Source organism: Algisphaera agarilytica, assembly GCF_014207595.1.
GTDB classification, from domain to species: domain Bacteria; phylum Planctomycetota; class Phycisphaerae; order Phycisphaerales; family Phycisphaeraceae; genus Algisphaera; species Algisphaera agarilytica.
On the sequence record NZ_JACHGY010000001.1, the window covers coordinates 2,737,773 to 2,795,443 of the forward strand.

General features: G+C 63.8%; 48 protein-coding genes (2 of these 48 cut by a window edge). 23 read left to right on the plus strand and 25 right to left on the minus strand.

The window, feature by feature from the left end:
- The 3 genes from HNQ40_RS11810 to HNQ40_RS11820 all read left to right on the plus strand — a co-directional run.
- Positions 1 to 894: the final stretch of a hypothetical protein gene (locus HNQ40_RS11810; protein ID WP_184678034.1), read on the plus strand. The gene continues 2,286 nt to the left of window position 1, outside the view; the window shows 894 of its 3,180 coding nt (coding positions 2,287-3,180); the start codon falls outside the window, past its left edge; the stop codon is at positions 892 to 894.
- 58 nt (positions 895 to 952) lie between these two features.
- Positions 953 to 1,975, plus strand: a complete 1,023-nt coding sequence (locus tag HNQ40_RS11815; RefSeq protein WP_184678035.1) for a zinc-binding dehydrogenase — start codon at positions 953 to 955, stop codon at positions 1,973 to 1,975.
- A gap of 96 nt (positions 1,976 to 2,071) precedes the next feature.
- On the plus strand, positions 2,072 to 3,280 hold the full coding sequence (locus HNQ40_RS11820) for an aldo/keto reductase (RefSeq protein WP_184678036.1): 1,209 nt from the start codon (positions 2,072 to 2,074) through the stop codon (positions 3,278 to 3,280).
- Between the two features lie 65 nt (positions 3,281 to 3,345).
- Here the strand turns inward: HNQ40_RS11820 and HNQ40_RS11825 are convergent, their stop codons facing one another.
- The 4 genes from HNQ40_RS11825 to HNQ40_RS11840 form a co-directional block, all read right to left on the minus strand.
- Entirely contained in the window at positions 3,346 to 4,566 is a 1,221-nt protein-coding gene (locus HNQ40_RS11825) for a cofactor-independent phosphoglycerate mutase (protein ID WP_184678037.1), read from the minus strand.
- A gap of 180 nt (positions 4,567 to 4,746) precedes the next feature.
- Positions 4,747 to 5,712: an MlaD family protein gene (locus HNQ40_RS11830; RefSeq protein WP_184678038.1), complete on the minus strand. Its 966-nt coding sequence runs from the start codon at positions 5,710 to 5,712 to the stop codon at positions 4,747 to 4,749.
- Positions 5,713 to 5,742: 30 nt separating this feature from the next.
- Positions 5,743 to 6,777, minus strand: coding sequence for an ABC transporter ATP-binding protein (locus tag HNQ40_RS11835; protein ID WP_221435507.1), 1,035 nt, complete (start codon positions 6,775 to 6,777; stop codon positions 5,743 to 5,745).
- A gap of 137 nt (positions 6,778 to 6,914) precedes the next feature.
- Positions 6,915 to 8,027: a DegT/DnrJ/EryC1/StrS family aminotransferase gene (locus tag HNQ40_RS11840; RefSeq protein WP_221435508.1), complete on the minus strand. Its 1,113-nt coding sequence runs from the start codon at positions 8,025 to 8,027 to the stop codon at positions 6,915 to 6,917.
- 278 nt (positions 8,028 to 8,305) lie between these two features.
- Here HNQ40_RS11840 and HNQ40_RS11845 point away from each other — a divergent pair, with 278 nt between their 5' ends.
- Positions 8,306 to 9,391, plus strand: a complete 1,086-nt coding sequence (locus HNQ40_RS11845) for a zinc-ribbon domain-containing protein (RefSeq protein ID WP_184678039.1) — start codon at positions 8,306 to 8,308, stop codon at positions 9,389 to 9,391.
- 100 nt (positions 9,392 to 9,491) lie between these two features.
- On the opposite strand, the gene hflX is transcribed toward HNQ40_RS11845, so the two are convergent.
- On the minus strand, positions 9,492 to 10,829 hold the full coding sequence (gene hflX / locus HNQ40_RS11850) for a GTPase HflX (RefSeq protein WP_184678040.1): 1,338 nt from the start codon (positions 10,827 to 10,829) through the stop codon (positions 9,492 to 9,494).
- A 160-nt stretch (positions 10,830 to 10,989) separates the two neighbouring features.
- Positions 10,990 to 11,310: a hypothetical protein gene (locus HNQ40_RS11855; protein WP_184678041.1), complete on the minus strand. Its 321-nt coding sequence runs from the start codon at positions 11,308 to 11,310 to the stop codon at positions 10,990 to 10,992.
- A gap of 226 nt (positions 11,311 to 11,536) precedes the next feature.
- Between HNQ40_RS11855 and rpmB the strand changes: the two genes are divergently transcribed.
- The 6 genes from rpmB (at position 11,537) to HNQ40_RS11885 (ending at position 18,315) form a co-directional block, all read left to right on the plus strand.
- On the plus strand, positions 11,537 to 11,812 hold the full coding sequence (gene rpmB, locus HNQ40_RS11860; protein ID WP_184678042.1) for a 50S ribosomal protein L28: 276 nt from the start codon (positions 11,537 to 11,539) through the stop codon (positions 11,810 to 11,812).
- A gap of 410 nt (positions 11,813 to 12,222) precedes the next feature.
- Positions 12,223 to 14,232: a DNA primase gene (gene dnaG, locus HNQ40_RS11865; RefSeq protein WP_184678043.1), complete on the plus strand. Its 2,010-nt coding sequence runs from the start codon at positions 12,223 to 12,225 to the stop codon at positions 14,230 to 14,232.
- A gap of 133 nt (positions 14,233 to 14,365) precedes the next feature.
- A complete protein-coding gene (gene rpoD, locus HNQ40_RS18625) occupies positions 14,366 to 16,213 on the plus strand; it encodes an RNA polymerase sigma factor RpoD (RefSeq protein ID WP_184678044.1) in 1,848 nt (615 codons plus the stop codon).
- Between the two features lie 132 nt (positions 16,214 to 16,345).
- Positions 16,346 to 16,900 carry a TetR/AcrR family transcriptional regulator gene (locus tag HNQ40_RS11875; RefSeq protein ID WP_184678045.1) on the plus strand — a complete coding sequence of 185 codons (555 nt, stop codon included), beginning with the start codon at positions 16,346 to 16,348 and terminating at the stop codon, positions 16,898 to 16,900.
- A gap of 61 nt (positions 16,901 to 16,961) precedes the next feature.
- Positions 16,962 to 17,558 (plus strand): NAD(P)H-dependent oxidoreductase, encoded by a 597-nt coding sequence (locus HNQ40_RS11880; protein ID WP_184678046.1) that lies wholly within the window; start codon positions 16,962 to 16,964, stop codon positions 17,556 to 17,558.
- A 160-nt stretch (positions 17,559 to 17,718) separates the two neighbouring features.
- Entirely contained in the window at positions 17,719 to 18,315 is a 597-nt protein-coding gene (locus HNQ40_RS11885; RefSeq protein WP_184678047.1) for an NAD(P)H-dependent oxidoreductase, read from the plus strand.
- A gap of 7 nt (positions 18,316 to 18,322) precedes the next feature.
- Here HNQ40_RS11885 and HNQ40_RS11890 read toward each other — a convergent pair whose 3' ends face one another.
- The 5 genes from HNQ40_RS11890 to HNQ40_RS11910 all read right to left on the minus strand — a co-directional run bounded on the left by HNQ40_RS11890 (position 18,323) and on the right by HNQ40_RS11910 (position 24,423).
- Positions 18,323 to 18,487, minus strand: a complete 165-nt coding sequence (locus tag HNQ40_RS11890; protein ID WP_184678048.1) for a hypothetical protein — start codon at positions 18,485 to 18,487, stop codon at positions 18,323 to 18,325.
- Positions 18,488 to 18,582: 95 nt separating this feature from the next.
- Positions 18,583 to 19,545: a glycosyltransferase gene (locus HNQ40_RS11895; RefSeq protein ID WP_184678049.1), complete on the minus strand. Its 963-nt coding sequence runs from the start codon at positions 19,543 to 19,545 to the stop codon at positions 18,583 to 18,585.
- A gap of 210 nt (positions 19,546 to 19,755) precedes the next feature.
- On the minus strand, positions 19,756 to 21,594 hold the full coding sequence (locus HNQ40_RS11900; RefSeq protein WP_184678050.1) for a hypothetical protein: 1,839 nt from the start codon (positions 21,592 to 21,594) through the stop codon (positions 19,756 to 19,758).
- 352 nt (positions 21,595 to 21,946) lie between these two features.
- Entirely contained in the window at positions 21,947 to 23,107 is a 1,161-nt protein-coding gene (locus HNQ40_RS11905) for a hypothetical protein (RefSeq protein WP_184678051.1), read from the minus strand.
- A gap of 215 nt (positions 23,108 to 23,322) precedes the next feature.
- Positions 23,323 to 24,423 carry a right-handed parallel beta-helix repeat-containing protein gene (locus HNQ40_RS11910; RefSeq protein WP_184678052.1) on the minus strand — a complete coding sequence of 367 codons (1,101 nt, stop codon included), beginning with the start codon at positions 24,421 to 24,423 and terminating at the stop codon, positions 23,323 to 23,325.
- A gap of 331 nt (positions 24,424 to 24,754) precedes the next feature.
- Between HNQ40_RS11910 and HNQ40_RS11915 the strand changes: the two genes are divergently transcribed.
- Both HNQ40_RS11915 and HNQ40_RS11920 read left to right on the plus strand, forming a co-directional pair.
- On the plus strand, positions 24,755 to 26,455 hold the full coding sequence (locus tag HNQ40_RS11915; protein WP_184678053.1) for a glycosyltransferase family 39 protein: 1,701 nt from the start codon (positions 24,755 to 24,757) through the stop codon (positions 26,453 to 26,455).
- A 263-nt stretch (positions 26,456 to 26,718) separates the two neighbouring features.
- On the plus strand, positions 26,719 to 29,241 hold the full coding sequence (locus HNQ40_RS11920; RefSeq protein ID WP_184678054.1) for a tyrosine-protein kinase domain-containing protein: 2,523 nt from the start codon (positions 26,719 to 26,721) through the stop codon (positions 29,239 to 29,241).
- An 850-nt stretch (positions 29,242 to 30,091) separates the two neighbouring features.
- Here HNQ40_RS11920 and HNQ40_RS11925 read toward each other — a convergent pair.
- Positions 30,092 to 30,691: an RsmD family RNA methyltransferase gene (locus HNQ40_RS11925; protein ID WP_184678055.1), complete on the minus strand. Its 600-nt coding sequence runs from the start codon at positions 30,689 to 30,691 to the stop codon at positions 30,092 to 30,094.
- A gap of 178 nt (positions 30,692 to 30,869) precedes the next feature.
- On the opposite strand from HNQ40_RS11925, the gene HNQ40_RS11930 reads away from it, so the two are divergent.
- Entirely contained in the window at positions 30,870 to 31,721 is an 852-nt protein-coding gene (locus HNQ40_RS11930) for a class I SAM-dependent methyltransferase (protein ID WP_184678056.1), read from the plus strand.
- A 20-nt stretch (positions 31,722 to 31,741) separates the two neighbouring features.
- Here the strand turns inward: HNQ40_RS11930 and HNQ40_RS11935 are convergent, their stop codons facing one another.
- The gene (locus HNQ40_RS11935) at positions 31,742 to 32,869 is read right to left on the minus strand and encodes a hypothetical protein (RefSeq protein WP_184678057.1); all 1,128 of its coding nucleotides are present in this window, start codon (positions 32,867 to 32,869) and stop codon (positions 31,742 to 31,744) included.
- An 86-nt stretch (positions 32,870 to 32,955) separates the two neighbouring features.
- Here HNQ40_RS11935 and hisS point away from each other — a divergent pair, with 86 nt between their 5' ends.
- Positions 32,956 to 34,236 carry a histidine--tRNA ligase gene (gene hisS / locus HNQ40_RS11940; RefSeq protein WP_184678058.1) on the plus strand — a complete coding sequence of 427 codons (1,281 nt, stop codon included), beginning with the start codon at positions 32,956 to 32,958 and terminating at the stop codon, positions 34,234 to 34,236.
- An 18-nt stretch (positions 34,237 to 34,254) separates the two neighbouring features.
- Here the strand turns inward: hisS and HNQ40_RS11945 are convergent, their stop codons facing one another.
- The gene (locus HNQ40_RS11945) at positions 34,255 to 35,022 is read right to left on the minus strand and encodes a PEP-CTERM sorting domain-containing protein (protein ID WP_184678059.1); all 768 of its coding nucleotides are present in this window, start codon (positions 35,020 to 35,022) and stop codon (positions 34,255 to 34,257) included.
- 222 nt (positions 35,023 to 35,244) lie between these two features.
- On the opposite strand from HNQ40_RS11945, the gene HNQ40_RS11950 reads away from it, so the two are divergent.
- Complete coding sequence (locus HNQ40_RS11950) at positions 35,245 to 35,835, plus strand: transposase (RefSeq protein WP_184678060.1); 591 nt, start codon at positions 35,245 to 35,247, stop codon at positions 35,833 to 35,835.
- A gap of 3 nt (positions 35,836 to 35,838) precedes the next feature.
- Complete coding sequence (locus HNQ40_RS11955) at positions 35,839 to 36,357, plus strand: HYExAFE family protein (protein ID WP_184678061.1); 519 nt, start codon at positions 35,839 to 35,841, stop codon at positions 36,355 to 36,357.
- Between the two features lie 5 nt (positions 36,358 to 36,362).
- Here HNQ40_RS11955 and HNQ40_RS11960 read toward each other — a convergent pair whose 3' ends face one another.
- The 11 genes from HNQ40_RS11960 to HNQ40_RS12010 all read right to left on the minus strand — a co-directional run bounded on the left by HNQ40_RS11960 (position 36,363) and on the right by HNQ40_RS12010 (position 50,167).
- The gene (locus tag HNQ40_RS11960; protein WP_221435509.1) at positions 36,363 to 37,148 is read right to left on the minus strand and encodes a polysaccharide deacetylase family protein; all 786 of its coding nucleotides are present in this window, start codon (positions 37,146 to 37,148) and stop codon (positions 36,363 to 36,365) included.
- Positions 37,135 to 38,538 carry an O-antigen ligase family protein gene (locus tag HNQ40_RS11965; protein WP_184678063.1) on the minus strand — a complete coding sequence of 468 codons (1,404 nt, stop codon included), beginning with the start codon at positions 38,536 to 38,538 and terminating at the stop codon, positions 37,135 to 37,137. The genes HNQ40_RS11960 and HNQ40_RS11965 overlap by 14 nt, the downstream gene beginning before the upstream one ends.
- Positions 38,535 to 41,081, minus strand: coding sequence for a glycosyltransferase (locus HNQ40_RS11970; RefSeq protein ID WP_184678064.1), 2,547 nt, complete (start codon positions 41,079 to 41,081; stop codon positions 38,535 to 38,537). The genes HNQ40_RS11965 and HNQ40_RS11970 overlap by 4 nt, the downstream gene beginning before the upstream one ends.
- 42 nt (positions 41,082 to 41,123) lie before the next feature.
- Positions 41,124 to 41,936 (minus strand): WecB/TagA/CpsF family glycosyltransferase, encoded by an 813-nt coding sequence (locus tag HNQ40_RS11975; RefSeq protein WP_184678065.1) that lies wholly within the window; start codon positions 41,934 to 41,936, stop codon positions 41,124 to 41,126.
- A gap of 169 nt (positions 41,937 to 42,105) precedes the next feature.
- Positions 42,106 to 43,224, minus strand: coding sequence for a sugar transferase (locus HNQ40_RS18630; RefSeq protein ID WP_315852776.1), 1,119 nt, complete (start codon positions 43,222 to 43,224; stop codon positions 42,106 to 42,108).
- Positions 43,225 to 43,612: 388 nt separating this feature from the next.
- A complete protein-coding gene (locus HNQ40_RS11985) occupies positions 43,613 to 44,821 on the minus strand; it encodes a DegT/DnrJ/EryC1/StrS family aminotransferase (protein WP_184678066.1) in 1,209 nt (402 codons plus the stop codon).
- A 54-nt stretch (positions 44,822 to 44,875) separates the two neighbouring features.
- The gene (locus HNQ40_RS11990) at positions 44,876 to 45,838 is read right to left on the minus strand and encodes an NAD-dependent epimerase/dehydratase family protein (RefSeq protein ID WP_184678067.1); all 963 of its coding nucleotides are present in this window, start codon (positions 45,836 to 45,838) and stop codon (positions 44,876 to 44,878) included.
- Between the two features lie 80 nt (positions 45,839 to 45,918).
- Positions 45,919 to 46,677, minus strand: coding sequence for a sugar phosphate nucleotidyltransferase (locus HNQ40_RS11995; protein ID WP_184678068.1), 759 nt, complete (start codon positions 46,675 to 46,677; stop codon positions 45,919 to 45,921).
- 51 nt (positions 46,678 to 46,728) lie between these two features.
- Positions 46,729 to 47,952 carry a glycosyltransferase gene (locus HNQ40_RS12000; RefSeq protein WP_184678069.1) on the minus strand — a complete coding sequence of 408 codons (1,224 nt, stop codon included), beginning with the start codon at positions 47,950 to 47,952 and terminating at the stop codon, positions 46,729 to 46,731.
- Positions 47,953 to 48,256: 304 nt separating this feature from the next.
- Positions 48,257 to 49,009, minus strand: coding sequence for a YwaF family protein (locus tag HNQ40_RS12005; protein WP_184678070.1), 753 nt, complete (start codon positions 49,007 to 49,009; stop codon positions 48,257 to 48,259).
- 63 nt (positions 49,010 to 49,072) lie between these two features.
- Complete coding sequence (locus HNQ40_RS12010) at positions 49,073 to 50,167, minus strand: Gfo/Idh/MocA family protein (protein ID WP_184678071.1); 1,095 nt, start codon at positions 50,165 to 50,167, stop codon at positions 49,073 to 49,075.
- 175 nt (positions 50,168 to 50,342) lie between these two features.
- Here HNQ40_RS12010 and HNQ40_RS12015 point away from each other — a divergent pair, with 175 nt between their 5' ends.
- The 7 genes from HNQ40_RS12015 to HNQ40_RS12045 all read left to right on the plus strand — a co-directional run.
- The gene (locus HNQ40_RS12015; RefSeq protein ID WP_184678072.1) at positions 50,343 to 51,383 is read left to right on the plus strand and encodes a hypothetical protein; all 1,041 of its coding nucleotides are present in this window, start codon (positions 50,343 to 50,345) and stop codon (positions 51,381 to 51,383) included.
- Positions 51,384 to 51,446: 63 nt separating this feature from the next.
- Positions 51,447 to 52,775, plus strand: coding sequence for a hypothetical protein (locus HNQ40_RS12020; protein WP_184678073.1), 1,329 nt, complete (start codon positions 51,447 to 51,449; stop codon positions 52,773 to 52,775).
- 46 nt (positions 52,776 to 52,821) lie between these two features.
- On the plus strand, positions 52,822 to 53,562 hold the full coding sequence (locus tag HNQ40_RS12025; protein WP_184678074.1) for a MotA/TolQ/ExbB proton channel family protein: 741 nt from the start codon (positions 52,822 to 52,824) through the stop codon (positions 53,560 to 53,562).
- Between the two features lie 97 nt (positions 53,563 to 53,659).
- Positions 53,660 to 54,148: an ExbD/TolR family protein gene (locus tag HNQ40_RS12030; RefSeq protein ID WP_184678075.1), complete on the plus strand. Its 489-nt coding sequence runs from the start codon at positions 53,660 to 53,662 to the stop codon at positions 54,146 to 54,148.
- 4 nt (positions 54,149 to 54,152) lie between these two features.
- A complete protein-coding gene (locus HNQ40_RS12035; protein ID WP_184678076.1) occupies positions 54,153 to 54,701 on the plus strand; it encodes an ExbD/TolR family protein in 549 nt (182 codons plus the stop codon).
- Between the two features lie 38 nt (positions 54,702 to 54,739).
- The gene (locus HNQ40_RS12040; protein WP_184678077.1) at positions 54,740 to 57,460 is read left to right on the plus strand and encodes a hypothetical protein; all 2,721 of its coding nucleotides are present in this window, start codon (positions 54,740 to 54,742) and stop codon (positions 57,458 to 57,460) included.
- Between the two features lie 124 nt (positions 57,461 to 57,584).
- Positions 57,585 to 57,671 carry the beginning of an aldo/keto reductase gene (locus HNQ40_RS12045; protein WP_184678078.1) on the plus strand. Its footprint extends 981 nt past the window's final position, so only the first 87 of its 1,068 coding nucleotides appear in the window; its start codon is at positions 57,585 to 57,587; its stop codon lies beyond the right edge, outside the window.

A 57,671-nucleotide genomic window follows, 5' to 3' on the forward strand; every position in this document is an offset into this window, starting at 1 on the left:
CTCAGCGACTGGAGCTTCGGCAGCGGCGGGCGGATCGAGTTTGAACTAAACAGTGCGAATAATTCGTTGGCGTCGTTTTCGGGTGAAGACAAAGAAGATTACTTTGTGCCCGATGCGCCGATGACGATGTTCCTCAACCAGACGCCGGAGTTGTCGAACAAGATCCTGCGTTTCTTGAATCCGGTGCTGCTGCCTGCGGTGGTGTCGGCGACGGTACCCATGGCGGTGACGATCGATGACGACACGTTACGGTTGCCGACTCGCGGGTTCGATATCTCGAAACTTGATGCCGATATTACGGCGCAGATGGGAACACTGTCTATCGTTCCAAACGTTTCGCCGGTCGATAAGATTTTGCCGCAACTTCAAGCGCTTGGGGTGATTGAGAAAGCATCGATTTACGAGGCGCGTGTCTCGCCGATCACCATCCGAATCCGAAACGGGGTGATCATTTACGAAGAGTTGTCGTTCAAAATCGACGACGTCGAGCTCATGTTCGGCGGGACGATCAGCCTGGTGGACCAGACGGTGGACATGGGCATGACCCTCGGCGGTCGGGAGATCGACCGCGACCCGCTGCTCAAACGGCTCGTCGGCGAGGGGATCCAGATTGGCGGCACGGTGAAGCAGCCGCAGGTCAACCTCACGTCGGTGCTCAACGCGTTCTCGCAGGAACGCCTGCCCCAGACTCTCGGCGGGATACTGGAAGGCGTGCTCAAGAAAGAGCTCGGCCGCGATGAGCCCGAGGCCCCGCCGGTGAAGCCCGTTGAAGACGGGGGTGCTCAAGAGGTGCCCGCGACCGAAGAACCCGAGCCGGAAGAATCGCTAGAGGAAGCCATCGGCGGGTTGCTGGGCGACTTCCTTCGACGCGAGCTCGAGAAGGCGCAGGAATAGCGACGCAGCGCATTCGCGTGATTCACAGTGGACCGCATCTCTCGTGGGAGGCTAGCCGATGCAGCAGGTGGTAGTCGAACGGTTTGGCGGGGTGGAAGAATTGCAATGGCGTGAGGTGCCCACGCCGACGCCGGGCGCGGGGCAGGTGTTGGTGCGGCTGACCTCGATCGGGATGAACCACGCGGACCTGATGGGCCGTCGTGGTGAGTACAAGCTGTCGACCGGCGACCCGCCGTACACGCCCGGGCTCGAGGGCGGGGGTGTGATCGAAGCGGTGGGGGAGGGCGGCGATGCGTCGCGCGTCGGTCAGCGCGTGTGCCTTGCGCCGGATGCGGTACGTTTGTCGAAGGGCCGACCTGGGACGTACAGCAGCCACTACGTTTGCGACGACGACGAAGCGTTGGCTGCGCCGGACGAGTTGCCCGACGACCAACTCGGCGCGGTCTGGCTGCCGTACCTCACGGCGTGGGGCGCGTTGGTGTGGAAGGCGAAGATCACGCCCGGCCAGACCGTCGTCTGCCCTGCGGCCAGCAGCAGCACCGCGCTCGCCGCCGCGCAGATCGCTAGGCACCACGGCTGCACGACCCTCGGCCTGACCACCAGCCCCGACAAAGTCGCCTCGCTCGAATCGGCTTACGACCACGTCGTCGTCACCCACGAACACCAAGACGGCGAGCGGGTCATGCGCCCGTGGCACCGCGACATGAAACAGCTCACCGACAGCAGGGGCGTGGACGTGTTTTTCGACCCCGTCGCGGCGGGGGCGTACCTCAACACCGAGATCCGCTGCCTCGCTCAGCACGGCTGCGTCGTCGTGTACGGCCTGCTCGGCTCGCCCGGTACGGTGGACGTCACCCCGCTCATCCGCAAGCACGCCTCGATCGTGAGCTACGTCAACGATGAGGTGTTTTCGGCTGGCCGTGACGAGATGATGCGCGGCGTCGAGCACCTGTTCGAGGGGTTCGCCTCAGGGGCCTACCGCCAAACCTTGGCGGCACGTTTCGCCCTGGCCGACGTCCGCGAGGCCAACGAAGCCATGCAACGCGGAGCCCACGTGGGCAAGATGGTGCTGATCCCCTGACAACTCGAGAAGCCCGGCTAAGCCGCAAGCGGCCTACACTACGCTGCCTTCAATTATCCGTAATCCGCAATCTGAAATCCGAAATCCAAGACCCCCATGCAGTACCGACGATTTGGCCGAACCGAACTCCAGATGCCCGTGATCTCCACCGGCGGCATGCGCTACCAGGATGGCTGGAAAGACAAGCCGCTCTCCGAGGTTGACCCCGAGGTCCACAAGAACATGGAGGCCACGATCGCCCGGTCGATCGAGGTCGGCATCAACCACATCGAGACCGCCCGCGGCTACGGCTGTAGCGAACGCCAGCTCGGCGTGATCCTGCCCAAGTTCCCGCGTGAAGAACTCATCGTGCAGACCAAGGTCGGCCCCAACGCCGACTCGGATCAGTTCCGCGCCGATGTGCTCGACTCGCTCGAACGTTTGCAACTCGACTATGTCGACCTGCTCGGCATCCACGGCCTGAACAACACCGAAACCACCCATTGGGCGGTGCGCGAAGGCGGCTGCCTCGCCGTGGCCAAGGAACTGCAGAAGCAGGGCAAGGTCCGCCACATCGGCTTCTCGACCCACGGCGGGTGCGACGAGATCATCGAAGCCATCCGCGGCGGCGACGCCCACGGCGGGTTCGACTACATGAACGTCCACTACTACTACATCTACCAACGCAACTGGCGGGCGATCCAGGAAGCCCACCAGCGCGACATGGGTGTGTTCATCATCAGCCCCAGCGACAAGGGCGGCAAGCTCTACGCCCCGTCCGACAAGTTCGCCGCGTTGTGCGATCCGCTGCACCCGATCGAGTTCAACGACCTGTGGTGTCTGCGCCACCCCGAGATCCACACGCTGAGCCTCGGCGCGGCCAAACCCAGCGACTACGACCTGCACCTCAGCGCAATCGAGAAGATCGATCAGACCGATGAGCTGGTTCCGCCGATCGAAGCGAAACTCGAAGCCGCGATGCGCGACATCGCCGGCGTGAACCACCCCGAGGCGATGAGCTGGACCGGCGTGCCCGAGCACCACGACGCTCCCGGCGGCCACAACCTGCCGATCATCCTCTGGCTGTACAACCTCGCCCGGGGTTGGGACATGGACGAGTACGCCCGTGGCCGGATGAACCTCATGGGCAACGCCAAGCACTGGTTCCCCGGCCAGAAGGTCGCGGAGCTGGCGGACATCAGCGATGCGCAGCTGCGCGAAGCGGTGCAGGCTTCGCCGTTTGCCGAGCAGATTCCCGAATTGTTGCGAGCGGGGGTGGAACGTTTGGGGGGTGAGGAAGTGAAACGGCAGAGCGCGGGTGGGTAACGTGTTGTTCGCCGCTTGCGGCTTAGCGCTCGACAGCTAAGCCGCAAGCAGCGAATGAGGATAGATCAACCCAACCCACTCTTCAGGAAATACTCCATCAATTCGTGGCCGTGGTCGATGTGGAGGTCGCTGGCGCCGGCGTTTTCTTCGCTGAAGGTGCGTTGCAGGACGCTGTGGACTTTGTGGCCGGCCATGAGGAAGGGCACGGGTGTGGGGTCGTGCTTGCGGGTGTTGACCAGGGTGTAGTGGTCGGGCAGCAGGAGGATGCGCCACGGCTCGCCGGTCTCGGCTTCGCGGGCTTCGAGGGCTTGGTGGATGGGGCCGATGACGTGTTCGTCGATCGACGCGACGGAGGCGACCTTGGTTGCGGGGTCGGCGGCGTGGCCCGCCTCGTCGGGGGCTTCGACGTGGGCGCAGACGATGTCGTAGTCGTCGAGCGCTTTGATCGCGTATTCGCCGGTCGCGGCGTAGTCGTTGTCGTGGTACGAGGTTTGGCCCGGCACGTCGAGGCGGTCCCAGTCGATAAAGGCGCTGATGCCCGCGAGCAGGTCGACGGCCGTGATCATCGCGCCCTTCAAGCCGAAGCGCGACTCGAACGACGGCATCGTCGGCCGCTGGCCCTGGCCCCACGGCCAGAAGTGCGTCGCGGGGAGTTCGCCCATCTCGGCGCGGGTCAGGTTGATCTCGTGTTCGGCGAGGAAGACCTCACTCTCGGCGATGAGTTGTTGCAGCAGCTTGGCGTGTTCCCCGCCAACGGGCAGGTGCTTGCGGATCGGCTCGCCGGGCACGTCGTGCGGCGGGGTCGTTTCGAGCTCGCCCCAATCGCGCTGGCCCGAGCGGTCGATCATGATGTTGCGGTAGCTCACGCCGGGGTAGAGCGCCACGCCGTCGAGGTCTAGGCGCGGGGCGAACTCGGTCAGCAGCCGCTTGCTCTCGGTCGAGGAGATGTGACCCGCCGAGTGATCTTGCATCTTGCCGTCGATCACCGTGACCAGGTTCACGCGGAAGATCCAATCCGATTCGCCCATCTCGATGCCCAGCGCCGCGGCTTCGAGGGGGGCCCGGCCTTTGTGGTACTTGCGGGGGTCGTAGCCCAGCAGCGACATGGTGCAGACATCGCTGCCGCAGGGCATCCCCTCGGGCGTGGTCACCGCGGTGCCCTGCCGGCCGCTCATCGCGAGCTTGTTGAGGTTGGGCGTGTCGGCGGCTTCGAAGGGCGTCTGGTCGCCCAGTTCAGCGAGGCGTTCGTCGGCGGCACCGTCGGGGATGATGAGGACGTATTTCATGGAGTAGGCGCTAGGGGTTAGGCGCTAGGCGTTAGGAGAGACTTTCTCACCATTGGCCCAGGCCAAGGCTTTCGGTTTATCGCGCACCAGAGTAGCGAAACCTAGCGCCGAGCGCCTAACTCCTAACGCCACCCCACGCCGCTCGCCCAAGCCCCTAAGCCCCCAACACCCAAGCCCCCATCAAAGACTGACCGGCACCCCCTCCGCCTTCCACTTCTCGATCAACAGCTTGAGCTCGTCCGCGGCGGTGCCGATGCGTTTGGCGGCGTCTTCGAGGCTGTTGTAGAGGGCGGGGTCCTGCATCACCTTGCCGAACGAACCTTCTTCAGAGTTCGCGGTTTCGACCAGCTTGTTGACCTGCTCGATCATGCCCGAGACGTCGTCGGCCAAAGCGACGTAGCGCTTTTCAAGACTGGCCATCGCTCCGGCGATATCTTCGCTGGCCTGGCGGGCGTTGCTGGCGGTCGCGGTCACGTCGTCGCGGAGCTGCGGGTCGTTGACCAGCGAATCGATCCCCGCGAGGACTTCGCGGAACTCGGCCAGGCGTTTGTCGACCCGGGCGATGACTGTCGTGACGTTGCCCGGGGCTTCGCCCGCTTCCACGGCGGCGAGGTCTTGCGGGTCGAGCAGGCCGTTGAGTTTTTCGCCGACGTTGCGCCACTCGGCACTCAGCCGGTCGAAGCTGTCGGCCACGCGGGTGAGTTCGCCGAAGATGCCCGCCAATGCACCGAGGCTGCCGGGGACCACGGCGCTGCCGTCTTTCTTGAGGAAGGCCTTGGGCGTGCCGTTCTGCGAGTTGGTGACGAAGCGGATGGTGGGGCTGCCGCCGAGGAGGGGTTTTTCGATGATGGCCCGGGCGGAGACGGGGACGAGCGTGTCGTCTTCGGTGATGCGGACCGCGACGGTGACGCCGGTGCCCAGGGGCTGTTTGAAGTCGACGGTTTCGACGGCACCGATGTCGATGCCCGAGAGCTCGACGCGGCTGCCGGGGTTGAGGCCCAGGGCGTCGTCGAGTTCGATGTTGACGATGTATCCGCCCTTCATGAGGGAGGGGACGTAGCCGAAGACCAGCAGCAGGAACATCAGGCCGATGAGGGCGACGGCGGTGGTGAGGCCGACGATGATGTTGCGGTTGCGTTCGTTCATGGGAAGGCTCGCGGGTGGCGGGGCGGTGGGTTAGTCCTCGTGGAAGACCGACGGGGTGTCGTCGTCGGTGTCTTCGCTGTCCAGTTCGGTAGGGTCGGGTCCGGTCGGCTCGGCCTGCAAATCGGCGACGGGCGGGGGCGGCGCTTGGGTTTGCGGGCTGGCTGAGGGTTCGTCACGGTCGGTCTTGCGTCGGCGGGGGGCGGGCGTGTTGATCGCCTCGCCGGCCGATTCGATGTTCGGGGCTTGGCCTTCTTCGAAGCCCATGCGGATCAGTTCGATGTCTTGCTGGTCGGCCTGGCCACGAATGAACCGCTGCACCAGCTCGCTCTTGCTGTTGCGGAAGGTGCAGGGGTCGGAGTCGGCGGCGACCTGGCCGTCGTAGAGCAGGACCATGCGGTCGGCGATCTTGTTGGCCGAGTTCATGTCGTGGGTCACGACGATGCTGGTCATGCCGAGCTGTTTGGTGAGCGCGAGGATGAGCTCGTTGATGACGTCCGAGCGGATGGGGTCGAGGCCGGTGGTGGGCTCGTCGTAGAGCATGACCTCCGGCTCAAGGGCGATGGCCCGGGCGAGGGCGGCGCGTTTGCGTTGCCCGCCGGACATGTCGTTGGGCATCTTGTCCTGGGTCTTGCCCAGGCCGACCATCTTGAGCAGGCGGTCGACTTTGTCGGCCCGCTGGCGTCGGTTGAGGTTGGTGTGTTCGACCAGGGGGAACTCGACGTTCTCGCCGACGGTCATCGAGTCGAACATCGCGCCCATCTGGAAGAGGAAGCCGATGCGTTTGCGCAGCGGCACGAGCTCACGTTCTTTGAGTTGGTCGACGCGTTGGTCGTGGAAGTAGACCTCGCCGGCGTCGGGCTGGAGCAGGCCGACGATGTGCTTGAGGGTCACGCTCTTGCCGGTGCCCGAGGGCCCGAGCAGGACGGTGGTTTCGTGGGGGCGGAAGTCGAGGTCCAGGCCGTTGAGCACGGTCAGCGGGCCGAAGCGTTTGTGGACGCCACGCATGCGGATGATGGGCTCGGCCTCGGACATGGCCGCCTGCGACTCGGCGCAGTCGTTATCCATTTCGGATTTCGGATTTCGGATTTCGGCATCCATATCCATGACGATCCGATCGTGACTGCTTGGACTCATTCCTTGACCGAGGCTGTCCCTTCCGAAATCCCCATTCCGCAATCCGACATCATCCATCCGAAATCGGATCAGTCGCCGGCGAAGAAGTCCCGCACCGCGCCGACGACCTCGTCCTGTTCTTCACGGGTCATCTCAGGGAACATCGGCAGGGCGAGCAGTTCTTGTGAAGCTTTCTCGGCGATCGGCAGGCTGCCGGGGCCGTAGTCCAGGTCGGCGAAACACGCCAAACGGTGCACCGGCTTGGGGTAATAGACCCGGTTGCCGATCCCCATTGCGTCCAGGTGCATCCGCAGCGGCTCGCGGCCCTCGCCCCGGACGCGGATGACGTATTGGTTGAACACGTGCTCCCGCGACTCGGCCTCGAACGGCGTGGTCAACGCCAGCGGCTCGAGCAGCTTGTGGTAACGCTTGGCCATCTCGCGACGCTTGGCGGTCCACTCTTCGAGGTGGGGCAGCTTCACCGACAGCAGCTTGGCCTGCAGGCCGTCGAGACGGAACGCGCCGCCGAGCTGCGAGACGACAAAGCCCGGCTCGATGCCGTGGACGCGCAGGGTCTTGAGCCGTGCGGCCAGGTCGTCGTCGTTGGTGAGCACGGCCCCGGCGTCGCCGAGGGCGGCGAGGTTCTTGGTGGGGTAGAAGCTCATGGTGGCGACATCGCCGATGCCGCCGACTGGCTTGCCGTTGTACTTGGCGCCGATGGCCATGTCGGTGTCTTCGATGACCTTGAGGCCGTGCTCGGCGGCGAGGCTGTTGATCGCGTCCATCTCGGCGGGCAGGCCGAAGAGGTGGGTGGGCAGGATGGCCTTGGTCTTGGCGGTGATCCGCCCCGGCAGGTGGTCGACGTCGAGGTTGTAGGTGCGGGGGTCGATGTCGGCGAAGACCGGCGTCGCGCCGACCCGGGCGATCGACTCGGCGATGTGCAGGTAGGCCAGCGGGGTGGTGATGACTTCGTCGCCTTCGCCGATGCCCAGGGCGAGCAACGCGAGGATGATCGCGTCGTTGCCGCTGCTGACGCCGATGGCGTGCTTCACGCCGCAGTACCCGGCGATCTCTTTTTCAAACTCACGGACGTACGGCCCGAGGATCAACTGACCCGACGCGGCGACTTCGATAAACGCCTCACGCAGTTGAGGCATCATGGCCTGGTGCTGACGGGTCAGGTCGGTCAGGGGAACGGGCATGTGGGCTTTCTCGGGGCAGGCGATGTGGGCGGCGATCCGTCCGTGGACCGCGGGCTTTCATGCGTAAGGATAATGCGGAACCGCAGCGGGAGAAAGTGAGCGGGGTGATGCCGGGGCGTATCTTCTTTTGCAGGTCAGGCCTGCCTGCCTGACACGACACGCAAGGAACTCGGCGTCAGGCAAGCATGGCTGACCGACAGAGTCCTTGACAAAACCGACCGTCCCCGCGACGCTTGCGTTGTTCATTTCCTGTTCGTTTGTCCGCCGGGATTGCATCGATGAGTGACGAGAGGTTTGATTGCCCCAATTGCGGGAAGGCCTACCGCTGGCAGACCAAGATCGCCGGCAAGAAGGTGAAGTGTGCCTGCGGCCAGAAGTTCCGTGTACCCATGATGCCGGGCGGCGATGCCGAGCCCGAGGGGCCGCTGGTGGGCGCGGGGGATTCCCCTGTCATCGAAGTGGTCGAATCCAGTCCCACCGAAAAGCCCAAGCCCCAGGCCCCCGAGCCCAACCCGTACGAACTCGACCTGCCTGGCGACGAGCCCCACGGCGAGACGGCACCGATCTCCGCGCGTTCGTCGGAGGGCGCGGCGGCCAAGGGCGGCAAGTGCCCGTCGTGTAACACGCAGCTGCGTCCCGGCGCGGTGATCTGCATGAACTGCGGCTTCAACCTGGCCGAGGGCGCGAAGGTGCAGACGGTGGTGGAGTCTGCTCCCGCCGAAGACCAAACCCCCGCCGCGGGCCGGGGCAGCGACGCAACGGTGGGTGGTGTCGCCGCGGCGGTCGGCGAAGAACGCGTGATCGCACGCACACGGTTGCAGGAAGACCTCGCGGCCGACATGGAGAAGCGTCACCACTTCCAGGAGAAGACCCTGCCGCTGATCTTCCTGGGCATCGGGGCGGTGTTGTTGTTGCTCAACGCATTTGTGCTGACGCCGATGCTTGGGGATGTGCTGAGTTTGCCCATGAGCGTGGGGGAATCGGTCGGGGCATTGATCGTTTATGTGATCTTGTTCGCGATCCAGCTGCCGTGTCTGTTCATCGGCATCCTCGTGATCTCCAAGCTCTTTGGCTCGGCGTTCGGTGAGCTGTTTAGCGCCTTGAAGAAACTCGCGGCCCTCGCGCTGCTGGCCGGGCAGTTCGATGTCATGGTCGATCTGGGCTTCGACATCATGCTCGGCGGACTGGGGTTCCTGGCCTTCTGGCTGAAGATGGCCTTGTCCTTCGGCGTGTTCTGGGGGTTGTCCAAGCAGATGTTCGATGAACTCGAACCCACCGAAACGATCGTCCTGTGGATCGCGATGCTGTTCCTGCCAGGCTTCATCCTGCTTGGCGTGCTGTTCCTGCTTGGGGCGTCGCTGTAGGCCGTATTCGGAACGGCTGTGATGTAGGTCAGGTCTTCGACCTGACACAAAGCACAGAGGCTCTGCATGTCAGGTCGAAGACCTGACCTACGGATAGGGCTTACCGCCCCCAGCCGCTGCCGGAGGTTTGGGCGTGTTCATCTGGGAGGATCGCGCTGGTACCCATCGCTTTGAGTTGATCGAGTTGGCGGTGGCCGATCTTCACGGTCATGTGGACGCGGTCGTTCTGGTAGTCGCGTTCGAGGACGGTGGCGCGGTTTTCGAGGAAGGTCAGCGCCTTGCCATCCGCCTGGGCGAGGTTGAGGGTGAGCGTCACCGTGCCGCCGTGCAGGTGGCCGCGGACCGCTTCGACGAGCTGATCGATGTGTCGCCCGGTCGCCGCGGAGAGCGGGATCGCGTCCGGGTATTCCTTCTGCAGAAGCAACAGGTCAACATTGTGATCGACCTTGTCGATCTTGTTGAGCACCAGAAGCCGCGGCTGCTCGGTTGCGCCGATGCTGTCGAGCACTTCGTTGACGGTGCGGAGCTGGCGTTGGCAATGCGGGTCGGAGACGTCTAGGACGACGAGCAGGAGTTGGCTGTGCACCGCCTCTTCGAGTGTGGCTTTGAACGACGCGACGAGGTGGTGGGGCAAGTTCCGGACGAAGCCGACGGTGTCGGACAGCATGACCGTGTCGCCGTTGCCCAGTTTCCACTCGCGGGTGCGGGTGCTGAGCGTGGCGAACAATTGGTCAGCGGCGTAGGCCTCGCCATCCGTGACTGTGTTGAACAGCGTGGACTTGCCCGCGTTGGTGTAGCCGACGAGCCCGACGGTGAAGTGGTCGGTGTTGCGGGCCTCGACCTCGCGGGTCTTGCGGGCCTGGAGCGACTCGATCTCTTTCTTGAGGATCGACTTCTTGCGTTGCACGATTCGGCGGTCGATCTCCAGCTGTTGTTCACCCGGGCCGCGGGTGCCGATGCCGGCCGGAGCGCCGCCGACGATCCGCTCGAGGTGGGTCCACATCGCGCGGAGGCGGGGGTAGGTGTATTCAAGCTGGGCGAGTTCGACCTGCAGACGGGCCTCGTGGGTCTGGGCCCGGGCAGCAAAAATGTCGAGGATCAGCTCCGAACGGTCGAGGACCTTGACCTCGCACACCTTCTCGATGTTGCCGATCTGCGAAGGGGACAGGTCGTTCTCGAGGATGATCACCTGGGCCTGGTGGAGCTTGACCCGCTCGGCCAGTTCCTGAACCTTGCCCTTACCCAGGAACGACTTGGCCGAGGGCTTCTGGCGTTTCTGGAGCACCTCGTCGACGACGACCGCGCCCGCCGTTGCCGCGAGGGAGCGCAGCTCGTCCAGCGGGTCGTGGGGGTTGACCTCGGTGTCGGGCAGCAGGCAGGCCACCAGGATCGCCCGTTCGGAGGCGACGGCGAGTTTTTCGCGTTGACCGGATTCCATTCCGACCAGTGTAGCGTTGCCGCCCGCTTTAGCCCCGAGTCATTCAGACCCGGGGTGCCGCGGGCAACGGTTTATGGAGATTCTGGAGGTTTTCGCGGGCCGGTATGTGATGACGTGAACCATATTGCGGCCGCCCCGGGTCAAAGACCCGGGCTAAAGGTCAGCGGCGGGAGGTTGGCCGACGTGTGGTCACCCGGCGGTCCACCGGCTGCTTGGCGACCCAGCGGGCGAACTTGGCGATCTCGGGGTGGCCACGCAGGGCCTCGAGCGTGTGGTACGCCTCGGCTAATTCCTGCTCGGACAGGTGGTGGTGCACGGTGGCATGGCACGGCCGGCAGATCATGGCCACGTAGGTGTTCAGATTGATCCTGGGGTGCATCCGCTTGGTCCGCGGCTTGTTGTGCCGGGCCCGGGGCACCAGGTGGTGCCGGGTCAGTTCCAGGCCCGATCGGCCGCAGAGTTCGCAATTGGGTTCGGGCATCCACGGAGAATATGGGATTCGGCCGCAGATTTCGCCGATTACGCCGATTGGGTTTCGGGCCAACCCGGCGGTTTGCCTTAAAATCGGTCCCTCATCGGCGAAATCTGCGGCAAAAAACCAGGTTTTTCAACTTGCAGGCCGCCGCGTTTCCCGCTATTTTATGTGGCTCGGCCCAACCCGGCCGGGCTTCACCCACGCTTTCCCCTGCTGCAGCAAGGTTATCGTTATGCCACGAGTTTGCGAATTTACCGGCCGTCGGACTGGAACCGGCTTCACCTACACCCTCCGCGGTAAGAAAAAATACCTCGGCGGCGTCGGTACCAAGATCACCGGCAAGACCAAGCGCAAGTTCAAGCCCAACCTCCAGAACGTCAACTGCGTGATGGAAGACGGCAGCGTCCGCAAGGTCAAGGCCTCGGCCAAGGCCATCCGCATGGGTCTCGTGGTCAAGCCGCTGAAGCGGAAATACGCCTACAAGCCTGAAGAAGCCGCCGCGGAGTAATCCCCGGCTAAACCCTCCCGCCTTTCTTTTTTTGCGGGTGGTTTCGGGCCTTCGCCCGGAGGACGGCCTCGGCGGATCGGTGCAGGGATGCAGCCTTTTTTGCCTGGGGTTGACCCATTTATGGGGCTTTGCCCAAACTCGGTTGACTTTGCCGGTTTGGAGCGAAAAACTTAGTACAGATTGAGAGAGTTTCAGATTCGGCACCTTGGGTCACGGCCGACCCGCCGAATCACGCCACGCTGGCATCCCCTGCGGATCCCGAGCCACGGACGACGCCGCCGACCGCACCCGGCAGCCCCGCTTGAGCATCGACCCGCAACCTTGGTGAGTTCGACACGGTTCACGACAAACCGTCCCGATCAATTCCGCTGTCCCGAACCCCTCACCGGGCGACGGCAGATGGGTGCTGTATGAGCTTCCGAGATAACGGCGACAAAGAGAAAGTGCAAGAGGCAACGGACATCGTCCGCCTCATCGGCGAGCACCTGCCCCTGCGGCCCAAGGGCAAGGAGTTTGTCGGCGTCTGCCCGTTCCACAACGACACCAACCCGTCCATGAACGTGGTGCCCCAGAAGCAGATCTACCACTGCTTTTCCTGCGGCGCGGGCGGGGACGCGTTCTCGTTCGTGATGAACTACCACAAGATGGACTTCGTCGAGGCGCTCAAGTTCCTGGCCAACCGGGCCGGCATCGAGCTCACCCCGTGGAAGCCCGGCGGGCAGGGCGGCGACGAACAGGGCCCCAGCGAACGCAAACGCATCGCCGCGGCCAACGCCCAGGCGGTCGATTTCTTTAAGTTATTACTTAATCATTCCGAGTACGGCCGCGAGGCCCGAGCCTACCTCGAACGCCGCGGCGTGACCCCTGAAATGGTCGAAACCTTCGGCCTGGGCTACGCCCCCGACCGCTGGGACGGCCTGGTCACCATGGTCCGCGAAAAAGGCTGGGATAAACAAGCCTTCGAACTCGCTCAGCTCATCCGCCCGCGCAAGACCGGGGACGGCGACTTCGATTTCCTGCGTCGCCGCCTGGTTTTCCCGATTTTCGACGGCATCGGGCGCCCGATCGCGTTCGGCGGCCGGAAGCTGCGTGACGAGGATGATCCCAAGTATCTGAACTCGCCCGAGACCCCGCTGTTCAACAAATCCGCGACGCTCTACGGCCTCCACGCCGCGAAAAAACCGATTATCGACAGCAAAACCGCCGTGATCGTCGAGGGCTACACCGACGTGATCGCCTGCCACCAGGCCGGGGCGAACAACGCCGTGGCTGCGCTGGGCACGGCCCTCACCCCGCAGCACGTCCGCGAACTCCGCCGGTACTGCGAGCAGGTCGTTTTGGTCATGGACGGCGACGCGGCGGGGCAGAAGGCTGCCGACCGCGCGATCGAGGTGTTCCTCACCGGCGATTTGGACGTAAGCATCGCGGTGCTCCCCGGCGGGCAGGACCCGGACGAGCTGCTCAAAGCAGGGGGGCTCGACGCCTGGTCGCAAGTGCTTGCTGAGGCGGAAGATGCGCTGGGATTCGCGTTCAATCGGATGCAAGCCAGCCTAGAATCTTCTGAGACCACCACGGGCAAACAGCGGGTCATCGAAGGCTTCATGACCAAGCTGATCGACCTGGGCGTGGCCCGGATGGGCGACCTGCGGCGGGCGTTTGTGGTGCGTCGTTTGGCCGAGATGCTGCACATGAGCGAGTCGGCGGTGGATTCGCTGCTGGCGGCCCGATCGCCGCGATCTTCTCGGGCAGTGGAGTCTTACGACCAACCGGCCGATATTGACGGGCCTGACGCTACTGATATGGCCCAATATGCGTATGAAAATGAGGTTCAGAATGGGCTTGCGTCGAGCCATTCTGGGCATAGACTTCACGCTGTAGGCATTGCGGAAAGGCGGCTCATAGCAGCCCTGGTGAGACATAACAGCCTGTTTAGTGCCACCCTCAGCGACGGCTCGGCCATCGACGAGGCGATCTCACCGGCCGAACTCGCCGTGCCCGACCACCGCGCGTTGTACCAGCGGGTGTTTGACGGCCTGGCCGAGGGGCGACCCGTGACGCTGCACAGCCTCTGCGGCGACCTCGCGGTGGACGGCCAGCACGAACTGACCCAGCTCGCCACGACCGCCGACCGCGAACTGGACGAGGCCCTGCCCGAACCCGACCCGGACCAAGACGACTTCAACGACCTCGAACCCGTGAAAGAATTGTTGCTGGACGCGGCCGTGGCCGTGATCCGACACCGCCGTGAAACCCACACCCAGCAGCTGCGTCAAAAACTGACGCAAGACAACAACGCTCCCCCCGGAGATGCCCCCGGCAACGCCCCGGCGGACGACTCGAACCGGCAAGCCGAACTGCTCCGCCAATACGTCGAGTCCCGCAAAGCCAACCCGTCGCCCGGCCGCATCGCCCGACTCTGACCCCGAGTGGTCTGCCCGCCAACCGCCAGACCAGACCACCAAAACCAGACCAGCTTTAGACCACAACCTGACCAAACCCACCGCACCTTTCCCCGCAATCACCGTCTTTGTTTAAAGAGAGACCCTGCCCTTGATGCTTGACCCCCTGAATCCCGCCGTCCTCGAACTGATCGCCGCTGGCCAAAAGCACGGCGTCATCAGCTTTGATCAGCTCAACGCGCTGCTCCCGGACAACTACGTCGACCCCGACAAGCTCGACGAGCTGTTGGTGCTGTTCGAACGGCTCGAGATCACCCTCGTGGACCCCAAGCACATCCCCGCCGCTGCGATGCCGAGCAACGTGGTCGCCGCCGCGACCGCGATCGGTGAGACCCCCGAGCCGCCCAAGTCCAAGGCTGCGCAAGAAGCCGAGGAAGCCAAAGCCGCCGAGCAAGCCAAGGCCGAGACCGAAGTGGTCGAAGGCGAGGAAAGTGAAGAAAGCGAAGAAGGCGAAGGCGACGATGAAGACGCCGAAGGCGAAGAGCTGCTCACCCAGGAGCAGGCCAAGGCCGAGATCGCCAAGGCCCTGTCGGAGTCCGGCCACAAGCGGATCGACGACCCCGTCCGCATGTACCTCACCCAGATGGGCGAGATCAGCCTGCTGACCCGCGACGAAGAAATCCGTCTGGCCAAGAAGATCGAGACCTGCCGGTACCTGTTCCGCCGCCTCGTGCTGCAGAACGACTACTCGGTCAAGACCTGCGTCGAGACGCTGGAAATGGTCCACGAAGGCGACCTGCCGTTCGACCGGACCATGAAGATCAGCACCGCTGAGGAAGACGCCAAGGGCAAGATCGCCGCGCGGATTCCGAACAACCTCAAAACCATCAAGCGGATGCTCGACCTCAACCGTGCCGACTGGGACGCCCTCGAAGCGCCCGGCCGGATGAGCAAGACCGAAACCAACGCGATCCACGACCGCCTGGCCACCCGCCGCCGCAAGATGACCACGCTCATCGAAGAGCTGAGCCTGCGGACGAGCAAGGTCCAGCCGATGCTCAAGAAGCTGCGTTCGATCGTCAAGAAGATGACCGACCTGCAGAAGACCCTGGCCAAGGCCGAGGAGTACCCCGACCGCTACGACCCCGAAGACGTGATGGTCATGCGGGAAGAGATCTCGGGTCTGCGTAGCCTCGTGCTCTGCGAGCCGGAAGAACTCAAGCAGATGGTCACCGACGTCACCACCGTCTTCGACGAATACGAAGAAGCCAAGCGTGACCTGTCGGGCGGCAACCTGCGTCTGGTCGTCTCGATCGCCAAGAAGTATCGCAACCGCGGCCTGTCGTTCCTCGACATCATTCAGGAAGGCAACACCGGCCTGATGCGTGCGGTCGACAAGTACGAGTACAAGCGGGGCTACAAGTTCTCGACCTACGCTACGTGGTGGATCCGTCAGGCCATCACCCGCGCGATCGCCGACCACGCCCGCACCATCCGTATCCCGGTGCACATGATCGAGACGATGAGCAAGCTGCGCAACATCGCCAAGAACCTGCTGCAGGACTTGGGTCGCGAGCCCACCATCGAAGAGATCGCCGAGGCCGCGAAGATGCCGGTCGTCGAAGCGCGTCGCGTCATGAAGATCAGCCGCCACCCGATCAGCCTCGACCGCCCGGTGGGCGAATCGGAAGACTCCTACTTCGGCGACTTCATCGAAGACGAGTCGGCCAGCAACCCCTCGGAGTCCGCCACCAGCGACATGCTCCGCAGCCGCATCGAGCAGGTCCTCAAGACCCTGACCTACCGCGAACGCGAGATCATCAAGCTCCGCTACGGCATCGGTGACGGCTACACCTACACCCTCGAAGAGGTCGGCCGCATCTTCAAGGTCACCCGCGAGCGTGTCCGCCAGGTCGAAGCCAAGGCCATCCGCAAGCTGCAACACCCCGTGCGCAGCCGTAAACTCGTCGGCTTCGTCGACGGCGACGGCGAGTTCGAATAAGCCCCGCCCCCGGAAGGCGTCACGCCACGCCCGGGTCTCAATGAAATCCCACCCAAGCCCACGGCCCACCGCCGTGGGCTTTTTCTTTGGGTCCTAACTTGAAACCAACCGATCGGTCGGTAGGATACGCGTATGCGAGAAAAAGTCCTCGATGCGGCGGAGCAGATGGTGCAGGAGCGCGGCCTCTCGGCCGTGAGCTTCCAGCAGCTGGCCGATGCGGTGGGCTTGAGTAAACCCAGCGTCTTCCACCACTTTCCGAACAAACAGGCCCTGGCCAAGGCTCTGGTCGATCGGTGTCAGAGCAAATACGGCGTTGAGTACGGCCGGGTCATTGATGCCGACCTGCCCGCCCCCGACAAGCTCTGGGGCATCGTTGACATCTTCGAGCAAGGCCTCCGCGACGATCGCCTCTGCCTGCTCGGCTCGCTGAGCCAAAGCCTCTCGAGCCTGAACGAAGCGGTCTCGGAAGACCTGCGTCTGTCCGTGTCCCGCTCCATCGAGCGATACGCCACCGTGTTTGAGCAGGGCGTTGAGGAAGGCACGCTCCGCATCCACGCCAGCCCGGCCGACACCGCCGCGGCGTTCCTCGCGTTGCTCGAAGGGCTGCAAGTCTTGGCCCGCGCTAAACGTGACCACGCGATGTTCCGCAACGCCGCCGGGGCTTTTGTGCAAGCCATGCTGGTGTGAGACGAGTTGATTTTCCGCGGCGGTCTGCCGTCGCCTTGATCCGATACCCAAGAGAAGAACCATGAAGAACGTTTTTGTCATCAACGCCCACGAAGAGTACGAATTTTCCAAGGGCACCCTCAACCAAACCATGACCGACATCGCCGTCGATCACCTCAAGGCCTCGGGCTACGAGACGAAGGTCACCACGATGAAAGACGCGTGGGAGATCGACGCCGAGATCGAGAAGCACCAATGGGCGGATGCGGTGTTGTTGCAGTCGCCGGTGAACTGGATGGGCGTGCCGTGGAGTTTCAAGAAGTACATGGACATGGTGTACTCCTTCGGCATGGACGGCCGGCTCTGCGCGGGCGATGGGCGAACCCGCCAGGACCCAAGCAAGCAGTACGGCAGCGGCGGCACGCTCAACGGCAAGAAGTACATGATGTCGCTCACCCTCAACGCCCCGAGCGAATCCTTCGGCGATCCGGATCAGTTCTTCTTCGAAGGCAAAACCATCGACGACCTGTTCTGGCCCATGCACCTGAACTTCCGCTTCTTCGGCATGGAGCCGCTGCCCACGTTCTCCGCCCACGACGTGATGAAAAACCCCGACGTCGAAACCGATCTGGCAAAATACCGCGAGCACCTCGCCGCTTCGTTCCCGACACAGGGCTGACGCCTTATTTGAACCGAATCAGTTCGGTGACTACTGCCAACACGACCAAGCCCACGGCCCACCGCCGTGGGCTTATTGTTCGGGCTAAGCTAGTGGCGAATACATCGAATCCCCAGCGCGGCACTGCCGTCGCATTGATCCTCTCGCCGAGAAACACCGCATGAAGAACGTCCTGGTCATCAACGCCCACGAAGAGTTTGAGTTTTCCAAGGGCGGGCTCAACCGCACCATGACCGACATCGCCGTCGAGCACCTGCAGCAGTCGGGCTATGAAACCCAAGTCACGACGATGAAGGACGACTGGGCGATCGACGCCGAGATCGAGAAGCACATCTGGGCGGACGCGGTGGTTTTGCAGTCGCCGGTGAACTGGATGGGGGTGCCGTGGAGTTTCAAGAAGTACATGGACCTGGTGTACACGTACGGCGGCGACGGGCGTCTCTACACCGGCGACGGCCGAACCCGCCAAGACCCGAGCAAGCAGTACGGCAGCGGCGGCACGCTCAACGGCAAGAAGTACATGATCTCTCTGACGTTCAACGCCCCGCGTGAGTCCTTCGGCGACCCGAATCAGGTCTTCTTTGAAGGTAAAACGGCCGACGATCTGTTTTGGCCGATGCACCTGACCTTCCGTTTCATGGCCATGGAACCGCTGCCGACCTTCGTGGCGTACGACGTGATGAAGAACCCCGATATCGAGGCCGACTTGGCCAAGTACCGCGAACACCTGGCGGAAGTGTTTCCGAAACAAGCCTAATCACGGGCTAGAAGAACAGCGTCAGGAAGATCACTACGAAGATAACGAACACCAGATCAAACGCGCTCCCGCTTGCCTCGGCGGCGCGTCGGTAGTCGTCGGGGTGGGCCGAGCTCATCAACGAAAGCGAGTGCTCGTCCGGCATGAACTGGCTGATCTTCTGCGGCCTCATCGGTGCGTGCCTCCGGAGCAGGTGACACACTATTGTGAGATGGGGTGGGGTCGCAGGGATGACGACTTCGTGTTGAGCTTTCGCGAACGCGGCGATTACGCGGCGTGGCGCTGGTCGTCTTTGTTGCTCTGCGAAGTAGCGTCGCTGCCGATGTTCTGGAGGAGCTTGCGGCGGTAGTCGCTGCTGGCGAGCCACCACGGGCGTTTGAGCAGTTGGGCCCACAGGACGCGGCGCTGGTTGTCCTCGTGGATCTCCATCTCGGCGGCGGCGTAGATGCGGCGGGTTTCGTCGCAGGTGCGCCACAGCAGGTAGCGGTGGGTCGGCGAGAGGTGGGTCGAGTAGCGCTCGGCGGCGTCGATAAATTCCGGGCCACACGACAGGGCGTGCGTCGCGGTCAGGCTCTGCTCGTGGTCACGCACGGCGGTAATGGCGGCGCGGGCGACGGCGGGCTTGAGGTTCGCGGCGTACAGGCGGGCGTGCATCTCGTGGGCGTAGGCGAGTTTGAACTGGCTGTCGAAACCGCCCATCGCTTTGAGCAGGTCGGTGCGGTAGAACACGGCGCTGCCGGGCATCGGGCCCGAGTCCTGCATGAGGAAGGCGGACAAGGTGCGCGGCGGGTCGGCGGGGAGGTCGCCCAGGTGCTCGTCGAGTTCGTCGACGCGCACGGCTTGGCCGATCATCCAGTCGCCGCCGGAGGTGGGGCCGTGCAGGTCGGTGTTTTCGACTTCGCCCATGGTGCGGGCGACTTCGTGCAGGGCGTAGGGGAGGTAGGCGTCGTCGGCGTCGAGGATTCCGACGATCTGGCCGGTCGCCCAGGTGAGTGCGGTGTTGACGGCTTCGGCGGGGCCCGAGTCCCAGGCGCTCTGCCAGTGATCGATGTCTTTTTCGTAGGTGCGGATGATCTCGACGCTCTGGTCGGAGGAGCCGCCGTCCATGACGATCAGTTCGAGGTTCTCGTAGCCCTGGTCGAGGACGGAGCAGATGGCGCGTTCGAGGTAGAGGTCCTGATCCAGGTTGGGGATGATGACGGTGATGCGGGGGAGTTTGGACTGGCTCATCGCGGCGGGGCTCCGGTTCTGCGGGAGGGCGTCGGGCTACGCAAAGGGCATAACCGTTACATGCCGTATCGTCGCGCCAGCCGGTCGGCTTAACCGGGAGCGGCCGGGAAGGTTTTCGGACAAGCGCAAACGAAAACCGCCCGCGGCTTAGCGGTTATTCTCGGACGCTAAGCCGCGGGCGGCTGGGTTTCGATTTGTTGACGGGTCAGATCAGATCGGCCGACCACTCGTGGCGAGGTTTTTCAGGCGTTCGTCCTGAACGCTGGCGGCGAAGTCTTTGGCTTCGTCGCCGCTGATGGAGCCGGGGGCGGGGCTCTCGCCTTCGGGTGCCGAGGCGAGCGCGGGGTGGATGGCGTCCTTGAGCGAGATGTCGCCCGAGCCCATGACCGGTCCAGCCGCGGCGGGCTGCGGCTCGGCGGCGGGGCGGAGCGATTCTTCGGTGGCCAGAGGCGAGCCGGTGCGGGTGCCTTCGAGCTCGTCGATCTTCTTGGCCTTGCGGACCTTGGCCTTCTTAGGCTTTTTCACCCGCAGCGGGCCGGGCGCGAGGATCGCGGTGATCATCAGTGCTTGCAGCCCGATGAGCGGCAGCCGCAGGGTCTCGCTCGGGCCCGTGGTGGCGAGTACGAGGTAGAAGCCCATCACCATGGTCAACAGCAAGAGGCCCGACCAGCGGCGACGCCACAGCATCAGCATGGCACCCACCGCCATGGCGGCGACCATGGCCGCGTTGAGCGCGACCCAGGCGTTGGTGATCCATTCGGTGGCGACGTCCTGCGAACCGGACGAGGCGACGTCTTCACCCAGCAGCTGAGCGCCTTGGCCGCGAGGCGTGTATTCCAGGCCGAGCCGGGCGTATGCGGTGTCGAGCGAGTGGTCGAGTGCAAACTTCGGCGCGGTGGCTTGGATCGCACGGCCCAGGTTGCCCGCGAGGTCACCGGTGAGTTGCTCCCGGCTGAATTGATCCAGCAGAGCAAAGGTGTCGGTCTCGGCGTTCTCCGGCATCGCGGCGAAATCCTTGAACTCCTCCATGGACTGCTGCACGCTGTCACGGTTGTAGGGCCCGGCGACGGGGTTGTCGGCCGCGGCCATCGTGCCGAACACGCGGTCCATCATCGGCTGAGCGGAAACGTACGGGCCCATGCCCAGGTCGACGTTGCGTTTCATCCAAGCGCCAACGGGCAACGCGGTGCCGACCAGCAGCAGCACGGCCAGCGCGACGGTTTTGAGCCGACGCTCGGTGACGATCATCCAGGTGGCCAGCAGCGGCGAGAGCCAGGCGAGCATGGGCGAGAACAGTGCCGCGCCGCCGATCGCGATGCCGCCGCCCAGGGCGCTGCGGAAGCCGCGTTGCTCGGCGTGGGCCACGCCGAACAGCCCAAGAAACACCAGCAACACCACGACGGTGTCGGCCGCGAGGGTCGAGGGGGCGAAGATCAACGCGGGGTGCAGCGCCACGATGGCCGCGCCGATCGCCGAGGGCATCTTCCGGCCGATCACGCCCAGCCCGACGCGGTACACGACGGGCACACACAATGCGCCGAGGACGCACTGGAAGACGAGCAGCCAGATCATCGGCAGGCCGGTGAGTTTCATCAGCCACAGCATCGCGGGGTAGCCGGGCGCTTCGTAGAACTCGGGGTGGAGGGTGGTGCCTTCGAGGGTGGTCAGTTCGCCACGCTCGGCACGCATCGCCTCGAGCTCCGAGGAGAGGGTATAGGCGGGCTGCGATTCGATGCCGAAGGCCTGATCGGAGGCGAGGTTCTCGGCCAACACGGTTTCGTGCGGCGTGTGGTCGGTGTAGGCGTTTTCGATCCCGAACATCGGGCCCATGAGGACCACGAGGATGCGCAGGACGAGCGCGATGCCGAAGATCAGGGCGATGTAGAGCGCGTACGACTCTTGATCGTCGGAGGGCATGTTGGAGCTGCGCAGCTGAGCGGGTTGGTTACCGCTGCTGTCCTGGCCGGCCCATTGGACCCCGGGGACCCCGTGGGTCAGGTCGGGGCTGGCGTCGGTTTCGTCGAGATAGCTGGGGGGTCGTAGGGCCACGGTGTACTCCAGGGTGAGCGGGCGCAGGGCGCAACGGGATCGGCGGGGCGTGTAACCCCATGCGGACCCCATCGACGGGCGCGGGAAGTCACTTGATCGCGGCGGGGTGTGAGTTGCGGCGAAAAGGGAGGGGTGAAGGAAGTGGAGCGGTCGGAGGGGGCTTGCGGGTTATGCGGGTGAGGTTTAGTTGGCCGCTATTCGTTGCGAGCCATTTAACCCCTCCCCGCTTGGGGTGGTGGCCTGCGAAGCGGGTCGGAGGGGGAACTCGCCATTAACCTGTGGCAGAGGACTTCCATTCCCCCTCAGCCGCCTTCGGCGACCGCTCCCCCGAGGGTGGAGCGGTTGGTGGAATTCAAAGCGATGCCTCGGCGGCGTAGCGGTGCATCTCGAGGGTAGCGAGGAGGGGGGCGAGCGAGGATTCGGCTCCCTGGTTCTGGTTGGGGCCGTCGGCGTTGAGGCCGTCTTTGCCGCCGCCGGTTTCGGGGTCGAGCATGAGGATGCCCAGGTCGTTTTTGCCGGTGAACCAGTCGTAGCAGAGGCGGGCGCTGGCTTCCCAGTGGGTGGGGGTGGTGAAGGTGGGATCCGGGGCTTTGTCGCCCCCCGGAAGGGGCTCCGCAGCCCTCGGCTTGGGTGTCGATTGGGTGGCGCGGGCGGCGGTGAGGCAGGCGTCGACCAGGGCGTAGGCTTCGAGGGGTTGTTGGTCGAAGGGGGCGCGGGGCTTGCCGCGCTGGAGCCAGCCCTGGTTGCCGATGATCGAGAGGTGGGGCGTGCCGTCGTCGCCGGTGGCGAGTTGTTGGTCGAGCAGCCAACGCAGCGAGGTGAGGCCCGCGGCGGTCATGTCCTCACGCTGCAGACGCTTCCCGGCAATGAGCAGCGCGTGCGGCAGCTTGGCGTTGTCGTAGGTCGCTTCGTCTTCCCACCACGGCCAGTCGTCCTCGGCGTGGGCGGTGTAGGCGTCGAAAAGTTTCACAGCGTATTGCTCGAACGTTGCGGCACAACCCGCGTCGTCGGGCACGGCGTCAAGGTACGCATCGATCCCCAGCAACGAAAACGCCCACGAGCGGATGAAGTTCAGACCGTCCAGCGCGGGTAACGCCTTGGCGAACAGGTCGCGGCCCAGCCCGCGGATGGATTCGGTCGGGCCGAGCTTGGCGGTGAGGCCCATCGCCCAGATATTGCGTCCCTGGCTGTCGTGGCTGCCCGAGTCTTCGAGCCAGCTGCGGTCAAAGGCCATGAAGTTGCGGAACTGCTTGGTGTCGGCGTTGTAGGCGTAGGCGATGAAGTTGAGGTAGGTGTGCAGCGGCGTGGCGGATTCGTCGAGGCCGTGCAGGTCGGCGTAGAGCAGCCCGGCGATGAGTGCGCGGGCGTTGTCGTCGATGCAGTAGCCGTGGTTGGCGTCGGGCGTGGCGAACACGGCGTGTTGATAAATCCCCGTGTCGTCGGTCAGACGCTGGAGGTGGCGGAGATCGATGTCGGGCAGGGGAAGCAGCGGCGAGTCGGCGGGTAGAGGCAAGACGGGGCTCCGTCGGGGGAACGCGTTACAGGCGCGATACCCGATGTTACCCGATGGCGAAGGCGAGATGCTTGGCCCCTCCCCCGTCGGGGGAGGTGGCCCGCGAAGCGGGTCGGAGGGGGAACTCGCCATTAACCTCTGGCAGAGGACTCACATTCCCCCTCAGCCGCCTTCGGCGACGGCTCGCCCGACGGGGGAGCGGGTGACGTCCATCATCAATCCACGGGGAACGGGTAGTACGGCTCCTGGCCGTGGGGCACGGGGGGGACGGTCATGTCGGCGACCTCGGGGAAGCGGTCGGTGGACAGCCGGGCGTCGCCGAAGGCGTTGTTCTGTTGGGTGACCTTGGTGAAGCCGTCCCCGTTCCAGTAGGGGTTGGACTGGCCCTTGGCGTTGAGCCAATTGACGCGGTTGTCGGCGACGAGGACGTCTCCGGCCGGTGCGTTGGCGTACTGGTTCCAGGTGTAGAGGCCGACGTTGGCGACGTTGGAGCGGTCGCCGACGATGGTGTTGCCCAGGACCTGGATGTCGCCGCCGCCTGCGACGCCGATGCCGACCTGGCCGGGGTTGACCAGGGTGTTGTTGGCGCAGACCTGATGCTGTCCGCCGCCGTCACCGAGCATGATGCCCGAGCCGGAATCGGATTTGTCCTGGCTGCCGACGTTGGGGTCGCCGGTGAGGTGGTTGAACTCTACGCGGATGGGCGACTCGGGGGTGCCGACGGACTGGAAGAGGTTGATCATGTCCTCGGGGTTGGACTGGCCGTGGCGGTTGACGGCGATGTTGCCCATGATGAGGTTGCCCTCGCCGGTGACCTTGTCGAACTGGACCAACTGGCCGCGGGGCATCGGGCCCTTAACGTCAAAACACAGGTTGCCCACGACCTGGACCGCGGTGCTCTTGTGGGCGTAGACGCCCGAGGCGACGTTTTCGATGCGGTTGCCCTGGATGACCACGTCGTGGCAATCGTCGAGGCTAACCGCGTTGTTCGGGCTGTTGTGGATGTGGGAGTTGTAGATACGCAGGTTCTCGACGCCCGAGGCCCGGATCGAGCGGAGGTCGCAGGAGATGATCGTGATGTTTTGGCAGTTTTCGAGGATGACCGAGACGTCGTCCTCGATCTTCAGCGAACGGATGGTGATGTCGCTGCGGTTGCGGAGTACGATGGCCTCATTGTCCGCGGGCACCTGCCAGCGCACGATCTGCCCCGCAGGCTGGAGGGCCTGGATCGCGTCGTTCACCGCGGGCTGTTCCTGGGCCGAGCTGACGGGGGTCAGCCCCAGCGTGCAAGCCCCGCAGGCAAGGACGATGGCCAAACGAAGTGCTCGGTTTGGGCGGCGTGGTGATGTCATTTGGGCGGACCTGGGTAGTTTGGGGAACGTCAATGCCCGGTGGGGCCGTACATTGGGTTGAATTGTCCGTTTGTTCGGGCCGGGCCGCAAAAAAAATTTGACTAAATTCTTCCCAAACGGCATCAGGGATTGCCTGTGTAAGGTTTGGGGGCAGAATTAAGAGCTGGACCGTCAAGGCATTCCACAGAAGGGAATTGTGCCAGACTCGACTTCTACCATTACGCCATCACCGCCACCTCCGCGTTGGCAGCCGGGGCAATCTGCCCGAGAGAAGCAGACGTCAGAATATGCGCGCGTGGCCGAGTCCGCGCCTGACGCGGTCGCCGATCGCGTCAGCAAGCCCGCGGTAACGAGCCGGGTGTGGTGGATGCTGGGCGGGATCACGCTGGTGGCTGCGGCGTTGAGGGCGTATCAGCTGGATCACGGCGGGCTCTGGTACGACGAACTAATCATGGCCCGCATCACGGCCGGCTCGTGGGCGGCGCTCGCCTCGGAGATCTGGCTGGGTCGGCCGCCGATCTACCCGGTGCTGGGCAAGATCTGGGCCGATGTGTTTGGCACGAGTGACATTGCGCTGCGCAGCTTGTCTGCGACGTTGGGTGTGTTATGTGTGCCGCTGCTATTTCTTGTCACCCGTCGACTGTTCGATGCCCGGGTCGGCTTGGTCGCCGCGGCGTTCATGGCGGTGTCGCCTTACCAGGTCTACTACGCTCAGGAACACCGCTACTACGCTTTGTTCTTGTTGTTCTGCCTGCTGTCGGTTTGGCTGCTGCTGCGTGTGTTGGGCGTGGGGGACCGGGAGCAGGTGAAGACGCAGGTGTCGCCGGGCCGTGAGGATCAGGCCAGCCTGTGGACGTGGGCGGGCTACGTGTTGGCCAGCGCGATGGCGTTTTATGTCCACACGTTCACGTTGTTCCTTTTGTCGTCCATCGGCGTCGCCGTGCTGGTGATGTACGGCTGTGGCTCGGTGGCGAAACCGCGGATGCGTCGATTCCTGGCCAGCCAGGTCGCGATCATGGGGCTGATCCTGCCCTGGGGCCTGCTGAAAATGGGCCTGTTCCAAAAGGCCGCGGAGACCGGTGCCGCTCAGGGCGAGGCGTTGGCGATGCCCTGGATTTCGTCGCCGCCTTGGTGGGCACCGATCCGGTCGGTGGGCAACTTCCTGTTCCTGGGGATGAAATATCTGAGTCTGACCTGGGTGATCGTGGGATTGATGGCCCTGGCTGTCGGCATCGTGTGGGTCGGACCGCGCCACGGCGGGATGCGCCGCTGGTTCAGCGAACTCAAGCAATCGATCCGCGACGGCCTGGGTGTTCGCCAGGGCGCGTGGTGGATCGCGGTCATGTGGACCTTCGGGCCGTTGGCGTTGGTGTTCACACTCTCTTACACGGTTCGCCCGATCTACAACGACCGCTACCTGATGGCGTCCACGGCGGGGTTGTACATCCTGCTGGCCGCGGTGATCGTAATGCTCCGACGCGTCGTTCCGGTGTGGGCGACGGCGGGCATGATCCTGCTGGGCATGGCCGGCTCATTGATGACGTACTACGCCCACCCTCAGAAGGGGGCTTGGGCCGAGGCCGCGGCGTGGCTGGACGAACAACTCGTTGAGGGCGAGGGCCTGGCCTTCAGCTCCGAACGCGACACCGGCCGGGAAAATGCCCAGGTCCAAGACAATTGGCTCTGGTACGCCCAGAACGGTACGGATCGGCCACAGATTCAAGTCCATGCCCGGGGTGAGATCGACCAGCTGGTCTCTGATTTGAAATCCGTGTCTTCCGCCGAGGCGGGCGTCTGGCTGGTGATGTGGCGCGACCCCGTGAACCCTGTTGGGCTGGCCGATCGTTTCGCCGACGGCCCGATCGAGGGGCTGGCTTTGGAACACACCCAGAAGTTTTTCGACCTGACCCTCATGCGTTTTACCTGGGCGGACCCCGAGGGGGCCCCCTTCGATCAGGGAGAACCCGAGTCAGCGTTGGAGGGCAACGAGGGGTAATTCCCCGTTAAAGCTAAGATAATGAGACTTTTCGTTTGACCCGGCGCATCCGTCGATTACAGTTGGATGACCCAAGGAGGGACGTTCCGGCGGGGCCTTACGGATATCGGGGGCGGACCAGAGGTCTGCGCAGATTTTGTCGCTCGTGTTGTTGGTTTGTTCCACGCGATGTACCCGCGTGGGTGGGGTTGGGTGCCATAGATACCCGCCATCGATAAAGGGGAACCCGGGTCGCCCGTTGGGGTCCGAGAGAGAAAGTAGCCATGAACCAGTCCAATCTTCCGGCCACCCAGAACTACGCTGCGGCGGCGTCCAAGCCCGCTTCGCCGGAGATCGTCCAGGCCGAGCCCGCGTTGACGCTGTTCGAGATCCTGCTGCGCAACAAGTTCAAGATGATCGCCTGCGTCGTGGTGGCGTTGGGGCTGGGCGTGTTCTATCAGCTCACCACCGACAAGATCTTCCAGAGTACCGCTGAGATCTTCATCAAGCCCACCAAGGACGGCCAACACACCTCGCCCCTGGCGCTCGGTGGCCTCTCGGTCGGCCAGCCGTCCACCCACGCACGCCTGCTGGAATCCATGCCGGTGCTGCTCGAAACCTTGAAAGACCCCGCGGTCGCGGAGTCGCCGACGATGGCGGAGATCGAAGGCGAAGGCCCGCAGCTGCGTCACCTCAAGAAGAAGCTCTCGGTGGGCTTCTCCAAGGAATCCGAAGTCGTCACCGTCTCGTTCATGAGTAAGGTGCCCGAAGACACCAAGACCGTTCTCGATGCAGTGTTGGCCGCTTATCTCGCGGAGCTGGACATCGACGTCGCAGACGCCACGGGTGAAGCCGACTCCGACGGCCCGCGTGGCATCATGGATGAAGAGATGCTGGCGTCTCGGCTGATGAAGCTGTCAGAAGAACTGACCGCCGCCGAGGTCGCGCTCGAGGCGGCGGAGATCCGCGTCGACGAAGCGCAGCAGGCCCAAGGCGATCTGCCGACCCTTGCGTCGCTCCTCGCCGAAGCCGGGCTCAACGCCCAGGTGCACGGCCTGGCCGAGATCGCCTACCTCAAGGCCGAGCTCGCCCGCCTGGATCAACAACTCGAAGGCATGCCCGCGGGCTGGGGACCGGAGCACAAAGTCCGCGCCCCGGTTCAGCGTCAGGCCGATGCGCTTCGTCTGGAGATCGCCAACCTGACCCGGAACGCACAATCGACCATGGTCGCCCTGCTCGCATCCAGCCAGAAGAGCGCCACCGAACGCGTCTCCGAGCTCAACTCCCGCATCGCGACGCAGCAGGACCAGGCCCAATCGATCGCCTCGATGCCGGTGGACGTCTACCAGTGGCCGTATGTCCCCACCAAGAAGATCGCTCCCCGCGGCATCAAGAGCATGGGCATCGCCCTGTTCCTGGGCGTGTTTGCCGGGCTTCTCCTGACGCTGTGGACCGAGATGAAGAAGCCCGCCGCCGCGGGTGGGGCGGTTATGCAAGCCGCTCAGAACCTGCCCGTCGAGGTCCGCGATACCACCGCCTTCACGCCCAACGGCAACGCCACGCTCGCCCTGCCTTCGCTGATGAAGGGCGAGGACATCACCGCGGGTTCGTCCGAGACCGAGCAGGCGCCGTTGCTGGGTACGGTCCCCGAGGTCCCCGCCAGCAGCCGATTGACTTCGCCGAATTTCGACAAGACCGCCTCGTCGATCCACCAGATCCGTGCGGTGCTCCAGATCCAAGCCGGGTCCGACGACATGAAGGCCTACGCGTTCACCAGCCCCCGTCGTGGGGCGGGCAAGACGAGCGTGGCCATCGGTGTCGCGTCCTCGCTGGCGATGTCCGGCACGAGGACGCTGGTGGTCGACTGCGACCTGGCCGGCCGTATCTCCCGCGGCCAAACCGGCAAGCCCGTCGGGCAGGACAAACCCAACGGCCACAGCAGCGACAAGTCGGCGTTCAACGACCGCTTCGGGCCGATCGACGAAGACGGCTCGTCCGCGGAGAACCCGTCGCTGGACAACATCGTCATCGAGCAGGGCTACCTCTCCGAAGACGACACCCAGGAACTAGCCACCAACACCACCGGCCAGGTCGGCATCGCCGCCGTCCTCGACGGCGCACCGCTGCAGGACGCCGTGGTCCAGGCCACCGTGTCCGGGCTCTGGCTGCTGCCCGCGGTCCACGCCCAGACCCGCCACATCGGCAAGATGTCCGACGCCTTCATCCGCGACGTCATCGAACAGGCCAAGGACCACTACGACCTGGTGATCTTCGACACCGGCCCCGTGCCCGGCAGCGTCGAAGCGTTGCTCGTGACCAGCCAGGCCAACGGCGTCATCCTCGTCGTCCCGCAGGGCGAGTCGCGTCAGGCCCTGGACCGCACGATGTCCTACCTCAAAGTCGTCGGGGCCAACGTTACCGGCACGGTCTTCAACCGCGTCGCCGAGGCCAAGCCCCCGCAGCCCAGCGAACCCGCGCACTCCAGCGTGGGCGGTGCCGCCGCCGCGGCCGCCGCCGCCGGATCGATCCACCGCAACGGCGAGCCGGTCAACGACGAGATGCTGGTCGAGCTCGAGAAAGAGCAGGCCGCCACCGACGACGACGGCGAATACCTGGCCGGCGACGCCCCGCTCGGCTCGGGCATCCTCGCCGCCGCGGTCTTCTCCGACGCCGAGTCGGAATACGAGAGCAAGAACTGGAAGCTCGAAGAAACCAGCGGCGAATTCAGCGGCTCGGTCGAAGAGCTCTTCGGCAAAGTCAACGGCGAAACCAACGACGCTACCCCCGACACCAACGGCCACGCCTGAGCCAGTCGGGCGGACACCGCCCACCGTCCTTCCCCTGATCACTAAGCCCACGCATGAATAAACGTGCGTGGGCTTTGTCACAACGACAACCCGCGTGATTCCCCACCGAGCCGCGAGCGTCAGCGACCGGCTGCTGCCGAATCACCATTAAAACCGTCTCTCGCTTACGCTTCGGGCTCTGAAGTATTCACCGCGTCCGTCGCTTCCCGCGACAACTCGTTGGCGAATGTGTCCTCTGCTCCACACTCCGGACAATGCTTGATTCCCGCCACCCGCGTTCCCCGCAGGTCGTAGCCGCACATATAGCAAGCTGTTGATTTTTTTACCCAGCTCAAATGGCGAGTTTGATGCAATCCCGCCCAGAGGAAGTACGGCCAAACTATGAAGCCTGGGAATATCCACCACCCCGGCCGGAAAGACCAATATGTGATCCAACGCGGATAAGGTGGTCCAATCGACATCCAACCGTAATTAACCCGTAGCATGCTGCTATACAAGCCAAGGGCGGCATCGGGCAACCCAAAACACACCGCTGGGAATCCGGTCAGTCCTATCACCAGCCAAGATGATTTTATATTCCAATCACGGAAGAACCACGTCCATCCGCTGACCAATGCTGTGAAAACTAAGGTGAAACATATTCCGTAGCCAAGAAACAGCCAATTGGGACGGCTGGGATAGGGAGGATCGAAAGACCCTGCGAAATAGCAGCTAAGAATTGTTCCAAACCACAGTCCGATTAATAGCGTCCCTAACCTCAAAGACCAGGTAGGACGGTAAGTAGCCCACCACGCCATGGCCCTAGGCGACCATAGTAAACGCCACGCACTCGGCATATCCCCGGGGTCGGTCATACGTCTGCCTGTTCGGTCTCGTCTTCCACCAACGGCGACTGATAGAAGTGCAGCGTCATCTTGCCGTAGGTGATCGACGCGGGGCCGTCGTAGCCCGGGACCTCTATGGCCTCGACCTCGGCGGGGGTGCGGATGATCGCGGCGCCGCCTTCTTCGAGTTTGGGAAGGATCGCTTCGAGGATGCCGTAGAAGGGGGCCATGTCGTTGGTGACGGCATACGGCGGGTCGAGGAAGGCGACGGTGACCGTGCGGTCCTCGATCGGGTAGCTCCACACCGGCGGGGTGGCGCTGCCGGCGACGACGCGGGCCTGCTCCGGGCCGATCTGGAAGTTGTCGAGGTTGCCCTCGAGCTTGTCGATGGCGTCGCGCGACTGGTCGACGAACGTGCAGTGCTCCGCCCCGCGGGACAGGGCTTCGAGGCCCATTGAGCCAGTGCCGCAGTAGATGTCCAGCACCCGGCCGTAGCCCAGCAGCCCCAGCGATTGCAGGCGGTTGAAGAGGTTTTCCTTGACCCGGTCGGTGATCGGGCGGGTGGTCAGGTCGTCTTCGGGGTTGATCAGGGGGCGTCCACGGTATTTGCCGGCGATGATGCGCATGGGGCCAGTTTACCGTTGCTTTGGGCCCGCCGTGAGGCGCTAGCTGTTGGCCTATAGCCCCGTAGGTCAGGCATGCCTGCCTGACGCGGTTCGCTTAGGGATGGGTGTCAGGCAAGCATGCCTGACCTACGTCATCAACGCCCAGCGCCACACGGCTCAACACTGCTATATTGCCCGCATGGCTAAGCCCAAGAAAGACAAACCCAAGAAAACGAACAAGCCCACCCTAGCCGAGCAGGCCGACAAATACGTCTGCTATCAGAAGTCGGTGCAGGAGCCCGAGCACGAGATCGTGTTCTTCGACAAGGCGTACAAAGACGCCTTCGGCAGCAAGAAGGCGGTCCACCTGCGCGAAGACTTCTGCGGCACGTTCGCGGTGTGCTGCGAGTGGGTCAAGAGCTCGCCCAAACGCACCGCGCTGGGCATCGACCTCGACCCCGAGCCGTTGCAATGGGGCAAGGACAACAACCTCGCCAAGCTCAACGACGAGCAGCAGAAACGGTTACGGTTGATCGAGCAGGACGTCCGCCAACGTAACCGGCCTCAGGCCGACATCCTCGCGGCGCAGAACTTCTCGTTCTGGCTGTTCAAGAGCCGGGAGGCGGTGATCGAGTACTTCAAGGTTGCCCGCAGCAACCTCGCGACCCAGGGTCTGATGGTCATGGACATGATGGGCGGCGGCGAGTGCCTCGAAGAAGACCACAAAGACGTCCGCACGATCGAGAAGGGCAAGAAGGGGTTCAAGTACATCTGGACCCAGGTCTCGCACAACCCGATCAACCACGACGCGACCTTCACCATCAGCTTCAAGTTCAAAGACGGCAGCAAGCTCGACCCCGCGTTCACCTACGAGTGGCGGTTCTGGAGCATCCCCGAGGTCATGGAGATGCTCAGGGAAGCGGGCTTCAGCGAAAGCCACGTCTACTGGGAAGTCACCGACGAGCACGGCGAAGAGACCGGCGAATGGCACCGCGCCACCGAAGCTCCGAGCGACCCGAGCTGGGTGTGCTACATCGTGGCGGTCAAATGATGAGGGTCAAATGATGAGGGTCATGGATTAGGCTCAGCCCGATCGAGCGGCGTTTTGAGCCTGGGTGAGACCGGCCGAGACGGGGCGTAACGCTCATCGTAGGCCGCGAACATCGCGTCGCGTTTCTCCGGCGAAAGTGGGATGTTGTCAAAGAAATGCTCGCGGTGCTCTGCCGGGTTTTCTGAGGCGATAGAGATCAGGTGGTACAGACCCAGTCGCTCCACGGGCGATTGCCCATCGATCTCCGGCAGCAAGCCGTGGAAGGACTCGGTGAGGTGCTCCCACGAGGCAAGACGGAAATCGATCGAACCGGGTTGTAAGCGCAGGTCGTGCTCGAAATCTCTGAGCGTACCCTCATGGAACTCAGACATGACGAGGTAGATGGCACCCAGGCGCGTCGCCTGGATTTCGTTGAGCGGCGGGTGGGGGTACTCGCCCCTGAAACGATCCGCCCGCCCCTCCTCGGCGTCGTAGCTGAGCCCTTTGACAAATGCCTCAGAACTGCCCGGGGCGAGCTGGTCCATCGCTTCGAGGCCGAGCAGATCAACGGTATAAGCGCCGTTCGCGCTGGTCTGTACCGGGCCAACCCACAAGGGAGCTTCGGAGCTCACCTCCAAGGCATCGAAAAATCCGAGGGTCCAGATGCCATTGATCGCGTTCGCGTCGTAGATGACGTTTTGGATCAACATGCGGTAGGGGGCCAGGGTGGTTTGCATGGCGTGGTTCTGCCCGGTTTCGGGGTGAACCGCGTAGGCACGGAGCTTCACGATCCATTCGTGATTGAATTCATGGATGCCCGATCTACTCAAGCCGCGGGTGACCGCGGGGTACAGCACGCGTTTCCGTGCTTCGACGTGGGCGAAGTCGGCCGCGTAACGCTGGATAAAGAAAACACCGACCCATTGTCCCAGGTCGTAAGACTCCACGATATACACGGCTCGTTCGGCGGTGGCGGCGAAATCAGGTTCGTGTACAACCGGGGGCTGGGGGAAGCTCACCTTGAAGCCCGCGGTGGTGCCGACGACGTCGTTGCCCTCGATTTGAGCCGGAAGCATTTTGTGGTTGGGGATCAGCTGTGACGCGACAGGAGCGGTTGTCCCCAGGCAGAAACTCAACACGATGAAGCAATACACACCGGAAAAACGCATGACGGAGAACTCCATGATTTGAGACGTGTTCCTTAGATTGTAGCCGATGGACGTCCCCGCCTACAGGCGATACGCTGACCGGTTCCATGCCCAAGATTCAATCCCCCAAAGGCACCCGCGACTTCTACCCCGCCGAGATGGCGTGGCACCAACATCTCATGGAGATGTGGCGGCGCGTCTCGATCCGCAACGGCTTCGAGCAGGTCGACGGCCCGATCTTCGAGACCCTGGACCTCTACAAGGTGAAGTCCGGCGAGGGCATCGTCAGTGAACTCTTCAGCTTCCGCCGCGAAAACGGCAAGACCGACTTTGCGATCCGCCCGGAGTTCACGCCGACGCTGGCGCGGATGGTCGCGCAGCAGGCCAACAGTTTGCCCAAGCCGATCAAGTGGTTCTGCACGCCGAACTTTTGCCGGGCCGAGCGTCCGCAGCGGGGACGGCTGCGCGAGTTCTGGCAGTGGAACGTGGACCTCTTGGGCCTCGACTCGCCCGCGGCGGACGCGGAGGTGATCTTTACGCTCGTGGACTTCCTCGCGGAATGCGGCCTCACGAAAGAACAGGTCAAGGTCAAGATCAGCCACCGCGACGTGGTCAGCGAGATCCTGGGCAAGCTCGGCGTCCCGGCCGACAAGCGGGTGGATGCGTTCAACCTGCTCGACGCGCGGGACAAGATGTCGCCCGAGGACTTCACCGAAGCCGCGGGCAACCTCGGCATGGACCCGTCGAAGGTGCAGCGCTTCGAGGAAGTCTGCCGACGCAAGTACCCGGCGGGCGATTTGGATCACCTGGCCCGCAGCCTCGCCATGGACCAGGCTCCCGCGGATCTGGCAGCACTTGACGAACAACTCGCCGCGTTCGGCATCGCCGAATGGTGCGAGTATGACCTGGGCATCGTGCGCGGCCTGGCGTACTACACCGGCACCGTCTTCGAGGTCCACGAGACCACCGGCGTCGAGCGTGCCGTCGCGGGCGGCGGCCGATACGACAAGCTCATCGAGCTCTTCGACGGCCCACCCACGCCCGCCATCGGCTTCGGCATGGGCGACGTCGTGCTCACCAATCTGCTGCACGACAAGGGCCTGATCCCCGATAACGTCATGCCCCGGCCCGACGCGTTCGTCTTCGCCGCGTCGGACGACGCATCGGCCAAGGTGTCGGGCATCACCGCCCAACTCCGCCGGGCGGGTTTACACGCGCGGATGAGCTACAAGACCACCCGCAACGTCGGCAAGCTCCTAAAGGACGCCCAAAAAGCCCGCGCCCGCTTCGCGGTGATCGTGGGCGACGGGATCGAGCTGAAGAATCTGGAGACCGGGGAGCAGTCGGCGGTCGAGCTCGGCGAACTGACGCAACGTCTCGGCGGTTGATGAGTCACGCTCATGTTCTCATTCAATTTCCGCGGACACATGTGAGCGGCGTCGCCCCCGAAGCCCGATCAGAATTCCGCCCGCCGAGATCAGCATCAGGCTGCCGGGTTCCGGGACGACTTGGCCGACCACGCTGAACTCCAGCTCGCCGAAGTTGATGTCCGGGTCGCTGCTCGCTCGGTTCTGGGTGAGCCCGAAGATGTTGTAGCTTCCGGGGCCGACGACGGTGTCGAACATGAACGTGTCTTGGTTGCCCGCGAAAAGATTCGCGGGGTTGACGGTCAGGCCGAAGGCTTCGAAGAGGATGTCGTCGGTGTCGGTGAGCCCGTCGGTCTCCCATCGGCCGATGATCGAGACTTCGGTGGCTTGGTCGAGTTGTAGGGTGACATCGAACCGCGATTCGCCCTCGGCATCCCCGCCGGTCATCGACGATCGGCCCTGTGACGGGTCGTTCACCACGGCCGAGCTGCTGAGCAGGCCCCGGATCGCAAACCCGCCGGGGTCGATCTGGATCAGCGAGTTCTGCGCCGCCCGGCCGATCACGATGCCATCGCCGATGGCGGCGTTGAGGTCCTGATCGAGCATCTGATTGAAGTCGGCCCCGTCGGCGAGGGGTGATTCGGAGATAAAGAAACCCGACCCGCCGCCGGTCTCGCTGATCGAGCCCGTGACCATAATTTCTCGGCTGTCGTTGGTGAGGGTGATTGCGGCGGAGGCCGAGGGAGCCGTAAGGTGGGGCAACACGGCTGCCACAGCGATCGGGAGGAGCTTTGAGGTGTGACGCATGATTTGAATCCTTGTGGGGGTGTGGGTTCACTTTGGATTCGCCGTCACGGGCCGAACTCTGCGCCGGGGGTGGATTTTCGGTTTCACGCGGGGGGGCGGGTCGAAACTGGAGGGAGTGCCGTGGTGTACCATGGCCGCGCGACAGCTTCGCAGCCGCGGGCTTTATGAAAGCCCGCCGATGCGGAGCTTCGGTGGGGCTTCAAACCTTGATAAACTTGAAGCATGCCACTTCCGGGTAAAGCATGGTTTCATGTCACAATCGGCACGTACGCCTCCTGGTTGCCGGGAGACACGCGTGGCTTCCGTACGCGCCATCACCGCATCCATTCGTCAGGCGATCACCGCCATCCGCCGCCTCAGGAAGAACATGCGGGGCTGCGTCGACGACACGCGGATCGTCAGGCAACGGTTATCCCGTCACACCTTCGGGAAACGGTGGGGCGGACCTTTGTGGATCACCTGCGTCGATTGAATCACCGGCTGCTGGTCATTTCAGTCAGCGGGATGCATGCCCACTTGCTGGTGGAGTTGCCCAAAGCGTTCGGCACGGCAGACCACGAGATCGGGCGGTGCAAGCAGGCGGTGGCGTTGCGTGTACGCGGACAAATCGACCAGAAGCTGTGGGCGAAGGGTTGTGGGGTGAAGCCGATTAGGGACGCGGGCCATCAACGCAATACGTTGGCGTATATCGAGCGGCATGGTCATGAAGGGGCTTGGGTGTGGTCGTTTCGGGGTGCGGTGGATCAGGACGGGGGAGGGGCCGCGCCGGAGCTTCGCACCGGCGGGCTTTCGGTTGGTGAAGGAGGTGCTTGAGTTATGGCTCAACGCCGATTCCACTACGAGCAGGCCTTCGAACACTACCTCCGGGCGAACGGGATCGCTTATGTCGCTGTGGACGAAGCCAAGCGCGCGTTGCACGGCAAGGACGGCATCGCGGGGGCGAAGAAGCTCAAGAGCTTCGACTTTGTGGTCTATTCCGAGTCGGATAGCAACCTGCTGATCGACGTGAAGGGACGCAAGCACTCGGGCAAGACCGGCAAGTCGCTACAGAACTGGGTGACACGCGATGACGTGTCGTGCATGAAGACGTGGTCGGGGATTTTTGGCGATGGATTCGAGCCCGCGTTCGCGTTTCTGTTTTGGTGCGATGCGCAGCCGCCCGATGCGCTATTCCTCGAGGTGTTTGAGTACAATGAGAAGTGGTATGCCGTGCTCGCGGTCCGGCTGAGCGATTATGAGAAGCACATGCGGGATCGCTCGGCCAAGTGGGACACGGTCAGCCTGCCCGCAGCGGCGTTCAATGAGGTGTCGGTCCAACTCAAGTCACTGCTGTAGCCGTGCTATCCGCGTTGGCAGAGCTCGTTGTTGGTCAGCAGCTCGGCTTGATCGGCGGCGTCACGGATCTGGGCGAGCACCGATTCGAGCGTGTCCCACTGATCAAACTCTTCGAGTTCCCAGCTGTGGCCCCAGAGGTGGAACACCCCGCCGTGGGTCAGGACGTGTTGGAGCAGGGCGCGGGCTTGCCGGGCCCAGTCTTGCCCGGCGGCGCGGCCGAGCTTGAGGTAGAGCAGCCCGTTGCTCAGCGCCCGGCGTTTGAGCAGGTTGCGGGCGATGCTCGAGGGCGACTGCGGCTGGGCCTGCAGCGTGGTGGGCATCTCGGTGAACGGGGCGTTGCCGCGCGGGCGCGGCGGGGCGGTGGACCACATCTCGACCGTGCGGTAGCTGGTGTAACCCGCCTCGCGGATCATCTCGACGTGCTGGGGTTTGAACCGGCCCTGGGGGAGGCAGAACATCGGGCAGTCGCGCCCGGTGGCGTCGGCGATGTACTTGCGTGAGTCGGCGATCTCGCTACGGGCGACGTCGTCAGGCACCGTGGTGACCACGGTGTGGTTCATCGTGTGGGCACCGACCTCAAAGCCGCGGTCGGCCAGTTGCCGGAGCTGATCCGCACTCAACACCGGCTTGCCGAGCAGGCGGTCGACGCGAGGGATGTAGAACGTCGCGGGGATGCGGTAGGTTTCGAGCAGGTCCGCTAGCCGCAGGTCTTCGAGGTGGCCGTCGTCCCAGCTCGTGGTGATGACGGCGCGTTTGGCGGAGGGGTTGGAGGCGGGCTCAACCCTCATCATGGGCCTCACGCGGGGTGGCGTGCGGGACGTGCATGACCTCGGGGTGGTGGCGGAAGACCCAGACCGAGGCCACGCCTAACCCGGTGATCGCCCAGAACCACACGCCGCCCATCGGCCCTTCGAAGTACACATCCACCGACGCGTTGAACGTCAACGCGGTCCAGTACGCGACCAGCAGCACAAAGAACATCGCCCAGTTGTTCTCCCTTCGCTGGCGGGCCTGGAGGTAGGCGCTGAGCATCATCCAGCACCAGGCGATCATGATCCCGCACCAGATGACAAAGCCCGGGACGCCGGTTCTGGCCAACACGTTGAGGTGGCCGTTGTGCGGGCTGCGGAGTGATTCGGTGTCGAGCCAGACCTGGAACCCGTCGTCGTTGGCGAGGTTGACGCCGAAGCCCTTGCCGGTCCAGAAGTATTCGCCGAAGAAGGTGTAGTCGTAGATCTTGTCCCACCAGTCGAGCCGCCAGGTCTTGGTGTCGTCGAGGTCGCCCGCGGCGTCGCCGGTATCGACGACGGTGACCACGTTGAGCAGGAGCTGCTGGGCGGAGAACTCGCGCTCGCGTCCGGGGACCTTGATGCTCAGGTCGCTGACCGCGGCGAGGGTGACGACGATGGTCATGACCACGACCAAGCGTGTGGCCCAGGCGCTCTTGGGCCGCATGAGAAACGCGATGCCGTAGGCCAGCGCGAAGGCGACCAATCCGCCCCGGCTGATCGCCCCGGTCACGCCCAGCAGCAGGCACAACAGCCCCATCCACATCAGCGACTTGCCGCGGAAGAGCCCGAGGATCGACAACGCCGCGATCCCGCCCAGGTGCACCGGCATGTCGCCGGGCTTGAGCATGATGATGCCGACCTGCGAGGCCCAAGGCCAGCTCGGCATGTTGTCGCCCAGGACCTGGTCGGCCAGCCACAGCGGCGGCATCGCCACGAGAAACACCTTGGCGAACACCTGGTACTTGCTCAGCAGCCAGGGCAGCAGCTTGGGCTGCGACATCACCACCGCCGCGGCCATCAACGCTGTGGTCATGTAGCCCAGCAGCATGAAGTCGCGGATCGCGTCGAGCTTCCATTGGCCGAGGTACGGCACCGTCCGCATCAGCCCCCAGCCCAGCAGCAACACGATCATGATCGAGATCGGCTGCGACAATGTCTCCCGCCAACGCGGCTGGATCAGGAAGGTCAACGCGCCCAAGGCCAGCGTGATCTCGGAGATAAACAGCGGGGGCAGGCCGATGTAGGCGAACCCCTTGCCGCCGATGGCCAGGCCCGAGAGCAGGATGCCGAACATGGCGAACCACCGCGCGCTCAGCCGCTGCGTGGTGGCTGGGGTCAGCACCGGCAGGGGACGCGTATTCGTGGTGGAGGTCGTGGACGGCATGGTCATGAGACGCTGGGTTCGGCCTGGAGCTTGTTCGAGTCGGTCGAAGTCTGGGGGTCTTGGGCGCGGCGGGGTTTGAAATGGGTCAGCAGCAGCATCGTCTGGGCGATGCCCTTGGCTCGGCCCATGCCCTTGGCCCGGTCGAGCCAGGCGGCACGCCAGCCACGCGGGATGAACGGCAGCAGGCCGTACGTCGGCACCGCCATGAGTTTCTGGGCTCTCCCATACATATCGTCGGTCAGCAGCACCTGCATCAGGCCAATGTACCGGCCCACCCAGCCTCGGCGTCGGCCCCGCAGCATCGACAGCTGGAACAATCGCTCTCGGTATTGCAGGTGGACCCGGGGGTCGAGCTGCGGCAGGTCCATGCCCAGACGCTTGAGCTGTTGGTTGGAGCCGGTGAGGGTGTTGTAGACCGAGCGCAACTGCTTCCGCATGCCAGCGCGGTCGGACGACCCGCTGCTCATGAGGTTGCCGCCGTGGATGCGGTAGCGGGCGAGCGGTCGGCGGATGACGTGGACCCGCGAGAGCAGCGGCCCGACAGTGAAGAGCAGGGTGTCGGCATTGCCGCGGTACAGCTTGGCGCTGAGCGGGAAGAAGTGCTGGGCGACCTCCATGTGGAACGCCAGGGCCGAAGTCGGCATGAAGCTCCACCGGCCACCGCGACGCAGCACTGTCGGGGCCAGCCATCCTTCTTCGAGTCGGCTCAGGAACGGGATGACCTGCAGCGGCTGGTTCGCCGTGTCGATTACCTGCAGCGGGTGTTGGATCATGCCGACGTTGGGCTTCTCTTCGAAGGTGTCGACGATCGTCTCCAGCTTGTCGGGCTCGAACATGTCGTCGGAGTCGAGCAGGCAGAGGATGTCGCCCCGGCAGCGCTCGAACGCGGTGTTCCACGCCCCGCCCTGGCCTTTGTTGTCCTGGCGGATCAGCGTGACCCGGGTGTCTTTGGCGACATAGCGTTGGATGACCTCGGCCGAGTCGTCGGTGGAGCCGTCGTCAACGACGATCAGTTCGAATCGGCCGTAGGTTTGTTCGAGCACGCTCCGGATCGCGTCGCCGACCATATGGCCGTAGTTGTGGTTGGCCATGATGACCGAGACCAACGGCTCCTGAGGCAGAGCGGGGAGCTCCAGGGGGCGGAGGTCGGTGCCCAGGTCTTCGGGGATCGGCGCGGCCGCTCGCAGGATGATGGACCCGCCCATCAGGCAGAGCGTCATCGCCTGAGCGATGTAGCTGGCGAGGATCGCGAGGATCGCGCCGGTCAGCCCCCAGACCAGGATCATCGGCAGGCCCAGCACGATGAGCACCGCGGACGAAGCCACGGACGCGAGGAACAGCCGGTCGGGGCGTTCCGCGGCTTTGAGTTGGGTGTGGAGCACGGCGTCGAGGCCCGCGATCACCGGGATCAATCCGATCAGCCAGGTCAGCGGTGCGTAGTCGACGTATTTGCCCGAGTACAGCAACGAGATGATGGGCTCACCCAGCAGCCCCAGCACCGGCCAGAACAGCAGCGGCAGCCCCATGGTCATCATCAGCATGATGCCCGAGATCTTGAAGAACCGCGGGGTGTGCTTGGCCCGCACCAGCATCGGCGTTACCAGCGTGGAGGCGGCCCAGCTGATCAGGATCAACGGCACCGAGAAGTTCATCAGCGCCTTAAGCGCACCGCCGGTCTCGAGGTCGGGCGAGGTCTTGGCTGCGATGCCGAGGATGACCGGCACCGCGATGTAGGGCAGTTGCTCGGGGATGTAGCGGGTGAGCCCGGTGAGCGTCGCCCACTTGCCGTAGCGCCAGTGGTCGCGGGTCGCCGGGCCGTAGCCGCTGAAGCGGAACACCGAACGCAGGTTGGGCCGGAGGTAGAGCAGGAGGTAGATGTTCGCCGCGAGGCTGGCGCCGAACATGGTCATGATCGCGGTGACGATGCTCAGGCTCTCGAGCATGCGCAGACACAGCAGCGAACCCACTATCAACACGAGGTAGATGATCCCGGCGATGGCAGCGGGGCGGGGGTTGGATTCGATGTAGCAGGCGTTGCGCGTCATCCACGGCAAGAGCTGGCTGCACTGCGTGAACGCGAGCAGGCACATCGCCAAACCCAGCAGCTTCTCGCCGGTGAACCCGACGAGCAGGCCGATGCCGCCGAGGATGAGGCCGCCGATGATCGTGACCAGCAGGTGCCCGCCGATCAGCCGGCCGAAATAGTCGGGGAGGTTGTCGCGGTACTTCTTGGCCCCGAAGACCATCATGGGCTCGGTGAGCAGGGCGGTGGTGAACACGCCGATGACCAGGAAGCTGGCGTAGGCCGTGGTGAACGCGCCGAAGTCGCGTTCGGTGAGCCAGCCCGCCAGGCCGACGGTGATGAGGAAGTTGGCCCCGGCGAAGAGGCCCTGGTCGAGCATCGCCCAGATGCCGCGGGTGGCCCACTGCCGACCGCCGCGCACCGACTCGTCCGAGCCCGCGGCTTCGGGCGCGACCTCTGCCCCATGGGCGATCGCCGGGGACGGCGAGGAGTCAGATGGTTCCGGGGCGTCCGGCGTCAACGACATGGTGAGTTCTTGACCTGGGCGGAGAAATGGTGAATCGCGGGATCAGCGCCCCAGGATCCATCGGCGGGTGAACAGTGCCACGAACACGCTGTTGGTCACAAGGTAACGTTTCCAGAGCCGACCCGGTTCGCGCGTCAATCGATACAGCCACTCCAGCCCGCGCTTCTGCATCCAGGCCGGGGCCTGCTTGACCGCACCGGCGTGGAAGTCGAACGCCGCGCCGACGCACATCTGCACGCCCCGCAACGCGGCGCGGTGCTCGGCGGCGAAGATTTCCTGACGCGGACAGCCGATCCCCAGGAAGATCACCCCCGCGCCGCTGGCGTTGATGCGCTTGATCGCCTTGATGTCTTCCTCTTCGGTGAGCGGGCGGAAGGGCGGCGACTCGGCCCCGACGATCTTGAGCTCGGGCATCTTCTCGATCAGGTTGTGGCAAAGCGTTTCGAGGACTTCGGGGCGGCCGCCGTAGACGTAGATGCCCACGCCCTCGGCGGCGCAGCGCTCGCAGGTCTTGAGCATGGTCGTGGGGCCGTAGACCCGCTCTTTGAGACCGGTTATGTGGAATTTGTTCAGGGCCCAGCGGATGGGCTGGCCGTCGCAGGCCACGATGTCGAAGTCGTTCATCCGGGCGCGGTGCTCGGGGTCTTGGACGGCGACGATCAGGCCGTGCACCGGCATGAAGTCGACGGTCGCACTGCGGCGGTCGTGGGCCCAGCCCATGATCTGATCGACGACGGGCTCGGGGCCCGCGGCGGTGACCTGCACGCCGAACAGGTCGCGTTTGGGCAGGTCGCCGGAGGGGGCCGCCACCGAGGTCAGGGCGTCGGCGGCTTGGGTGGGGGCTACGGTGGTCATGGATCAAAACCTGAGCGAACCGGTCACAAACGGGTGGCCTCTGGGTGTAGTCGAACCGCCGTCCTCAGCGTCGCGGATCGCGGGGCCGAGCATGGCGGTAGCAGGCGTCCTAAGTTTGCCCCAAAAACTCGTCTTGGGCTAACCCCAATTCACGAAAAGCACTGTTTTTTTAGCAGGCACCGCGTTGTTTGAGCACCGCCGGGACCGTGTGGAGCATGATCTTCAGGTCGTGCTGCGGGGTCCGCTTGCGCTTGTAGCGCAGGTCCATGCGGACCCAGTCGTTGAAGTTGACGGTGGAGCGTCCCCAGACCTGCCAGATGCAGGTGAGGCCGGGGGTGATGTCGAGCCGACGCTTCTGCCACGGCTCGCAGGCGTCGGACTCGTGCACGGGCAGCGGCCGCGGGCCCACGAGGGTCATGTCGCCCTTGAAGATGTTGACCAGCTGGGGCAGCTCGTCGAGGCTGGTCTTGCGGAGGAAGCCGCCGACGCGGGTGATGCGGGGGTCGGCCTTGATTTTGAAGGCCGGGCCGTCCTGCTCGTTGATCGCCAGCAGTTCGTTTCGCTTGGCCTCGGCGTCGTTGCACATGGTGCGGAACTTCCAGATGCCGAAGGGCTTGCCGCCCAGGCCCGAGCGTTTCTGCTTGAAGATGACCGGGCCGGGCGAGTCGACCTTGATCGCGATGCCGATGGCGATCATGGCGGGCCACAGCAGGAACAGGGCGGTTCCAGACACGGCCAGGTCCATGCCACGCTTCCAAACCGGCAGCCGACGCGCCATCAGCGGCCGCAGCTCGTGGGCCTCCGGGTCGGCCTGGAAGAAGCTCGACGCCAACGCAGGCTCTGTCGACGGCATGGATGAGCCGTTTTTGATTTGCTTGGCCTTGGAGGCCTGATCGAAGCGGTGCCCGCCGTCGTGCTGGTCGCGGTCGGATGGATCGTCTTCGCGGGGCGGGTCGTATTGATAAATGGCAAACGACGTGCGGATACCACGCTCGCGGAGCTGCTGCTGGACGATCTCGGCAAAGCGTCGACCGCCCTGAACCGGGGTGTCGGGCAGCACGGCGAAGCCGGTCTTCTTATCGAACCAGCCAATCTCGTCGGTGATCCGACCACGCTTCTGCATCAGGTGCACGATCGCGGCGGCGTCTTTGCGCTGGCTCGATTTGCCGTCGTAGCCGAGCAGCACCATCGACAGAGGCCGACCCGAACGATCGGCGCGGGTGCGTTCGCGTTCGAGGATACGGTTGAGGTGCTGGGCCCTCACCTGCAGTTCGCCCCCTCCGGGCAAACTGCCATCCTTCTTCGCTTTAAACTTCTTACCCCACCGCAACATCAATCAAATCCTCTCGCCCAAATCTCGCCTCAGCATTGCATCGATATTCTTTCGGAGCTGCACCATGCAGCGGTCAATGCAGTTCTTCCTCGTATCGCCGGTCTGCCCAGCGAACGAGTTCCCTCACTCTTGTTTTACTTACGATTGCTCTCTCTAACACTCCCGGCCCGGCATCCCCCGCCGGGTACACAACCTGTTGCAGGCTTCACCACCATAACAAAGGTGACATTAGATTCAATGGTGAAACTCCTGATATTTGTCTAGTCCATGCCACCTTATTGTTTAAATTGGGTTGTTTCGGTCTATTGGGTAAACCTCTTGCTGGAGCCATTGAATCCAGCCTTTAACGGGTTACTTGCCCGATTCTTTGAAACGCTTTGACTAACCGTTCCACGATCTCGTCTACATCCTCATCCGTCATCAGCGGGTGTAGCGGCAGGGTGACTTCCCGGGCCGAGACGTCTTCGGTGATGGGCAACGAGACCTCGCCGACGATGTTTCGGTAGTGGCTGAAGGTGTGCAGCGGCGGGTAGTGGTGCGTGGTCTGCACGCCCATCTCGGTCAGGGCTTCTCGCAGGGGCACCACGGCCGCGGCGTCGTCCAGCACCACAGGGAAGACGTGGTGGGCGCTGTCGTCCAGCCGATCCGCAAAGGGCAGGGTCAGGGGCAACGCGTCCTGCTCCGCCAGCTTTTGCCGGTAGCGGGCCACGCGTGCCTTGCGCTGGGCGTTGTTGGCGTCGAGCTTTCGCAGCTGGATCAGGCCCAGCGCCGCGGTGAGTTCGGTGCCGCGGTAGTTGAAGCCCAGTTGCACGACGTCGTAGCCGTGGGCCCGACCCGAGGCCTTGTCCCACGAGGTCTTGGTCATGCCGTGGGATCGGCCGAGGCGGACGAACTTGGCGACATCTTCGTCGCGGGTGACGACCATGCCGCCTTCGCCGGTGACCAGGTTCTTGTTGGCGAAGAAGCTGAAGCAGCCTGCGTGGCCGATCGTGCCGAGCTTCTGACCGCGGTAGGCCGAGCCCTCGGCACCGTGATAGCTGGCGCCGATGCCGTGGCAGGCGTCTTCGATGACCTTGATACCGTGCTTCTCGGCGAGCGGCATCAGGCGGTCCATGTCGACCGGGAATCCGGACATGTGCACCGCGACGACAGCCTTGGTCTTGGGGGTGATCTTGCGCTCGAGGTCGTCGACGTCGAGGTTCAGGTCGCCCGGCCCGTTGATCTCCACGAACACGGGCGTGGCCCCGCAATACAGGATCGCGTTGGCGCTGGCGACGAAGGTGTAGCTGGGCACCAGGACCTCGTCGCCCGCTTCGACACCGACAGCGAGCAGGGCCAGGTGCAACGCCGCGGTGCAGTTGGCTACGCCCACAGCGTGCGGGGCTTCGGGCAGGCTGCCCTGCATATGTGACGAGAACGCGGCCTCGAAGTCGGCCGTGCGCGGGCCGACACTCAGCCACTTGCTGCGGACGACCTCGGCGACGGCCTGGGCTTCCTCTTCGCCGAGGTCGCAGTCGGAAACGAGATACTTCTTTTCGGGTTCGGTGGTCATGGCGGGTATCCGCGGTGGCCCCGGGTCATTGACCTGGGGCAAAAGTTGTGGGGATCAGTTCTTGTACCGGCCGTCGGTCGGGTCGGGCCAGACGCCGTTTTGCAGGCAGTCGCGGACCTCGATGATGCCGGCGTCGATGTCCCAGTCGGGCTCGAAGCCGATCTTGTCTTTGACCTTGGCGAACTCCACGCGGTAACTGCGGGGGTCTTCGTTCTTGGTGACGAATTCGATCTCCGTGCCGGGCAGGTGCTTGGCCACGGATTCGCCCAGGGTCTGCTTCTGGGTGTTGTTGTGGTTGGCGCCGACGTTGAAGACTTCGCCGTCGACCGCTTCACGCGGGGCGGCGAGGACCATCCGCATGCACTTGGCGATGTCGTTGATGTGCACGAAAGGTCGCCAGAACTGCTCGCCGAAGATCACGACCTTGCCGTCCTTGTGCCCGGCGAGGGTGAAGTCGCTGACCAGCAGGTCGAAACGCATCCGCGCCGAGACGCCGAACGCGGTCGACAGACGCAGCACGGTGGGGATCAGCGTGTCGCTGGCGGCGGCGAGGGTGAGCTGTTCGGTCTCGACCTTGGTTTCGCTGTAGACGCTGATGGGGTTGAGGCGTCCGTCCTCGGCAACAGGCACGTCGGTGTCGGCGACGCCGTAGTTGCTGCAGGTCGAGGCGAAGATGAAGTGCTTGACGCCGTGCTTCTTGGCGGCGGCGAGCGCGTTTTCCGCGCCGCCCACGTTGGTCGCGCGGGTGTTGTCTGGGTCGCGGTTGCAGGCGGGCTCGCCGACGATCGACGCGAGCAGGATCACCGCGTTGTGCCCGGCGGTGGCGGCGTCGACTTCCTCGGCGTTGCGGATATCGCCCTTGACCAACTTGAAGTCGGGTCGACCCAGCCAGGGCATCATCGACTCGGCGCCGAACATCATCATGTCGAAGCAGGTGACCTCGTGCCCGTGGTTAAGCATCTCACGGACCACAGCCGAGCCGACATAGCCCGCGCCACCAAGAACCAAAACTTTCATCGATCAATACTCCAGGAAATTACGGCGCATCGGTGAGACGCCGTGCAAATTCAAAAAACGGTTAGGGAAAAGATTCAGGATTACTTCACCAGGCCACGGGCCTCGGCGGATTGCTCTTGGGGCACGGGCTGTTCTTCGGGCAGGAACTCGTGACGCAGCTCTTCAAACCGCTGGATGGCGCGGCCGTAGTCATCGGGGCGGCCGATGTCGAGCCATTCGTGATCCGACAGATAAACCTTCACGGTGCCCTGTCCGCTGACCAGGTTGTTGACGATGGTCGGCAGGTCCATGTAGTCATCCGCCTCGAAGGTTTCGAGCACGCTGCGGTTGAAGACGTAGACACCCATCGAGACGTCGTAGGGCAGGACGGGCTTCTCGCGGTAGCCGGTGACTTCGAGGCGGCCGTCGAACTCGATCACGCCCAGGTCGATCTTGGTGTTGGCCCGGTAGCAGGCGATGGTGAGGTCGGCGTTGGAACGCTGGTGCTGCTGGAAGAGCTGGTCGTACTTGAGCGTGGTCAGGACGTCGCCGTTCATCACGAGGAAACGCTCGGGCAGGTCGTCGATCAGCTTGAGCGGGCCGACGGTTCCCAGCGGCTTTTCTTCGCGGGAGTAATCGATGGTGATGCCCCACTTCGAGCCGTCGCCGAAGTAGGCCATGAGCAGCTCGGCGAGGTGGCCCACGGCGAGGGTGACGTGGGTGAAGCCGCTGGCCTTGAGCTGGCGGATCACGATCTCGAGGATGGGCATATCGCCCACGGGCACGAGCGGCTTGGGGAAGCTGATGGTGTAGGGCTCAAGTCGTCGGCCTTTGCCGCCGGCCAGGATGATGGCTCGCATGGATCTTTCTCGCTCTTGAGGGGGTGTGATACGTAGGTGATGGAAACGGGTTTAAACGACGGCTTGGGTTTGCCCCGATGCTGCGGTTTTAGCTTGGTGTTGCGGCGACTGTTTGAATTGCTCGCTGGCCTTGCGGTAAATCGACATCATGGTTTGGTAGTTGGTCTCGGCGGTGTAGAACTGCTCGTACGATTCCCGGGCCCCTTGCCGGAGGCGTTGGACCTGCTCGGGATCGTCCATCAGTTCGCGGATCACGCGGGCCAGGTCGTCGGCGTCGCCGTAGTTCACGTGACGCCCGTTGGCTCCGTCTTCGATGACACGGCCCATCGCGCCGATGTTCGACGCCACCACCGGCACGCCGTGGGCGAAGGCCTCGACGATCACGCGGGGGAAGCCTTCATAGTTCATGCTGGGCAGCACGAGGAACATCGCGTCGCCCAAGAGTTGGCCCAGTTGCGGAAAGCTGACCCAGTCGTAGTAGGTCACCGCGTCGTGGCGGTCATTGAGTGATTCGATCTGGGCTTGGAGCGGCCCCTTACCGACCACACGCAACGGGACGTTAGGGAGTTGATCCCAAGCTTTGACGAGCACCTCGATGCCCTTCTCCGGCGAGAGCCGACCGAGGTACATCGCGTATCCCCCGTTGCCAGACCCCATGCCGGGGTCGGCGGCGAGGAAGTTGGGCTTGTAGTGGATGCGGTCGGCGGGGTAGCCGCCCTCGATCATCTTGTCGCGGGTGAAGGTCGAGCAGGCGATGTAGGCATCGATCTGGTTTTCGTAGGTGCCCATGGTGCCGTGGATCGTGAGCATCGCGGCGACGGCGGCGCTGGCGGAGCGGCTGTCGCGGTAGCAGCCGTGCTGGATCGCCGGCCACTTGACCTTCTTGTCCAGGCATTTCTCACAGATCTGGTTGTCGCGGAAGAACGTCGCCTTGGGGCAGAGCAGGCGGTAGTTGTGCAGGGTCTGCACGGCCGGCACGCCCTCGGCCCGGACCGCGTGGTACGACGAGGGCGACATCAGCGGCAGGGTGTTGTGGAAGTGGGCGATGTCGGGCTTTTCGCGTCGGCACAGCTCGCGGAGCTCGCGGGCCGACTTACGGCTCCAGATCGTTCCGGCGGCCAGACGCACACGCGAGAGGTCTTCGACCGCGTCGTTGTGCAGGGTGTACTGGACAACTTCGTGGCCTTGACTCTCAAGCAACTCGCGCTCGTCGTTAACGACGCTGTCTTCGCCGCCAGCGAGTTGATACAGATTATGGCATTGCAGAATCTTCATTTTCCCCACCTGCCCGGCACCGACTCCGGTGGCTCGGGCCTGGACACCCTCTGGGCTATCCATCTGTATGTCCCGCGTTGTGGACAGACTAACTCCCTGCTCCGCTCGTTTTAGAGCGAATCCGTGCTTATGACTTTAATAACGCGGACTCATCCACCCGGAACGCGTTACAGGATGGCCGATGAGGCGGACTGAGCCGTACCTCAAAGGTAAGCGAAGCATACACCGGTAAGGGGCATACGCAACAACAAACCTAAAAAATAAGTTGCCTTAACTACCTGTTTTAGCAAAACCTTAAGGTGAGTTAAGGGGAAACGCTAGGGGTTTTTGTCGTTTCGTTCAACATTTGTTTGCGACTCAACTTGCTGACGAGCGCCCAAGGCAGCCAGGCGTGGAGCATCATCGCCGCGCCCAGGATCTCGATCGCCAGCAACCGCATCGGCCAGGCGGGCAGAACATCCAGCGGGGTTTTACGTCCGACCGCCACGTCGCCCAGGTAGCCGTAGTTCCAGCCGGGGTGGGCCAGGTTCAGCGGGACGACGATCGCCACATACGCCAGCGACACCACGCAGGCCCAGCCCCAATCCTTGAGGGTGGGGCGGTAGCCGCAGACCGCGACGTCGTAGACCGCGAACAGGATCACCCCGCCGTGGTTGATCCAGAACAGCCAGAACACCACCGACTCCGGGCCCTTCCACAGCGTAGGGGTGATGATCCCCCAGACCGCCAGACCCATCGCCCAGAAGTACACCGTCGTGCGGAGCAATCGGGCCTGGGTCAGCAGAGCGAGCGGGCCAAGCAGTCCTGCCAGGTCACAGATATGCAGCGGCCAGCTGTGAGCGGGTTTCCAATCGAAGGCAAACGCATAGACCATTTGAACCAGCCAAAAGAACAGGCCGGCCCAGGCCACAGCGCGTGTGACGCGGGTCGCGTCGCCCCGGCGTTTGGCCCGCAGCCCCAAACGGATCACGCCAAAGATCACCACCGCGCACACCGCGACCGTCGCCGCGTGCATCGGCGTAAACATCGCGAAGTTTTGGGCGAGTGTTGAACTCAAGCGGCGAGGCACCTTAAACGGGACAGACGTGATTCATCGGGCATGGTTAAACGTGCCACGAGATCACCCCTTGATCAAGACTTCTTTGCCACCTTTGTCTGCCGAGGCGTAGATCGCATCGAGCATCTGCTGGACCATCAGGCCGTGCTCGGCCGGGGCGAGCGACGGGGTGCCCTTGGTGATGTGGTCGACGAAGTTGCGGAGTTTCAGCCCGAAGTAGCCCGCGAATCCGCCTTCCTTCTCGGGGAGCCACGCAGGAGTGAGGTTCATCATGTGGCCGTTCTGGTCGGTGAAGACTTCCGAGGAGTCCCACTTCGCCCCGCCCTTGGTGCCCATGATCTGGAAGTCCATCTTGCCGCGGTGCTCGTGGTGGGCGGCGAAAGAGGATTCGAGGTGGATCACTGCGCCATTCTCGAAGCGGATGTGTCCCACCGCCAGGTCTTCCACGGTGTAGGTCTTGTGGTCCCAGCCGGCCCACGCCGAGGCGATCTTGTTCGAGGGCTTGTTGCCCAGGTACGTGTCGGTCATGCCCACGGCGGCGACGGGCTTGGGGCTGCCCATCGTGAAGTGGCACATCTCCAGCACGTGCACGCCGATGTCGATCAGCGGGCCGCCGCCCTGCAGCTCCTTTCGGCCGAACACGCCCCAGTTGGGGATGCCCCGGCGGCGCAGGGCCTGCACCCGGGCGAAACGGATGTCGCCAAACACCCCGTCGTCGCGCAGCCGGGTGAGGAACTCGGTCTTGGGGTCGAAGCGGTACTGGAACCCGATGACGAGTTTTTTCTTCGCCGCCTTGGCCGCGGCAATCATCCGCTTGCACTCGGCGGCGGTCATGCCCATCGGTTTTTCAACGATGACGTGGGCCCCGGCCTTGCTGGACGCTATGGCGTTGGGCGCGTGAAGGCCGTTCGGCGTGCAGATATTCACCGCGTCGGGCTGAACGGCCTTCAACATCTTCTTGAAGTCGGTGAACAGCGCATCGCCCGGGATGTCGTATTCCTCGCTGCGGGCCTCGAGCGTCTTCTTGCTGACGTCGGCGAGCGCAACGACTTGGACATTATCGAATTTCTGCAACGCATCGAGGTGCGCCTTGGCGATTCCGCCCGCGCCGATGAACGCCATGCGGATTTTTTTGGGGGTAGCGGAAGAGCGAGCCATGGGTGTAATCCTGAGTAGATCGGAAGAGCAGACAAAGCAGCCGCGAATTATCGGGACGTTGTCTGAACACCGCAAATCTCTTGTCGGTGGATCGACCACATGGCCGATCCACATCGAAGGCGATTTCGTGTTCGCCAATGGCTCGTCGCTCATCTCGCTCGGAATAAGACTCACCATGACCCAGACCCGCACCTCCTCGACCTCGGGCGCTTCGACTTCCTCCGAACCTGCAAACGCAAGTCCGCCGAACGCCACGTCGCGTTCGTGGATGATCGGAGCGCACGTGTTGTTGCTGGTGCTGGCTTCGGTGGTGGCCTGGGCGACGATGGGACGTGACCCGGGCAACGCCGCCGACGCGTCGGTCGCCACGGCGTTGCCGCACGAGCTGATCGAGTCGTCCGCATCGGAGCAAGGGGCCGAACTTCAAACGCCGCACACGGTGGCGACTTTGTCTCCCGCCAAACTCGATCAACCGAGCTTTACGCAAGTCGAAGAACCCGAGGTTGCGCAGCCCAAGGTTTCGCAGCCCGCGGTGGAGGTGAAAACAGCCCAACCCGCCGAGTCGTTCAAGCCCATGGTGGCGTTGCCCCAGCCCGATGCCGTGTATCCCCCCGTGATGCCCACCGATCCGAAAGACGATCCCTACTACGAGATCGGCGGCCTCTACGGCACGCCCGGCGCGACCCGTGTCGTCTACCTCATCGACGCGTCGGGCTCGCTCATCGATACCTTCCCCTTCATCCTTGAAGAACTGCAGCGTTCGATCCATCAGCTCCAGCCCGAGCAGTCGTTCGCAGTCATGTTCTTCGCGGGCAGCAAGGTCACTGAGGCCCCGCCGTACGGCATGAAGCGGGCGACCACCCGCGCGGTGCAGCACACCAGCCAATGGATCGACCCCGGCTCGGGACGCATCATCGCTTCGGGTCGGCCGAATGCCGACGCCGCGATCCGGCGAGCCCTGGCTTATCAACCCGATGCCATCATCCTGCTCAGCGACGGCCTGACCGGCGGCGGCGACAAGGCCCTGGCCACCCGTGCCCGCCTGCTCTCGCTGATCGAAACGGCCAACACCCGCGACGTGGTCTTTCACACCCTCCAGGTCCGCCGCCCCGACCCGCTCTCCACCCCGACCCGGCTAGGCACGTTGGAACTCATCGCGATGCAGTCCGGCGGCGTCCACCGTTACCTCGGCGAAGAAGACCTCCTGCCCGAGTGAGCCCCAGTCGGGGAGCCACACTCGCCGTTCCGGATGGCACATCGGTTAAGATGAGACTTTGCGGTGTCCGTACGCCGCGAACTGATCTGCATCCGATCGTGGGAACGCGTCTCTATGTTCTGGTTGGGTTTTGCTGAAAACTCGCCCCCCTCCGGGGAGGACCCGCCGGACGTCGGACCGAGCAAGTCGCTGTTCACCGATGCGGATGACGACGAGTTGCTGGACGCCTCGGACCTGGACGCGATCGACGAATCGATGCAGCGGGCCGGCGGAGTGAAGCCCGGGGCTCCAGCAGAAGATTACGAACCGGATGAAACTCCGCTCGACGAGCCGGAGGAAGACGACGCCATCGATCCCGCCGCCGCGGACGCTTCGATTGCTTTTGTCGAGGCGCACGGCGTCGACGGCCCGCCCCCGGCTGAGGACGAACCCGACAGCCCGATGGTCTGGTTGGTCCCCTGGGTGATCTCGCTCCTGGCCCACGCGGGCCTGGTGATCGTGGCGATCTTCGTGGTGTGGTCGGTGCAGAAGGTTCTCGATGACGAGCAGGTCGTGGTCCCGCTGGTCACGCTCAGCGACACACCCGGCACCCCGCTGGAAGTCGAGGTGGTGCAACGCGTCGAGACGCAGACGCCCACCGTCGCCGCGCCGCCCACGCCCGAGCCGACGCCGCTGGAACTGGACCTCGAGCTGGACCTGGAACTGCCCGGCCTGGGCGAGCCCGCCGCGGCCTCGGCCCCGTCGTTCGAGCTGAGCCTGAACGACGCCGCCGAGTTCGACACCAACTTCTTCGGCAGCGGCGGCAACGCGAAGAACATCGTCTTCGTTGTCGAGGCCGATGGTTCGATCATCAGTGACTATCCGCAGATTGTGAGCGAACTAGCGATCTCTCTCAGAGATATGAGCGAGAAGCAACGGTTTAGTGTGGTCGTTTTTGATGGGGACGGAACCAAAGAAGTGCCGCCCAGGGGGCTGAAGCGTGCAACCGCTGATGCAAAAGGCCAAACCATTAGCTGGCTGCGCGATACTAGCAATGTCAGAACCAGAGGGTCGGGGGATGTAACTGACGCGTTGAAGCGAGCGTTTAGAGTTAAGCCTGACTTGATCTTCTTGCTATCTCAAAATCTTTACAATCCGGGTCGTGGTGAGTTTGAAATCCAGCGTGATCTAATTATCGATGCAGTAACGAAAAATAGCCGTGGCATTGTTATCAATACCATTGAGTTCAACGATTTAGATCGTTTGGCATTTAAGAAAGATGGTAAAGGGGAATTTGTGACAGATGATGATGGTAATCGGATCAAGGTCCGAAAGACCCTTATGGAAGAGATCGCCCACATGACCGGTGGCGAATACCTTGCGGTGACCACCAATGTGCTACCCGATGAATAATCGAATAGGAAAACCGATGTCGATGCATCCCATGATTAAAACCGTTATGCCCGCCACCGCACTCGCGGTGTTGACGTTGGCCGTGAGCCCCGCTCGGGCGCAGGACGACCCCGCCCCCGCTGCTGAAGGCGGCGCGAGCTTCTTCCAGGCGTTCTTCTGGTCGGACGATCTGCTGGGCCTGGCGATCATTTGGCTGCTCATCATCGCGTCGTTCATCAGCCTCGGGCTGACGCTGGTGTTTGTGATGCGGTATCGCCGGGTGAACCTGCTGCCCGACGACACGCAGTCGGGCATCGAGAAGTTTCTCTCGGCCAAGCAGTACCGCGAAGCGATCGCCTTTGCGAACAACGACCCGAGCTACCTCGGCCGGATCACGGCTTCGGCGCTCAACGAGGCGGGCAACGGCTACGCCGCCATGGAACGCGCCCTGGAAGAGTCCGGCGACGCCGAGGCGACCCGCATCCTCCGGCCCATCGAGATCCTCAACGTCATGGGCAACATCGCCCCCATGCTCGGGCTGTTCGGCACGGTCTACGGCATGATCGTGGCCTTCCAGACGCTCGTGGATGCGGGCGGCGGGGCGGACCCGGTCGAGCTTGCCGCGGGTATCTCCACCGCGCTGGTCACGACGTTTTGGGGTTTGGTGGTGGCGATCCCCGCGTTGGCGTCGTACGCAGTGGTGCGGAACAAGATCGATGCGATCACGGCCGAGGGTTTGGTGCAGGCCGAGCAGTTGATCAAGCCCTTCCGCCCGTCGCGGAAGAAGCGTTCTTCTTCGGATAAATGAATTGTTCGTTTAGCCTGCGATCGCAGATCGCCGTTCTCCCCGGCACGCGGGTCTGCGATCCGCCGCTAAACCAAGTGTTCGTATCGGAAACACCAGCATGTCGAAAGTGGTCCAACGCGGCGCAGTTGCCCCGAGCATGAACATCACGCCGTTGATCGACGTGGTGTTTCTGTTGATCATTTTTTTCATGCTCGTGAACAACATCGTCTCGGAAGAAACCGTCGACATGGTGTTGCCCGAGCTCGAAGACCCGCAGACGCGCGAGTTGGGTGATGTGGATCGGATCGTGATCAACGTGGCGCCCGAGCCGTTCACCCGTCAGGGCCGGGCCGAGTTCCCGTTGAGCCACACCGGGACCGCGAGCTACATCAAGATCGGCACGGGCTCGAACTCCCGCTTCGAGATCACTGACATCCCCGGGATCACCGAGAAGCTCAAGCAGGTCAAGGCCCAGCGGCCGGAGGTCGAAGCGCTGCTGCGGGCCGACGGGGCGATCTACTACGACGTGATGGAGCCGGTGATGGATGCGCTCAGCACCGCCGGGATCGAGACCGTGAACCTGGTGGCCTACATGCCCAGCGACTGAATCGATGGCTGACCCGCACCCCGTCCAACCCGACAGCCCCCACGAGGCGACCGTGCACCACCGCTCGACGCGGCAGCGCCGCGGGCGACGCCCCGCGATGGTCGGCGAGCTCAACCTCACGTCGATGATCGACGTCATCTTCCAACTGCTGATCTTCTTCGTTGTGACCGCCAACTTCATGATCGACGAGGGTGTGCTCAGTGCGAAGCTGCCGCAGGGGGCCGGCTCGCCCACGGCGTCGGATGAATTGCCCCGGGAGAAGATCACCATCCGCCTGATGTCGGACCCCAGCGACGATGCGCTGGTGAGCATCGAACGCGGCCCGGTGGGCAGCCCGATACGCTACGCCAGTTTCGGCGAACTCGCGGCGGACCTCGACCGTCTGAGATATGACCCCGACGGATCGCGCCTCGACGGGATCTACGAGCCCGACAACCCGGTGTTGATCGAGCCCCAAGGCACGGTGCGTTGGCAGCACGTGGTCAACGCGTTCAACGCCGCGATCTCGGCCAAGTACACCAATGTGAGTTTTGCACGGTCGAATCAGCCGTGAGTGCGCAACGCACCCCCAAGAGCCGGAGGACTGGCCGAATGAAAGCATGGATGACACGACGCGGGGCCGCGATGCTTTGCGGGCTTCTTTTGGTGCTGGCGAGCCCCGGTGCTTATGCCCAAGCAGGTCCGTCTCTGGCGGACCCGGCCGTGCAGAAGTTCCTGACCTACCTCGAAAGCACCGGCGAATTCGACGGCACCGCCTCAACCGTTCTCAAGCAGATCGACACGCTCCGTGCAGCGGCCCGCGACTCCAAACTTTCTGGGCAGGAACGGCTGACCCAGTTCAACGAAGCACGCAAACTCCTGCGCGGGCTCATCGACAACCCCGAGATGGAGAAGCACCCGCTGCGTCCGGTCTGGCGGACCGAGCTCGCGGAGATGTTGCTGGTGACCCACCTCCAGGGGTTCCGCCGATCCGCGCCCGGCTTTGTGGAGTTCGGCGTGCCGACCGCCAACCAACGCAAAGCCTTTGAACAGGATGTGCCCATCGCGTTGGCGATGCTGATCCAGGCCAGCCAGGAGTTCCGTGATCTTGAAGCGCGTCTTGATCGTGATACCGCGCTGCGTGAGCAGATCGAAACCTCGCTGTTGAACTCACTGGTTTTCGATCAGTACCGCGACCAGAAAAACGCGTGGTTTGCGGCGAACGCGGCCTATTTTGCGACGCTGCTGGGGGACGAGCATTCGTTCTTCCTGGGCGGAAATATGACGGCCGACAAGAAACGGGCGGAGATGCGTGGCGTGGCGATGTCGATGCTCCGGCCGTTTCTCGACGGCGACATCGGCGGCGACGCATTGCAGGCCCGTGCCCAGTCGCTGGCCGGGCGTGTCTTGCTGAGTGGGGGCGAGGCGGACCGGGCCGAGGCGGAATACCTCGCCCCGGCAGTGGCGAATCCGGCGTGGAATTCCGACCGTTTGGCGGCCTCGATCGCGCGGGCCAGCGCCATCGAACAGCAGGGCAAGCCCGACGTGGCGGAGGTCCGGTTGGCCGAGTTGTCCAAACGCTCGGCGGTCCGCGAACGGCTCGACGATCGACTCCTGGTCGCCGACGCCTTGCACCTGCTTCGGCTCCGCAAAGCGGAACAAGCGCAGGACGCTGAGCGGGACGCGTTGATCACGCAGGCGTACGCCGCCTATTTCGAGTTGCTGAATGACCCGGCCCTGGGCAACGGTGCGTCGGCGCTGCGGAACCTCATCTACGATCGCTGGGCGTCGTCGATCCCCGCGGAGGCCGATGCGCAGACGATTCAGTCGTTGCCCGGCGCGGTGCGTGTGGCGGTGGCTGATATTTCACGCCGAAGAGGTCTGCTGTGGTTGCAGCGCGGCGAGGAAGAGGCGGGGCGGACATCGCTGCAACGCGCGATCGATTTCGCACAGACCGTGGACGACCGGGACGCCGTGGGTGACGAGGTCTGGGCCGACGGCCGTTACAACCTGGCCTACGCCACCTACGCGCTGAACCCCAAGAAGCTGAGCAGTCTTCTGTCGGCGGCAGAGGTTTCGACATCGGTGGCCGAGCAGACGCCGACCCTGCCGGTGGCGACCGACGCGATCGATCTGGCGACCCGGCTGCTCGAATCGTTGCACCGCAATTACGCCGACCAGCCCGGCGTGACGCCGGCGTTCGAGCGGGCGATGGGCGTGCTCTACGACTCGGGCCACTTCGACACCACCAAGCCCGCCGACGATCGACTGGTGTACTACGCCTACGCGATGTTCCAGTCGCGGGGCGACTACGAACAAGCGGCCGAGCTTTACAACCAGCAGCTGCGGACCCACCCGAACTACCTCCAAGCCCAGGCCCAGCGGGTTTCGGCGTTGACGCAGTGGTACGAGCAGACCCGAGAAGGCTCCAAGCGCAACCGAATCGAGTCGGACCTGCTCGATGCGGCCCGTCGGGTGTCGGCGCAGGCCCGGCCGGTGCTGGCTGATCCGGCGCAGTCGGCTAAGGCGGACGGCGCCGCGCGTACACTGGCTAACGCCAAGCTGGCCGAGGCGCAGGTGCTCGCGACACGCGGCGATCTCGACGGAGCACTCGAAAGCATCGCCGGTTTTGAATCGGAGTTTGCCGACCGCCCCGGACTGGCTCAGCTCGGGCTGGAGCGGCGCATCTTGCTGCTGGTCGAGGCCGACCGTCTGGACCAGGCGCAGGAAGCGGCGGGGACGATGATGGGGCGGTACCCCGACGCCGCGGCGGGCGTGATCAACAACGTGCTCAACGACATGGAACGCCAGATCGAGCAGCTCGGCGACGAGTCGCCCGACTCGGCCAAGCTCGCCGAGGCGGCCGCGGCGATGGCGAAGCTGCTCGCGGACTGGGCGCAGGGCCAGGGATATGAGGCGAGGCAGATGCTGCCGTATCGCTTGGTGGTGCTCAAGTCGTTGCGTATCGCGAACCGCCCGGACGAGGCGTTGGCTTATCTACGTGACACGAACCTCGAAGCCGAGTTCGGCAACAACGTGGATGTGCTGTTCGAAAAAGCCCGTGCTCTGGTGAGCAAGGGCGACCCCGCTTCGCTGCGCGAGGCGACGCCCATCCTCAACCGCATCATCGGCGGGCTGACCGAGCCGTACCCCGACACCTACTGGCGGTCGTGGATCGCCCGGCTGGAGGTCAACCTCAAGCTCGGCGAGCGTGTCGCCGACGTCCCCCGACGCGTGCGCCAACTCGAACAGACCCACCCCGAGCTCGGGGGCGAGCCGTTCAAGAGCCAGCTCAAGGAACTGGCCATCGAGGCCCAGCGGCGGGGGCTGTAGCCCCGCTACCCCGGGAACCGCTGCGGGATTTCAAACCATTTCGGGGCGGATTGAAGCCCGCCGCGACGCCGCTACACTTCTGTACTTTTCGCATCCACCGCTCACCCCAACCCAGCTTTTCGCTATGCACACCCGCAACATCCCCGGCACCGACCTCAACGTCTCGCTCCTCGGCTTCGGCAACTTCACGTTCGGCGTGAACTGGTGGGGC

Excerpts from the sequence above, each read along its gene's own strand:
- HNQ40_RS11815 (WP_184678035.1), top strand. The coding sequence starts at position 953 with ATGCAGCAGGTGGTAGTCGAACGGTTTGGCGGGGTGGAAGAATTGCAA.
- HNQ40_RS11820 (WP_184678036.1), top strand. The coding sequence starts at position 2,072 with ATGCAGTACCGACGATTTGGCCGAACCGAACTCCAGATGCCCGTGATC.
- HNQ40_RS11825 (WP_184678037.1), bottom strand. The coding sequence starts at position 4,566 with ATGAAATACGTCCTCATCATCCCCGACGGTGCCGCCGACGAACGCCTC.
- HNQ40_RS11830 (WP_184678038.1), bottom strand. The coding sequence starts at position 5,712 with ATGAACGAACGCAACCGCAACATCATCGTCGGCCTCACCACCGCCGTC.
- HNQ40_RS11835 (WP_221435507.1), bottom strand. The coding sequence starts at position 6,777 with ATGGATAACGACTGCGCCGAGTCGCAGGCGGCCATGTCCGAGGCCGAG.
- HNQ40_RS11840 (WP_221435508.1), bottom strand. The coding sequence starts at position 8,027 with ATGCCCGTTCCCCTGACCGACCTGACCCGTCAGCACCAGGCCATGATG.
- HNQ40_RS11845 (WP_184678039.1), top strand. The coding sequence starts at position 8,306 with ATGAGTGACGAGAGGTTTGATTGCCCCAATTGCGGGAAGGCCTACCGC.
- hflX (WP_184678040.1), bottom strand. The coding sequence starts at position 10,829 with ATGGAATCCGGTCAACGCGAAAAACTCGCCGTCGCCTCCGAACGGGCG.
- HNQ40_RS11855 (WP_184678041.1), bottom strand. The coding sequence starts at position 11,310 with ATGCCCGAACCCAATTGCGAACTCTGCGGCCGATCGGGCCTGGAACTG.
- rpmB (WP_184678042.1), top strand. The coding sequence starts at position 11,537 with ATGCCACGAGTTTGCGAATTTACCGGCCGTCGGACTGGAACCGGCTTC.
- dnaG (WP_184678043.1), top strand. The coding sequence starts at position 12,223 with ATGAGCTTCCGAGATAACGGCGACAAAGAGAAAGTGCAAGAGGCAACG.
- rpoD (WP_184678044.1), top strand. The coding sequence starts at position 14,366 with ATGCTTGACCCCCTGAATCCCGCCGTCCTCGAACTGATCGCCGCTGGC.
- HNQ40_RS11875 (WP_184678045.1), top strand. The coding sequence starts at position 16,346 with ATGCGAGAAAAAGTCCTCGATGCGGCGGAGCAGATGGTGCAGGAGCGC.
- HNQ40_RS11880 (WP_184678046.1), top strand. The coding sequence starts at position 16,962 with ATGAAGAACGTTTTTGTCATCAACGCCCACGAAGAGTACGAATTTTCC.
- HNQ40_RS11885 (WP_184678047.1), top strand. The coding sequence starts at position 17,719 with ATGAAGAACGTCCTGGTCATCAACGCCCACGAAGAGTTTGAGTTTTCC.
- HNQ40_RS11890 (WP_184678048.1), bottom strand. The coding sequence starts at position 18,487 with ATGAGGCCGCAGAAGATCAGCCAGTTCATGCCGGACGAGCACTCGCTT.
- HNQ40_RS11895 (WP_184678049.1), bottom strand. The coding sequence starts at position 19,545 with ATGAGCCAGTCCAAACTCCCCCGCATCACCGTCATCATCCCCAACCTG.
- HNQ40_RS11920 (WP_184678054.1), top strand. The coding sequence starts at position 26,719 with ATGAACCAGTCCAATCTTCCGGCCACCCAGAACTACGCTGCGGCGGCG.
- HNQ40_RS11925 (WP_184678055.1), bottom strand. The coding sequence starts at position 30,691 with ATGCGCATCATCGCCGGCAAATACCGTGGACGCCCCCTGATCAACCCC.
- HNQ40_RS11930 (WP_184678056.1), top strand. The coding sequence starts at position 30,870 with ATGGCTAAGCCCAAGAAAGACAAACCCAAGAAAACGAACAAGCCCACC.
- HNQ40_RS11935 (WP_184678057.1), bottom strand. The coding sequence starts at position 32,869 with ATGCGTTTTTCCGGTGTGTATTGCTTCATCGTGTTGAGTTTCTGCCTG.
- hisS (WP_184678058.1), top strand. The coding sequence starts at position 32,956 with ATGCCCAAGATTCAATCCCCCAAAGGCACCCGCGACTTCTACCCCGCC.
- HNQ40_RS11945 (WP_184678059.1), bottom strand. The coding sequence starts at position 35,022 with ATGCGTCACACCTCAAAGCTCCTCCCGATCGCTGTGGCAGCCGTGTTG.
- HNQ40_RS11950 (WP_184678060.1), top strand. The coding sequence starts at position 35,245 with ATGCCACTTCCGGGTAAAGCATGGTTTCATGTCACAATCGGCACGTAC.
- HNQ40_RS11955 (WP_184678061.1), top strand. The coding sequence starts at position 35,839 with ATGGCTCAACGCCGATTCCACTACGAGCAGGCCTTCGAACACTACCTC.
- HNQ40_RS11960 (WP_221435509.1), bottom strand. The coding sequence starts at position 37,148 with ATGATGAGGGTTGAGCCCGCCTCCAACCCCTCCGCCAAACGCGCCGTC.
- HNQ40_RS11965 (WP_184678063.1), bottom strand. The coding sequence starts at position 38,538 with ATGACCATGCCGTCCACGACCTCCACCACGAATACGCGTCCCCTGCCG.
- HNQ40_RS11970 (WP_184678064.1), bottom strand. The coding sequence starts at position 41,081 with ATGTCGTTGACGCCGGACGCCCCGGAACCATCTGACTCCTCGCCGTCC.
- HNQ40_RS11975 (WP_184678065.1), bottom strand. The coding sequence starts at position 41,936 with ATGACCACCGTAGCCCCCACCCAAGCCGCCGACGCCCTGACCTCGGTG.
- HNQ40_RS11985 (WP_184678066.1), bottom strand. The coding sequence starts at position 44,821 with ATGACCACCGAACCCGAAAAGAAGTATCTCGTTTCCGACTGCGACCTC.
- HNQ40_RS11990 (WP_184678067.1), bottom strand. The coding sequence starts at position 45,838 with ATGAAAGTTTTGGTTCTTGGTGGCGCGGGCTATGTCGGCTCGGCTGTG.
- HNQ40_RS11995 (WP_184678068.1), bottom strand. The coding sequence starts at position 46,677 with ATGCGAGCCATCATCCTGGCCGGCGGCAAAGGCCGACGACTTGAGCCC.
- HNQ40_RS12000 (WP_184678069.1), bottom strand. The coding sequence starts at position 47,952 with ATGAAGATTCTGCAATGCCATAATCTGTATCAACTCGCTGGCGGCGAA.
- HNQ40_RS12010 (WP_184678071.1), bottom strand. The coding sequence starts at position 50,167 with ATGGCTCGCTCTTCCGCTACCCCCAAAAAAATCCGCATGGCGTTCATC.
- HNQ40_RS12015 (WP_184678072.1), top strand. The coding sequence starts at position 50,343 with ATGACCCAGACCCGCACCTCCTCGACCTCGGGCGCTTCGACTTCCTCC.
- HNQ40_RS12025 (WP_184678074.1), top strand. The coding sequence starts at position 52,822 with ATGCCCGCCACCGCACTCGCGGTGTTGACGTTGGCCGTGAGCCCCGCT.
- HNQ40_RS12030 (WP_184678075.1), top strand. The coding sequence starts at position 53,660 with ATGTCGAAAGTGGTCCAACGCGGCGCAGTTGCCCCGAGCATGAACATC.
- HNQ40_RS12035 (WP_184678076.1), top strand. The coding sequence starts at position 54,153 with ATGGCTGACCCGCACCCCGTCCAACCCGACAGCCCCCACGAGGCGACC.
- HNQ40_RS12040 (WP_184678077.1), top strand. The coding sequence starts at position 54,740 with ATGAAAGCATGGATGACACGACGCGGGGCCGCGATGCTTTGCGGGCTT.